The sequence below is a fragment of the Nonomuraea sp. PA05 genome, assembly GCF_008086045.1.
In the GTDB taxonomy this organism is placed as follows: domain Bacteria; phylum Actinomycetota; class Actinomycetes; order Streptosporangiales; family Streptosporangiaceae; genus Nonomuraea; species Nonomuraea monospora.
On record NZ_VSEY01000016.1, the window covers coordinates 1 to 56,377 of the forward strand.

55 protein-coding genes (1 of these 55 cut by a window edge) are annotated in these 56,377 nt (G+C 70.3%); 25 read left to right on the forward strand and 30 right to left on the reverse strand.

Annotation, left to right across the window (positions count from 1 at the left end):
- Positions 1-150 precede the first annotated feature (150 nt).
- Positions 151-999: a PHP domain-containing protein gene (locus FXF51_RS24655; protein WP_148437032.1), complete on the forward strand. Its 849-nt coding sequence runs from the start codon at positions 151-153 to the stop codon at positions 997-999.
- A gap of 23 nt (positions 1,000-1,022) precedes the next feature.
- Positions 1,023-1,427 carry a Clp protease N-terminal domain-containing protein gene (locus tag FXF51_RS24660; RefSeq protein WP_148437033.1) on the forward strand — a complete coding sequence of 135 codons (405 nt, stop codon included), beginning with the start codon at positions 1,023-1,025 and terminating at the stop codon, positions 1,425-1,427.
- A gap of 8 nt (positions 1,428-1,435) precedes the next feature.
- On the opposite strand, the gene FXF51_RS24665 is transcribed toward FXF51_RS24660, so the two are convergent.
- Complete coding sequence (locus FXF51_RS24665; RefSeq protein ID WP_148437034.1) at positions 1,436-1,732, reverse strand: hypothetical protein; 297 nt, start codon at positions 1,730-1,732, stop codon at positions 1,436-1,438.
- Here FXF51_RS24665 and FXF51_RS24670 point away from each other — a divergent pair.
- Positions 1,722-2,084, forward strand: a complete 363-nt coding sequence (locus tag FXF51_RS24670) for a hypothetical protein (RefSeq protein ID WP_148437035.1) — start codon at positions 1,722-1,724, stop codon at positions 2,082-2,084. The genes FXF51_RS24665 and FXF51_RS24670 overlap by 11 nt on opposite strands.
- 60 nt (positions 2,085-2,144) lie before the next feature.
- Here FXF51_RS24670 and FXF51_RS24675 read toward each other — a convergent pair whose 3' ends face one another.
- The 3 genes from FXF51_RS24675 to FXF51_RS61985 form a co-directional block, all read right to left on the reverse strand.
- Positions 2,145-2,330 (reverse strand): hypothetical protein, encoded by a 186-nt coding sequence (locus FXF51_RS24675; RefSeq protein WP_148437036.1) that lies wholly within the window; start codon positions 2,328-2,330, stop codon positions 2,145-2,147.
- 530 nt (positions 2,331-2,860) lie between these two features.
- Positions 2,861-3,340: a GNAT family N-acetyltransferase gene (locus tag FXF51_RS61980; protein WP_222871440.1), complete on the reverse strand. Its 480-nt coding sequence runs from the start codon at positions 3,338-3,340 to the stop codon at positions 2,861-2,863.
- Positions 3,306-3,659, reverse strand: coding sequence for a GNAT family N-acetyltransferase (locus FXF51_RS61985; RefSeq protein ID WP_222871441.1), 354 nt, complete (start codon positions 3,657-3,659; stop codon positions 3,306-3,308). The genes FXF51_RS61980 and FXF51_RS61985 overlap by 35 nt, the downstream gene beginning before the upstream one ends.
- 275 nt (positions 3,660-3,934) lie before the next feature.
- Here FXF51_RS61985 and FXF51_RS24685 point away from each other — a divergent pair, with 275 nt between their 5' ends.
- A complete protein-coding gene (locus FXF51_RS24685; protein WP_148437037.1) occupies positions 3,935-4,243 on the forward strand; it encodes a hypothetical protein in 309 nt (102 codons plus the stop codon).
- A 19-nt stretch (positions 4,244-4,262) separates the two neighbouring features.
- On the opposite strand, the gene FXF51_RS24690 is transcribed toward FXF51_RS24685, so the two are convergent.
- Positions 4,263-5,786, reverse strand: a complete 1,524-nt coding sequence (locus FXF51_RS24690; RefSeq protein ID WP_222871442.1) for an AAA family ATPase — start codon at positions 5,784-5,786, stop codon at positions 4,263-4,265.
- Positions 5,787-6,454: 668 nt separating this feature from the next.
- On the opposite strand from FXF51_RS24690, the gene FXF51_RS24695 reads away from it, so the two are divergent.
- Positions 6,455-6,736, forward strand: coding sequence for a GntR family transcriptional regulator (locus tag FXF51_RS24695; protein WP_222871443.1), 282 nt, complete (start codon positions 6,455-6,457; stop codon positions 6,734-6,736).
- Between the two features lie 243 nt (positions 6,737-6,979).
- Here the strand turns inward: FXF51_RS24695 and FXF51_RS24700 are convergent, their stop codons facing one another.
- From FXF51_RS24700 to FXF51_RS24710, 3 genes are read right to left on the reverse strand one after another with little or no spacing between them, the layout of a single operon-like run.
- Entirely contained in the window at positions 6,980-7,720 is a 741-nt protein-coding gene (locus FXF51_RS24700; RefSeq protein ID WP_148437038.1) for a succinate dehydrogenase/fumarate reductase iron-sulfur subunit, read from the reverse strand.
- Entirely contained in the window at positions 7,717-9,639 is a 1,923-nt protein-coding gene (locus tag FXF51_RS24705; RefSeq protein WP_148437039.1) for a fumarate reductase/succinate dehydrogenase flavoprotein subunit, read from the reverse strand. Before FXF51_RS24705 ends, FXF51_RS24700 begins: the two co-directional genes overlap by 4 nt.
- Entirely contained in the window at positions 9,636-10,391 is a 756-nt protein-coding gene (locus FXF51_RS24710) for a succinate dehydrogenase cytochrome b subunit (RefSeq protein WP_148437040.1), read from the reverse strand. The genes FXF51_RS24705 and FXF51_RS24710 overlap by 4 nt, the downstream gene beginning before the upstream one ends.
- Positions 10,392-10,523: 132 nt before the next feature.
- On the opposite strand from FXF51_RS24710, the gene FXF51_RS24715 reads away from it, so the two are divergent.
- From FXF51_RS24715 to FXF51_RS24745, 7 genes are all read left to right on the forward strand, one after another.
- Entirely contained in the window at positions 10,524-11,453 is a 930-nt protein-coding gene (locus FXF51_RS24715; RefSeq protein ID WP_148437041.1) for a LysR family transcriptional regulator, read from the forward strand.
- Positions 11,454-11,487: 34 nt separating this feature from the next.
- On the forward strand, positions 11,488-12,624 hold the full coding sequence (locus FXF51_RS24720) for a PP2C family protein-serine/threonine phosphatase (RefSeq protein WP_148437042.1): 1,137 nt from the start codon (positions 11,488-11,490) through the stop codon (positions 12,622-12,624).
- A complete protein-coding gene (locus FXF51_RS24725; RefSeq protein WP_148437043.1) occupies positions 12,621-13,766 on the forward strand; it encodes a sensor histidine kinase in 1,146 nt (381 codons plus the stop codon). The genes FXF51_RS24720 and FXF51_RS24725 overlap by 4 nt, the downstream gene beginning before the upstream one ends.
- A 3-nt stretch (positions 13,767-13,769) precedes the next feature.
- Positions 13,770-14,210: a response regulator gene (locus tag FXF51_RS24730; RefSeq protein WP_148437044.1), complete on the forward strand. Its 441-nt coding sequence runs from the start codon at positions 13,770-13,772 to the stop codon at positions 14,208-14,210.
- Positions 14,211-14,412: 202 nt separating this feature from the next.
- Entirely contained in the window at positions 14,413-15,198 is a 786-nt protein-coding gene (locus FXF51_RS24735) for a hypothetical protein (protein ID WP_148437045.1), read from the forward strand.
- A gap of 12 nt (positions 15,199-15,210) precedes the next feature.
- A complete protein-coding gene (locus FXF51_RS24740) occupies positions 15,211-17,112 on the forward strand; it encodes a fumarate reductase/succinate dehydrogenase flavoprotein subunit (RefSeq protein WP_148437046.1) in 1,902 nt (633 codons plus the stop codon).
- Entirely contained in the window at positions 17,109-17,858 is a 750-nt protein-coding gene (locus tag FXF51_RS24745) for a succinate dehydrogenase/fumarate reductase iron-sulfur subunit (protein ID WP_148437047.1), read from the forward strand. The genes FXF51_RS24740 and FXF51_RS24745 overlap by 4 nt, the downstream gene beginning before the upstream one ends.
- 57 nt (positions 17,859-17,915) lie before the next feature.
- Here FXF51_RS24745 and FXF51_RS24750 read toward each other — a convergent pair whose 3' ends face one another.
- The 12 genes from FXF51_RS24750 to FXF51_RS24805 form a co-directional block, all read right to left on the reverse strand.
- Positions 17,916-19,262, reverse strand: coding sequence for a hypothetical protein (locus FXF51_RS24750; protein ID WP_148437048.1), 1,347 nt, complete (start codon positions 19,260-19,262; stop codon positions 17,916-17,918).
- Positions 19,263-20,766: 1,504 nt separating this feature from the next.
- Positions 20,767-21,159 carry a (deoxy)nucleoside triphosphate pyrophosphohydrolase gene (locus tag FXF51_RS24755; protein WP_148437049.1) on the reverse strand — a complete coding sequence of 131 codons (393 nt, stop codon included), beginning with the start codon at positions 21,157-21,159 and terminating at the stop codon, positions 20,767-20,769.
- Positions 21,156-22,250, reverse strand: a complete 1,095-nt coding sequence (locus tag FXF51_RS24760; RefSeq protein ID WP_148437050.1) for an NlpC/P60 family protein — start codon at positions 22,248-22,250, stop codon at positions 21,156-21,158. Before FXF51_RS24760 ends, FXF51_RS24755 begins: the two co-directional genes overlap by 4 nt.
- Positions 22,247-22,867, reverse strand: a complete 621-nt coding sequence (locus FXF51_RS24765) for a hypothetical protein (RefSeq protein ID WP_148437051.1) — start codon at positions 22,865-22,867, stop codon at positions 22,247-22,249. Before FXF51_RS24765 ends, FXF51_RS24760 begins: the two co-directional genes overlap by 4 nt.
- 2 nt (positions 22,868-22,869) lie before the next feature.
- Positions 22,870-25,272, reverse strand: coding sequence for a type IV secretion system protein (locus FXF51_RS24770; protein WP_148437052.1), 2,403 nt, complete (start codon positions 25,270-25,272; stop codon positions 22,870-22,872).
- The gene (locus FXF51_RS24775; RefSeq protein WP_148437053.1) at positions 25,269-27,743 is read right to left on the reverse strand and encodes an ATP-binding protein; all 2,475 of its coding nucleotides are present in this window, start codon (positions 27,741-27,743) and stop codon (positions 25,269-25,271) included. The genes FXF51_RS24770 and FXF51_RS24775 overlap by 4 nt, the downstream gene beginning before the upstream one ends.
- Before the next feature lie 47 nt (positions 27,744-27,790).
- A complete protein-coding gene (locus FXF51_RS24780; RefSeq protein ID WP_187414550.1) occupies positions 27,791-30,481 on the reverse strand; it encodes a TcpE family conjugal transfer membrane protein in 2,691 nt (896 codons plus the stop codon).
- 54 nt (positions 30,482-30,535) lie between these two features.
- Positions 30,536-30,805, reverse strand: a complete 270-nt coding sequence (locus FXF51_RS24785) for a hypothetical protein (protein ID WP_148437234.1) — start codon at positions 30,803-30,805, stop codon at positions 30,536-30,538.
- 63 nt (positions 30,806-30,868) lie between these two features.
- A complete protein-coding gene (locus tag FXF51_RS24790; RefSeq protein ID WP_262379809.1) occupies positions 30,869-31,588 on the reverse strand; it encodes a conjugal transfer protein in 720 nt (239 codons plus the stop codon).
- Positions 31,589-32,215: 627 nt separating this feature from the next.
- Positions 32,216-32,515 carry a hypothetical protein gene (locus tag FXF51_RS24795; protein WP_148437056.1) on the reverse strand — a complete coding sequence of 100 codons (300 nt, stop codon included), beginning with the start codon at positions 32,513-32,515 and terminating at the stop codon, positions 32,216-32,218.
- A 208-nt stretch (positions 32,516-32,723) separates the two neighbouring features.
- Positions 32,724-33,800 (reverse strand): redox-regulated ATPase YchF, encoded by a 1,077-nt coding sequence (gene ychF / locus FXF51_RS24800; RefSeq protein WP_148437057.1) that lies wholly within the window; start codon positions 33,798-33,800, stop codon positions 32,724-32,726.
- 11 nt (positions 33,801-33,811) lie between these two features.
- Positions 33,812-34,531, reverse strand: coding sequence for a hypothetical protein (locus FXF51_RS24805; RefSeq protein ID WP_148437058.1), 720 nt, complete (start codon positions 34,529-34,531; stop codon positions 33,812-33,814).
- A gap of 95 nt (positions 34,532-34,626) precedes the next feature.
- Between FXF51_RS24805 and rmuC the strand changes: the two genes are divergently transcribed.
- Positions 34,627-35,883, forward strand: a complete 1,257-nt coding sequence (gene rmuC, locus FXF51_RS24810; RefSeq protein ID WP_148437059.1) for a DNA recombination protein RmuC — start codon at positions 34,627-34,629, stop codon at positions 35,881-35,883.
- Between the two features lie 15 nt (positions 35,884-35,898).
- A complete protein-coding gene (locus FXF51_RS24815) occupies positions 35,899-36,411 on the forward strand; it encodes a DUF6542 domain-containing protein (protein ID WP_148437060.1) in 513 nt (170 codons plus the stop codon).
- A gap of 3 nt (positions 36,412-36,414) precedes the next feature.
- On the opposite strand, the gene FXF51_RS24820 is transcribed toward FXF51_RS24815, so the two are convergent.
- Positions 36,415-37,380, reverse strand: coding sequence for a 4-hydroxy-3-methylbut-2-enyl diphosphate reductase (locus tag FXF51_RS24820; protein WP_148437061.1), 966 nt, complete (start codon positions 37,378-37,380; stop codon positions 36,415-36,417).
- A 101-nt stretch (positions 37,381-37,481) separates the two neighbouring features.
- Between FXF51_RS24820 and FXF51_RS24825 the strand changes: the two genes are divergently transcribed.
- From FXF51_RS24825 to FXF51_RS24835, 3 genes are all read left to right on the forward strand, one after another.
- A complete protein-coding gene (locus FXF51_RS24825) occupies positions 37,482-38,546 on the forward strand; it encodes a hypothetical protein (RefSeq protein ID WP_148437062.1) in 1,065 nt (354 codons plus the stop codon).
- 27 nt (positions 38,547-38,573) lie between these two features.
- Complete coding sequence (gene xseA, locus FXF51_RS24830; RefSeq protein WP_148437063.1) at positions 38,574-39,797, forward strand: exodeoxyribonuclease VII large subunit; 1,224 nt, start codon at positions 38,574-38,576, stop codon at positions 39,795-39,797.
- A 146-nt stretch (positions 39,798-39,943) separates the two neighbouring features.
- Complete coding sequence (locus tag FXF51_RS24835; protein ID WP_148437064.1) at positions 39,944-40,300, forward strand: VOC family protein; 357 nt, start codon at positions 39,944-39,946, stop codon at positions 40,298-40,300.
- On the opposite strand, the gene FXF51_RS24840 is transcribed toward FXF51_RS24835, so the two are convergent.
- Positions 40,290-40,889, reverse strand: a complete 600-nt coding sequence (locus tag FXF51_RS24840) for a TetR/AcrR family transcriptional regulator (RefSeq protein WP_148437065.1) — start codon at positions 40,887-40,889, stop codon at positions 40,290-40,292. The two genes, FXF51_RS24835 and FXF51_RS24840, sit on opposite strands and share 11 nt — an antisense overlap.
- 87 nt (positions 40,890-40,976) lie before the next feature.
- Between FXF51_RS24840 and FXF51_RS24845 the strand changes: the two genes are divergently transcribed.
- The gene (locus FXF51_RS24845) at positions 40,977-41,390 is read left to right on the forward strand and encodes a nitroreductase family deazaflavin-dependent oxidoreductase (protein ID WP_148437066.1); all 414 of its coding nucleotides are present in this window, start codon (positions 40,977-40,979) and stop codon (positions 41,388-41,390) included.
- Positions 41,391-41,862: 472 nt separating this feature from the next.
- On the opposite strand, the gene FXF51_RS24850 is transcribed toward FXF51_RS24845, so the two are convergent.
- The 3 genes from FXF51_RS24850 to FXF51_RS24860 are packed head-to-tail and all read right to left on the reverse strand — an operon-like array spanning position 41,863 to position 43,294.
- The gene (locus FXF51_RS24850) at positions 41,863-42,108 is read right to left on the reverse strand and encodes an exodeoxyribonuclease VII small subunit (protein WP_148437067.1); all 246 of its coding nucleotides are present in this window, start codon (positions 42,106-42,108) and stop codon (positions 41,863-41,865) included.
- Between the two features lie 32 nt (positions 42,109-42,140).
- Positions 42,141-42,671: a DUF4245 domain-containing protein gene (locus tag FXF51_RS24855; protein WP_148437068.1), complete on the reverse strand. Its 531-nt coding sequence runs from the start codon at positions 42,669-42,671 to the stop codon at positions 42,141-42,143.
- Between the two features lie 11 nt (positions 42,672-42,682).
- The gene (locus FXF51_RS24860; RefSeq protein WP_148437069.1) at positions 42,683-43,294 is read right to left on the reverse strand and encodes a TetR/AcrR family transcriptional regulator; all 612 of its coding nucleotides are present in this window, start codon (positions 43,292-43,294) and stop codon (positions 42,683-42,685) included.
- Positions 43,295-43,466: 172 nt separating this feature from the next.
- Between FXF51_RS24860 and glpX the strand changes: the two genes are divergently transcribed.
- A complete protein-coding gene (gene glpX / locus FXF51_RS24865) occupies positions 43,467-44,501 on the forward strand; it encodes a class II fructose-bisphosphatase (protein WP_148437070.1) in 1,035 nt (344 codons plus the stop codon).
- Between the two features lie 468 nt (positions 44,502-44,969).
- Here the strand turns inward: glpX and FXF51_RS24870 are convergent, their stop codons facing one another.
- A complete protein-coding gene (locus FXF51_RS24870) occupies positions 44,970-45,620 on the reverse strand; it encodes a DUF1707 domain-containing protein (protein WP_187414551.1) in 651 nt (216 codons plus the stop codon).
- Between the two features lie 214 nt (positions 45,621-45,834).
- Here FXF51_RS24870 and FXF51_RS24875 point away from each other — a divergent pair, with 214 nt between their 5' ends.
- Complete coding sequence (locus FXF51_RS24875; protein ID WP_187414552.1) at positions 45,835-46,608, forward strand: DUF998 domain-containing protein; 774 nt, start codon at positions 45,835-45,837, stop codon at positions 46,606-46,608.
- Here FXF51_RS24875 and FXF51_RS24880 read toward each other — a convergent pair.
- The gene (locus tag FXF51_RS24880; RefSeq protein ID WP_148437073.1) at positions 46,572-47,162 is read right to left on the reverse strand and encodes a TetR/AcrR family transcriptional regulator; all 591 of its coding nucleotides are present in this window, start codon (positions 47,160-47,162) and stop codon (positions 46,572-46,574) included. The genes FXF51_RS24875 and FXF51_RS24880 overlap by 37 nt on opposite strands.
- Before the next feature lie 217 nt (positions 47,163-47,379).
- Here FXF51_RS24880 and FXF51_RS24885 point away from each other — a divergent pair, with 217 nt between their 5' ends.
- The gene (locus FXF51_RS24885; RefSeq protein ID WP_148437074.1) at positions 47,380-48,540 is read left to right on the forward strand and encodes an MFS transporter; all 1,161 of its coding nucleotides are present in this window, start codon (positions 47,380-47,382) and stop codon (positions 48,538-48,540) included.
- Positions 48,541-48,551: 11 nt separating this feature from the next.
- Here FXF51_RS24885 and FXF51_RS24890 read toward each other — a convergent pair whose 3' ends face one another.
- Both FXF51_RS24890 and FXF51_RS24895 read right to left on the reverse strand, forming a co-directional pair.
- The gene (locus tag FXF51_RS24890; protein ID WP_148437075.1) at positions 48,552-49,490 is read right to left on the reverse strand and encodes a Gfo/Idh/MocA family oxidoreductase; all 939 of its coding nucleotides are present in this window, start codon (positions 49,488-49,490) and stop codon (positions 48,552-48,554) included.
- A 53-nt stretch (positions 49,491-49,543) separates the two neighbouring features.
- A complete protein-coding gene (locus FXF51_RS24895) occupies positions 49,544-50,956 on the reverse strand; it encodes a PLP-dependent aminotransferase family protein (protein ID WP_148437076.1) in 1,413 nt (470 codons plus the stop codon).
- A 68-nt stretch (positions 50,957-51,024) separates the two neighbouring features.
- Here FXF51_RS24895 and FXF51_RS24900 point away from each other — a divergent pair, with 68 nt between their 5' ends.
- Positions 51,025-51,900, forward strand: a complete 876-nt coding sequence (locus tag FXF51_RS24900) for a DMT family transporter (protein WP_148437077.1) — start codon at positions 51,025-51,027, stop codon at positions 51,898-51,900.
- 55 nt (positions 51,901-51,955) lie between these two features.
- Positions 51,956-53,608: a fumarate hydratase gene (locus FXF51_RS24905; RefSeq protein WP_148437078.1), complete on the forward strand. Its 1,653-nt coding sequence runs from the start codon at positions 51,956-51,958 to the stop codon at positions 53,606-53,608.
- Between the two features lie 158 nt (positions 53,609-53,766).
- Here the strand turns inward: FXF51_RS24905 and FXF51_RS24910 are convergent, their stop codons facing one another.
- Entirely contained in the window at positions 53,767-53,955 is a 189-nt protein-coding gene (locus tag FXF51_RS24910) for a DUF5999 family protein (RefSeq protein ID WP_148437079.1), read from the reverse strand.
- A gap of 755 nt (positions 53,956-54,710) precedes the next feature.
- Between FXF51_RS24910 and FXF51_RS24915 the strand changes: the two genes are divergently transcribed.
- Together FXF51_RS24915 and FXF51_RS24920 are read left to right on the forward strand one after the other, a co-directional pair.
- Positions 54,711-55,826, forward strand: coding sequence for a serine/threonine-protein kinase (locus FXF51_RS24915; protein ID WP_148437080.1), 1,116 nt, complete (start codon positions 54,711-54,713; stop codon positions 55,824-55,826).
- 35 nt (positions 55,827-55,861) lie between these two features.
- Positions 55,862-56,377: the 5' end (the start) of a serine/threonine-protein kinase gene (locus FXF51_RS24920; RefSeq protein ID WP_148437081.1), read on the forward strand. 1,320 nt of this gene lie beyond the right edge of the window; 516 of the gene's 1,836 nt are visible here — the first part of the coding sequence; the start codon lies at positions 55,862-55,864; its stop codon lies beyond the right edge, outside the window.

Genomic DNA, 56,377 nt, shown 5'->3' on the forward strand with positions numbered 1-56,377 from the left:
TCTACGGGTGTGAGCCCGGCACCTGGGCTTTGCATGTGCCTCCGCCGTCGTACGTGGCAAGAGCGGCCTTCCTGAGGCGCCGACATCACACCCGGCTCTCGGACGGCCTTGAGGCGCTGACTTCCTGAGACCGTCCGCTACGGTGCCTTGGTGAGCTTGCCCGCAGACAGCCACGTACACAGCGAGTGGTCCTGGGACGCCCCGAAAGGCTCGATGGAGCGCTCGTGCGCGCGCGCGATGGCCTTCGGCTTACCGGCGATCGCCTTCACAGAGCACGTTGACCACACGGTCTGGACGGTCGCTCTCGATGCCCTCGACCCGGACGACCATCTGGCGACCTTGAGCACGCCGGACGGGCAACTGACGCCTCCGGCTTTCGACGCGCCCGGGTATCTGGAGGCGATCGAAAGGTGCCGTGAACGGTTTCCGGGTCTCCGGATCCTGAGCGGCCTCGAAGTGGGAGAACCTCATTGGCACGCTCGGGCCGTCACGGACGTGCTCGGCACAGGGCGGTTCGATCGCGTGCTCGGCTCGCTGCACTGCCTCCCGACCGGGGACGGGGCGTTCTCGGAGCCGCCGGGCCTCTATGGGCGCCGGGCTGCAGCCGAGGTCGTCCGGGCGTATCTGGCTGAGGTTCCCAGGCTCGTCACTGGAAGCGACGTGTTCTCTGTGCTCGCTCACATCGACTACCCGATCCGTTACTGGCCACATCGAGAGGCCGGTCCGTTCGATCTGTTGGCGTTCGAAGAGGAGTTCCGGCACGCGCTGCGGGTGACGGCCCGGTCAGGAAGGGCGCTTGAGATCAACACCCGCGTGCCGATGGGCTCTACTCTGCTGAAGTGGTGGCGTGCGGAAGGAGGGCAGGCGGTGACGTTCGGCAGCGACGCGCATGACCCGTCCCTCGTCGCCCATGGGTTCCGGGAAGCGGCGGACATGGCGGAGGCGCACGGATTCCGCCCCGGGCAGGAGCCGTACGACTTCTGGGCCCGGGTGGGCTGACACCGAGTGAACGCGGAGGTCTCATGCTGGGGAAGCTCAGAAAGACAGGCGGTCACCAACCTCTGGAACGCCTTCTGACGACTCGTGCCAGGCGGGCCCTGGACCTGGCCGCACAAGAGGCAGCCGCTCAGGGCCATGACCGGGTCACCGGTGATCACTTGCTGGCGGGCCTGGCGCGCCTGGACGAGGGCGTGGCCGTCATCACACTCAACAGTCTCGGCGTCGTCCTCACGTCGGGCTCCAGCGCAGATCTCGGACGCCTCACAGCGCTGGCCCGGCAGGAGGCGGCCGAGCTCGGCCACCGGTATGTCGGCACCGAGCATCTGCTGCTCGGCCTCCTCCGCGAGAACGAGGCGGCGATCCCGGGCATTGGCCTGCAGCAGGCACGCGAGCAGATCGTCAAGATCCTGCACGGCCACCACCTCTGAGACGGGCCTCACAGCCGAACCGCTCGTCCCAGACCTCGCAGGTCGAAGGGCTGCGGCGAGATGCTCCAGTCCGTGACCTGGCCGGTCTCGGCATCGATGAGGATCATCATGTACGTGCCGCGCAACGGCGCCTCCGCATGCCGTACATGTCGTTGGAAGTTCCCCTCCATCTGGATCAGGTGGACACTCGCGTCCCCCGCAGGACGTGAAGGCGTGGTCGCCTGCCGGGCCGAGGCGATGTAGTGGATGTTCTGCAGATCCTGCTCCTCACCTGCGCCGGCCAGGCTCCGCGCGATGGCTGACATCTCGGCCTTTGCTGGGCGCTCGGTGCCCGGGGAGGCGCGGCTGGTCGTGATTCAGATGTGCCGGCTCGGGCCGGAGGCGTACTTCCGGCGGCCCCGGACCTGGCTGGCGCTGTCCGACGAAGGACTCACGTCCTTCGTCGGACAGCGCCAGCCAGGACTGCATGTAGGCGAGCCTACCCAGAGGACCGAACGGCCATTCGAGTCGGGCCGCCGTGATCCCTACTTGCGTTGCCCGACCGCCAACGCGAGAGCAGCGATCATGAAGCCGATCCCCACCATCGCCATCGCCACCGCGCTAGCGCCGCTCTCCATCGACCGGACCCCGCCGGCCATCACCTCTACCCCCGTGTGAAGGAGCACGGCGGTACCTGCAGCTACGAACACGATTCGCCCGATCATCATGGCGATGATCTTAAAGGCGGGGAGTCGGGCGGCCCTTCCCGAGCGAAGCTCGCCGCCTGCGTACCCGCTGGACGACGATCAGCACAACCAGGGCGACGATCGTCACGGGCAGCACGTCTATGTACTCCGACCAGACCGCAAGGCCGACGTGCACCAGCGCCACGAACCCAAGCGCAAGAACGAGCGTCTTCGACATGGTGGCGATCTTAGGAGGCGAGCAGATCGAAGTGGAACCCGACGACAAACGCCACCAGGGCGATAAGTCGCACGACCGCACCGAATCGGGGGTGCCTCAAGGACCTCTCCGTCATCCGTACAAGTCGCGGTCCCACCGAGCATGGCCATACCGATCACGGTCAGGAGAATCGCCTGAATCTTCTTACCGACTACCGGCAAATGGTCGGCGAACCTTCTGATCCCGTCGGTACCGACAATGTCCAGCACGACGACCAGGCCGCTCGCGAAGGCTGCGATCTTCCCACCCCGTCCCCACCAGATCATCGGCACACCAAACAGGTCGTTCCCCAGGGTGGACCCGCCGTCCAGCCACATGCCCCACGCCTCGAAGTAGCTGATGTCCGCCACCACCGGAGCGTAGGACCGGCACCACGAGCCGCCCAGATGGCGGCAAGGAGAGGATGCCGAGCGGGCCGGGAAGCCCAAGCGAAGGCACTGCACGACTTGTGAGAGGACATGCGGTGCCTGCCCGCCCGGAGGTCAACGGCGTCAGATAATGCACAGCCGAGCAGCCGACGCCCCGTGCTCGCGCAGGCACCCCAATCCGTCCACCAGCAGAGCCCGCCCCACACCCGAACGTCTCGACTCCGCCCGGCCGCTCAACTCCTCGACCTCACCCAGCGTGCGGTCCTCCCGGCGAAGTGAACACAGGGCCACCCCCACCATGTGGTCACCATCCCAGGCGGCCCGCCAGCAGGTCGGGTCGGCCGTCGCGAGAAAGCTGTCGAACGTCCACTTCTGCGTGAACGCGACGTTCGCGTACGAGTCGACCACCGGCTTCCATGCATCCCGATAACCGGCGGGCTCGACGGCGCCGATGCGGATCCCGGACGGCAACTGCCCAGCACCCGGGAGCGAGCGCAGATCGGGCAATTCCAGTTCGACGAGGCTGAAGACCCGCTGGTACCCGGCGTCGAGCAGCAACTCCGTCGCGTCACGCTCCCCGGCCGTGGCGTTCGCGCCGAACACGGCTGTGCGCGCAGTCCTGCTCACCTACGAGCGAGCGGATGCGGCCTTCCGCCCAGTCGAGCATCGCAGACCCGACGCCCCGGCCGCGGTGCCCGGGCAGCAGATGCCCGCGGTGCAGGTGCACCCAGGTGCCGTCGCGTTCCTCCCACCACCTGACCGTCACGTAGCCGACGACGCCACCGTCGCGCTCCACCACGACCTGGTTCTCGGGCGAATCGTGCAGGGACTGCCCGATCTCAGCGGAGGCAGGGATGCCCTCCAGAATCGACCGGGCATTGATCCGATCCCGCTCGGCACAGCCGAGCCGTACCGCCGCCATCGCATCATGGTCTTCGTGACCTCGATAAGGACGGAGCACGTAGCCGGCGGGGAATGGCAAGGAGGGGCGGTCGGTGTCGTTCACGCTCACGCCAAGGTCGAAGGACAATGACTCCTCGGGAGGTAGTCATGCACCCTCCACCAACACCTCCACCGCGCCGTCCCGGCCCGGTACTGAGATCCGGAAGCACGCCTCCGGCGCCGGACGGCATCCGCATCCGCGAGACCCGACCAGCCGCTCCTCCCCCAGCGCCGAGCGCCCAGCAGTTGGCCGACATGACGGCCATCGCACGTCAGTTGGCCGAGGCACACCAGGAGCAGGATCCCAGGAACCTTCGCTACATCGTCTCGACCCGGCAGGCGGCGCTCGCGGCGACTACCCCTTCGCGTCCTGTGGGTGACGCGAGTGTCTATGTGATCCAGATGGAGGGAAGCTTCGAGAGACGGCTCCGGCATCGGGAGGAGCCACTGCGCGGCCGCTTCATGATGATCCTGGTCGATGCCGAGACGGGGCAGGTCACGGATTGGAGCATCTCGGCGCAGCCTTTCGACCTGTCGGAACTGGGCCAAGCGCTTCCGCTGTGAGACCGAGGCTGTACGGGTTTCACACCCGTAGAACGGTGACCTGGCGTCCGGTGGGCGTGGTGGCCTGTTCGAAGGCGCCGCGTTTCTGCCAGGGTGGGGCCTCGGGGCGGCGGTCGAAGATCACCAGGACGCCGGTGGTGAGGGTGAGCCGGTCGAGGTAGCGGTCGAGCTGGGCGAGCCCGTCGGGCTCAGGGTCGTTCTCGCCTGCCCGCCACACCTTCAGCTCCATGGCCTCGCGCTGCATCAAACGCTCGCCGTCGCATCCGGAGTAGGGCCAGCGAACCAGCACGTCCAGGCGTTTGGTGCCGGCCGCGTACTCACGGTCGAGGTAGCCACCGCCGTTGACCAGGCGGTGCAGGAAGGCCATCAGGATGATCTGGCAGGCGGCCTCGTGGTAGCCCTCCTGCCGGATGAGGACCTCGCCGTGCTCCCGCCAGAACACCACGAACTCTCGCAACAGGCGGGGCAGGTCGAAACGGCCGTCCGGGAGCACGAAGCTGTGCGGGTCGGCCATCACGAGCCGCTCCGCGCGAGCGCCGAGGACCCGTAGCAGGACCTCTCGATAGATCGGGTTGGCGATCTCCAATCTCGTGGTATCCGAGATGAGGCCCAGATCGTGGACGTAGGAGACGTCGTCGTCGATGCTGTCGTCCGTGTCCGGCACCGTGCCGGCCAGGATCGGCTCGATCACCCGCATGACCCGGGGCTCGTGCAGCCGGGCCGTCAGGGCGTCCAAGTGGGTGGCGCGCGCCCGGATCAATTGCTCCTTGGCCTCTTCCACCTGCCCTGCGGTGATGGTCTCGGCCGTCCCACGCTTGAGGATGACCTCGAAAGCGAGGGCGTTGACCAACCATGGCTGGCCCTGGGTCAGCTCGAAGACCCGGTCCACAGCGTCCTTGGTGAACTCCTGACCGGTCGCCTGAGTGTGCTGGTCGTAAAGTTCGGCGATCTGGTCGGCGGCGAAGTCGCCCAGACGCAGCGACTGGGTGATGATGTTGAATGGGCTGGTCGCATTCGACGAGGTCGATACACCGCCCGAGGCGACCTTGTAGTCACGCAGGTCACGCAACCCGCACAGCACCACGGACGCAGGGAACGGATGGCCCTCCGGCCGCGCGTTGTGACCGTCACGAAGCTGGCTGAGGATGCTGACCAGGCTGTTGCCCTGCAGGGCGTCGACTTCGTCGAGGAACAGCACCACCTGGCGCGGACAGCGGCGGCACCATGCGCTCAGCGCGGAACCGAACCGGCTGCCCGACGGGGCCTCCGGCCAGGAAGCCGGCGGCAGCAGCTTCTTCGGCCATCCCGACCGTTCCGCAGCCTCGCGGAGGGACTTCAGAAGAAGTGACTCCGCTACGGCATAGTCGTCACCGGCCGCTTTGGCCCGCTCGCAGGAGAACATCAGGGCGGCGAAGTCACCCTCGGCGGTCAGCTCGGAGGCCAGAGTACGCAGCGTGGTCGTCTTGCCGGTCTGCCGGGGCGCGTGCAGCACGAAGTAGCGATCCATCTCGATCAGCGCCCGCGCCTCTGGGAGCCGTGGCACGGGAGGCAGCATGTAGTGGCGTCGCGGATCGCAAGGGCCTGCGGTATTGAACGACATCGCCGGGGGTTTCCGCACGATCACAGCTTGTCACACCTATGAGCCGTGCACCCGGTGCAGCGGAAAGGCGCCGAGGCTCCCGAAACAGCTGAGCCCATTCGTCCAGGCGCTGCTGACGGTCGCCCACCCCAGCATGCGGTCTCCGCCCGGCCATTCAGCAGGACGGCGGCTGCGGGCCGACCCGCAGCTCAGCAAGGGTGGTCACCGAACGTGCCCATCGAGCAGGGCCGCCCAGAGAGTCCAAGCGTCGTTGATCGACATGACGCTTGTCTCGTGTATCTGATATCCGCCGGCGAGCTGCACCGTACGGCGGAGGAGCCCTCTGCTGCCGCTGGAGCACAGCTCGTACACCGTGGCCCGGCAGTGGCACGTCCACGCGAGCGGACGTAGTCGCTCAAGCGCACCGCTCGGATGCAGCCACTCCAACCGCACGTGCTCTGCCCGGAGTGTAGGGACGTGTTGGCTCACGCACCGGCCGAGCGCGAGGGCACGAAGCTCTGAAGGCGTCATGGCGGCACCGTAAGCTCCCGAAACCATGGCAGGCGATGGATGGCCTGCCATGGCGCGCTATCCATCGCCTCGGCGGAGCACGCCGCCCTAGGGTTGCTGCGGTGGTGGAGTTGCAGGTGAATCAGGCCCGGTGGCGGCGAGTTCACGCGATCATCGCCGAGCGCATTCGCAAGGGTGAGTACAGGACGGGGGAACGCATCCCGTCCTTGCTCGACCTCATCGAGGAGTTCGGGATCGCCAACGTCACCGGGCAGAAGGTCATGCGGGCCCTTCGCGCCGACGGGCTGATCCGTACAGAGCCGGGCATGGGTAGCTTCGTCACTACCCCCGAAGAACGCAAAGAAATAGAGGAAGAGCAGGCGAAGCGCTCGAAGCCCGAGTGATTTCTCGGCCCAGCTCCAAGGGCAAACGACTTCGGGCCGTCCCCGGGGCAACCAACTCCGCGCACCCCAACGGTCAGGGTGGGCATTCGACGGCCCACCACCTACACGGGTAAGGGGTGGGCCGGGTCGCCGAAGGCGTGGGGTGCGCCGCGAGGCGCCAAATCAAAAACAGCCTGATGCCCGCCAGGGCGAAGCCCTTTGTGCGGGGCGGGCGTCAGACGGGCAACGGGTGGGTGAGCCTGGCTACTTGGCGTTGGCCTTGAGGTAGTCGCTGTTCATCTGGGCAATGGTGTCCAGCGGAATCCCCTTCGGGCAAACCGCCGTACATTCGCCAGTGTTGGTGCAGCCACCGAAGCCCTCAGCGTCCATCTGGTCCACCATCGCCTTGGCCCGGGTCAGCCGCTCAGGCTGCCCCTGCGGCAACAAGCTGAGGTGGGTGATCTTGGCAGCGGTGAAGAGGGACGCGGACCCGTTCGGGCAGGCGGCCACACAAGCCCCACACCCGATACAGGTAGCCGCGTCAAAGGCGGAGTCCGCAGCCTCCTTCCGCACAGGAACGCTGTGCGCGTCCGGCGCGGATCCGGCCGGCACGGACACGAAGCCCCCCGCCTGGATGATGCGGTCGAACGCGCTCCGGTCCACCACCAGGTCCTTGACCACCGGGAACGGCGCCGCACGCCAAGGCTCGATGGTGATCTCGGCGCCGTCCTCGAAGTGCCGCATGTGGAGCTGGCAGGTCGTGGTGGCGCGCTGTTCGCCGTGGGCGACACCGTTGATGACCATGCCGCACATGCCGCAGATGCCTTCGCGGCAGTCGTGGTCGAAGGCGATCGGGTCGTCGCCCTCCAGGATCAGCTTCTCGTTGAGGACGTCCAGCATCTCCAGGAACGACATGTCCGGAGAGACTTCCTCAACCTTGTACGTCACCATGCGGCCCTTGTCCGAGGGTCCGCTCTGACGCCATACGCGCAGGGTCAGATTCACTTGTAGCTCCGCTGGGTCATCTTGACGTACTCGTACTCGAGCTCTTCCTTGTGCAGCACCGGCCCCTCAGGGGAGTGCTCCCACGCCGACACGTGCGCGAAGTGCTCGTCGTCGCGCAGGGCCTCACCGTCGGCGTCCTGGGACTCGGCCCGGAAGTGGCCGCCGCAGGACTCCGTACGGACGAGGGCGTCCAGGCACATCAGCTCGGCCAGGTCGAAGAAGTCGGCCACCCGGCCGGCCTTCTCCAGCACCTGGTTGAGCTCTTCGGCGGTGCCGGACACCTTCACGTTCTGCCAGAACTCCTCGCGCAGCTCGGGGATGCGCTCCAGGGCCTTGCGCAGCGACTCCTCGGTGCGCTCCATGCCGCAGTAGTCCCACATGAGCTTGCCCAGCTCGCGGTGGAAGGAGTCGGGGGTGCGGGTGCCGTTGACGGCGAGCAGCCGGTCGATCTTGGTGCGGACCTTGATCTCGGCCTCGGCCACGGCCTCTTCGTCCACGTCCCCGTAGGGGCCGTTGGCGAGGTAGTCGCCGATGGTGGTCGGAAGCACGAAATATCCGTCGGCGAGGCCCTGCATCAGCGCGGACGCGCCGAGGCGGTTGGCGCCGTGGTCGGAGAAGTTGGCCTCGCCGATGACGAACAGGCCGGGGATCGTGGACTGCAGGTCGTAGTCCACCCACAGGCCGCCCATCGTGTAGTGCACGGCGGGGTAGATGCGCATCGGCACGTCGTACGGGTTCTCGCCGGTGATGCGCTCGTACATCTCGAAGAGGTTGCCGTACTTCTTCTCGACGGCGTCGCGGCCGAGGCGGTTGATCGCGTCCCGGAAGTCCAGGTAGACGCCGAGCCCGCCGGGGCCGACGCCGCGGCCCTCGTCGCAGACGTTCTTGGCGGCGCGGGAGGCGATGTCGCGCGGCACCAGGTTGCCGAAGCTCGGGTAGATGCGCTCCAGGTAGTAGTCGCGCTCTTCCTCGGGGATGTCGCCGGGGGCGCGCTCGTCGTTCTTGCGCAGCGGCACCCAGACGCGGCCGTCGTTGCGCAGCGACTCCGACATCAGCGTCAGCTTCGACTGGTACTCGCCGGACACCGGGATGCAGGTCGGGTGGATCTGCGTGTAGCAGGGGTTGGCGAAGTACGCGCCGCGCTCGTGCGCCCGCCAGATGGCGGTGGTGTTGCAGCCCTTGGCGTTGGTGGACAGGAAGAACACGTTCCCGTAGCCGCCGGTGGCGAGCACGACGGCGTCGGCCAGGTGGCGCTCGATCTCGCCGGTGACCATGTCGCGGACGATGACGCCACGGGCCCGCCCGTCGGAGATGATCAGGTCGAGCATCTCGTGCCGGGTGTGCATCTCGACGGTCCCGGCCGCGACCTGCCGCTCCAGCGCCTGGTACGCGCCGAGCAGGAGCTGCTGCCCCGTCTGGCCACGGGCGTAGAACGTACGGGAGACCTGGGCGCCGCCGAAGGAGCGGGTGTCGAGCAGGCCGCCGTACTCGCGCGCGAACGGCACGCCCTGGGCCACGGCCTGGTCGATGATGTTCACCGACACCTGGGCGAGGCGGTAGACGTTCGACTCGCGGGCGCGGAAGTCGCCGCCCTTCACCGTGTCGTAGAAGAGGCGGTAGATGGAGTCGCCGTCACCGCGGTAGTTCTTGGCGGCGTTGATGCCGCCCTGCGCGGCGATGGAGTGGGCGCGGCGCGGGGAGTCCTGGTAGCAGAAGGACTTGACGTTGTAGCCCAGCTCGCCCAGGGTCGCCGCGGCCGAGCCGCCCGCCAGGCCGGTGCCGACGACGATCACGTTGAGCTTGCGCTTGTTGGCCGGGTTGACCAGCTTGGCGCCGAACTTGCGCTTCTCCCAGCGCTCCTCGATCGGGCCCTCGGGAGCCTTGGTGTCCCTGATCTCGGGGCCTTCGGTGTACTTCACTTGACAACTCCGAACGTGATCGCGAGGGGCGGGACCAGGAAGCCGATCACCAGGACGACGGAGAGCAGCCCGGCGGTGGCGCGCAGCGCCTTGTTGCGGTCCTTGTTGGCCCAGCCGAGGGTCTGGAAGGCGCTCCAGACGCCGTGGCGCAGGTGCAGGCCGACCATGGCGACGGCCACGACGTAGATGAGCGTGACCCACCAGCGGGACGGGTCGAAGCCGGCGATCATCCGGTCGGCGGGCGTGGAGTCGAAGCCCTTGGGGTTGACGACGCCGAAGGTCAGGTCGAGCAGGTGCCAGACCACGAAGAGCACGATCGTCACGCCGCCCCAGCGCATGATGTGCGTGGCGTAGCCGTTCGCCTGCGACTTCTTGGCCACGTACTTGACGGGCCTGGCCTTGCCCGCGCGGCGGGACAGCGAGATCGCGGCCCACATGTGCAGGACGACCGCGACGACGAGGCCGATCTCTAGAAGCGTCAGGACCGTGCGGTACGGCGCGAACGGCTCCAGCAGCGTGCGCAGCCAGTGGGCGTAGTCGTTGAACGACTCACGACCGAAGAAGATCTTCAGGTTGCCCAGCATATGGAGCACGAGGAAGCTCACCATCACGGCGCCCGTGACGGCCATGACGACTTTCTTGCCGTTGGACGAGCTGAGGAACCCGCCCGGCTTCTTCGGCGTTGGAGTCCTCTTGGAAGCAGGGGTGTTAACAGGCGCGGTGGCGGAGCCGCGCTCTATCGTGGCAGTCACGTTTAAACGCTAGGTATCCAGCGATGATCCGTCCAAGTCATGATGGGCTTGGTTTCGATAGCCCAAGGCTATGATGTGGGTAGGCGCGGCTTTTACAGGCCGCTTACGCCGCGCCGGTGCGAGGAATATCACATGCAGTTTCAGCAGCTCGCGTACTTCGTGGCCGTTGCGGAGACCCGGCACTTCACCCAGGCGGCCGAGCGCATGCGAGTCGCCCAGCCGTCGCTCAGCAAGCAGATCAAGGCGCTGGAGGACGATCTCGGCGCCCGGCTGTTCTCCCGGGCGCGCGGCAACGTCACGCTGACGGCCGCCGGCGAGGCGCTGCTGCCGCTGGCCCGCCGCATCCTGGCCGACGCCGACACCGCCAGGCAGGAGGTGGCCCAGCTCGCCGGGCTGCGCCGGGGCCGGGTGCGCCTGGGCGCCACGCCGTCGCTCTGCGCGGGGCTGCTGGCCGACGCGCTGGCCCGCTTCCACCGCGCGTACCCGGGCATCGAGCTGCTGGTCGAGGAGGGCGGCTCGCGCGACCTGATCAGGGCGCTGGCCAGGGGGCAGCTCGACCTGTCGCTGATCATCATGCCGCTGCAGAGCGACGATCCCGCGCTGGTGACCGAGGAGATCCTGCGCGAGAACCTGGTGGTCGTCTCGCCGTCGCACGAGCAGGTCAAGGGCCCGTACCTGCACATCGAGGACCTGCGCGGCAGGCCGATGGTGATGTTCAGGCGCGGCTACGACCTGCGGGAGGCCACGCTGACGGCGTGCCGGCAGGCCGGGTTCGAGCCGCGGTTCGCGGTGCAGGGCGGGGAGATGGACGCGGTGCTGCGGTTCGTGGAGGCGGGGCTGGGGGTGGCGGTGGTGCCGTCGATGGTGCTCGACGGCAGGCCGGGCCTGCTGGGCACGCCGCTGGCGCCGCCGGGGCTGAGCCGTACGATCGCGCTGGCCCACCGCAAGGACGTCGAGCCGACGAGGGCCGCGCAGGCGTTCAGGGAGACGCTGCTGGCGTTCGTCGTCGAAGCCGGTCACGAAGGCACGCTTCCACAAGGGGTGGCGCTCATCGCAGAATGAGCAACAAGAAGCACGACTCCCACTGAGAGGCGTTTTGACGGCAAATCTCACGGAGACGCTGACGCTGCTCCTCATCGAGGACGACGACGGAGACGCCTTCCTCGTCGAGGAGCTGCTGAAGCAGGCCATGGCGCCGCCCCGGATCTTCCGGGCGCGGAGCCTGAGCGAGGCCAGGACGAAGCTGACCTCCCAGATCCAATGCGTGCTCGTCGATCTCTCCCTACCGGACGCCAGCCGCCTGGAGGCGCTGGACGAGGTGCTGGCGGTCGCCTCGCCGCACACCGCCGTGCTGGTGCTCACCGGGCTCAGGGACGTGCACGTCGGCGTCTCGGCCGTCCAGTCGGGCGCGCAGGACTACCTGGTCAAGGGCGATGTGGACGCGCGGCTGCTGGCCCGCTCCATCAGGTACGCGATGGAACGCAAACGCGCCGACCTGGCGCAGCTCAAGCTCGTCCAGGCGGAGCTGACAGCCAAGGAGAACACCCGGCTGGAGGGCGCCCTGCTGCCCGATCCACTGCTGCGTACCACCGCGATCGAGCACATGACCCGCTACCTGCCGGGCAGCGGCGGCACGCTGGCCGGCGACTTCTTCGACACCGTGCAGACGCCGGACGGCTCGGTGCACGTCGTGGTCGGCGACGTGTGCGGGCACGGCCCCGACGAGGCCGCGCTGGGGGTGGCGCTGCGCATCGCCTGGCGCACGCTGGTGCTGGCCGGACAGACGGGCGACACGCTGCTGCGTACCCTCGACACGCTGTTGCGGGCGGAGCGCAAGGCGCCCGAGATCTTCACGACCCTGTGCACGGCCACGATCAGCCCCGACCTGTGCTCGGCCAGGATGCGGGTGGTCGGCCACCCGCCCCCCGTGCTGGTGCGCGACGGCGCGGTCGAGGTGTTGCAGGGCACGCCGTCGGGCCCGCCGCTGGGCATCTTCCCGGACGCGTCGTGGTCGGTGATCGACGTCCCGCTCGGCGGGCAGTGGTCGATGATGCTCTACACCGACGGCCTGATCGAGGCGGCCGTGGGCGAGCCCAGCAGGTTCCTCGGCGTGGACGGCCTGGTGGAGCTGGTACGCGAGCACGGCGCCATCGACCTCGACCGGCTCATCACCCATGTGGGCACGTTGAGCGACGACCTGGCGGTGGTCATGTTGCGGAGGAGAACTGGATGAGCATTCACCCGCTGCCGCCGCCCAAGGCGCCCACGGGGCTGGGCAGGCTGCCGGTCGCCCGCTGGTTCGTGGTGATCGGGGCGCTGGCGGCCGTCACGTTCGCCGCCGGGGTCGCGATCGTCATGACGATGAGCACCCGGGCCGAGGCGCTCAACCCGCGCCCCGAGGTGGCCGCCCAGCTCGACCGGCTGAACGTGGCCCTCATCGTGGTCTTCGCCCTGCTGCTGGCGCTGGGCGTGACGCTGGCGTCCGTGGTGCGGTACGCGGTGCTCAAGCCGATCGACCAGCTCACCGCCCAGGTCCGCACGGTCGCCGGCGGCGACTTCGACCACGACCTGCACGTCGATCGCCCGGCGGAGCTGGCGGAGCTGTCCAGCCACATCGACTCCATGCGCGCCCGCATCGTCACGGCCTGGCGGGTGGCCACCGACCAGGCGGAGGAGCTGCGCAGGTCGAACGGGGAGCTGGAGCAGTTCGCGTACGTGGCCAGCCACGACCTCCAGGAGCCGCTGCGCAAGGTGGCCAGCTTCACCCAGATGCTGGAGCAGCGCTACGGCCCGCAGCTCGACGAGCGGGCCAGGCAGTACATCCACTTCGCCGTGGACGGCGCCAAACGCATGCAACTGCTCATCAACGACCTGCTCGACTTCTCCAGGGTCGGCCGGGTCACCGGCGAGAAGAGCGAACTCGACTCCGGCGCGACGCTGGATGCGGCGCTCGACAACCTCTCGGCCACGATCGAGGACTCCGGCGCCACCGTCACCCGCGACGAGCTGCCCCGCGTCCACGGCAACGAGCTGCAGCTCACCCAGCTCTTCCAGAACCTGATCGAGAACGCCGTCAAGTTCCGGTCGGAAGAGCCGCCGCGCGTGCACATCGGAGTCAGGCGCGACGGCGACCTGTGGGAGTTCAGCTGCGCCGACAACGGCATCGGCGTCGAGCCCAAGTACGCCGACCGCATCTTCCTCATCTTCCAGCGCCTGCACCCGCGCGACGTGTATCCAGGGACCGGCATCGGGCTTGCCCTGTGCCGGAAGATCGTCGAGTATCACGGCGGGCAGCTCTGGCTCGACGGCGACTCCGGCTCCGGCGGCCACGGCGCCACGTTCCGCTGGACGCTACCCGTGGCTGGAGGCGAGTGATCGATGAACGGCTGGCGGCCGATCGAGGTGCTCCTGGTGGAGGACGACCAGGGCGACATCCTGCTCACCAAGGAGGCCTTCGACCTGAACAAGGTGCGCAACCGGCTGCACGTGGTCAACGACGGCGAGCAGGCGATGGCGTTCCTGCGCCAGGACGAGGGCTACGCGCAGGCGCCGCGGCCCGACCTGATCCTGCTGGACCTGAACCTGCCGCGGATGGGCGGGATGGAGGTGCTGCGTGAGGTGAAGGCGGACGCGATGCTCAGGACGATCCCGGTGGTGATCCTGACGACGTCAGAGGCGGAGGAGGACATCCTGCACAGTTACCGCCTGCACGCCAACGCATATGTCTCGAAACCGGTGGATTTCGAGCAATTTATCCGTGTTGTCCGGCAAATCGATGATTTCTTCGTCACTGTGGTGAAGTTGCCGGTGCAGGGGTAGCAGCCTGACGCGCGTACGTGACAGGAATCACAGTCAGTCATCGAAAAAGTGAGTGACCCCGCTCACAAATCTCGATCCTGTCGTCGTAACGTATCCCCCACCAATGCGCGCCCGAGCGGGATTCCGCCGTGTGAGCGCGCCCAGCGAAACGAACCACGGACCCCCTGCGCAGATGGGTCCGCGGGAGGTGGAGAGGTCCGCGATGACCCAGACGACGCCCGACGCTCCGGTCCGACGGCAGCGTGCGCAAGTCAAGGTGCGCACCCTGCGCACAGACAGATGGTGGCTGGCCCCGCTCCTGACATTCCTCGGGCTCAGCTCGTTCCTCATCTACGGTGTATGGGCCATCATCGACAACAGCTACTTCGTCGATCCCTACATCGCCCCGTTCGCCTCGCCTTGCCTGGCGACCTCCTGCGAGGAGGGCGCGCGCTTCCTGGGCTGGGCGCCGATCGGCGACTGGTACGCCCTGCCGCCCGGCCTGATCATCCTTGGCCTGCCCGGCGGCTTCCGGCTGACCTGCTACTACTACCGCAAGTCCTACTACCGCTCGTTCTGGCTGTCCCCGCCGGCGTGCGCGGTGCAGGAGCCACACGGCAAGTACACCGGTGAGCGGCGCTTCCCGCTCATCCTGCAGAACATCCACCGGTACTTCTTCTACGGCGCCATCGTGATCGGCCTGATCCTGGCCTACGACGCCGTCCTGGCGCTCGTGCACAAGCCGCTCGGCCTGGGCTCCTGGGTCCTGATCGCCAACGCGGTGCTGATCAACGCCTACACGCTGTCGTGCCACTCCTGCCGGCACATCACCGCGGGACGCCTCAACCACTTCTCCCGCCACCCGCTGCGGTACCGGGCCTGGACGTTCGTCTCCAAGCTCAACGCCAAGCACCAACCCCTCGCGTGGGCCTCGATGTTCTCCGTCATGGGCGCCGACCTGTACGTCCGCCTGGTGGCCAAGGGCATCATCGCCTTCCCGTACGCGTAAGGACAGCTTTCAGTGGAAAACACGCACAACACAGAGCGCCACGAGTACGACGTCGTCGTCATCGGCGCGGGCGGCGCCGGCCTGCGAGCCGCCATCGAGGCCCGCCAGCAGGGCAAGCGCACGGCCATCGTCTGCAAGTCGCTGTTCGGCAAGGCGCACACGGTCATGGCCGAGGGCGGCGCCGCCGCCGCGATGGGCAACGTCAATTCCGACGACAACTGGATGGTGCACTTCCGTGACACCATGCGGGGCGGCAAGTTCCTCAACAACTGGCGGATGGCCGAGCTGCACGCCAAGGAGGCCCCCGACCGGGTGTGGGAGCTGGAGGCCTGGGGGGCGCTGTTCGACCGCACCAAGGACGGCAAGATCAGCCAGCGGAACTTCGGCGGGCACGAGTACCCGCGGCTCGCACACGTGGGCGACCGTACCGGGCTGGAGCTCATCCGCACGCTGCAGCAGCGCGTCGTCGCCCTCCAGCAGGAGGACTACGAGACGCACGGCGACTACGAGGCCTACATCAAGGTCTTCGCCGAGTGCACCGTCACCCGGCTGCTCAAGGACGGCGACGCGATCTCCGGCGCGTTCGGCTACTGGCGCGAGACCGGCAACTTCGTGCTCTTCGACGCCCCCGCCGTGGTGCTCGCCACCGGCGGCATCGGCAAGTCGTACGTCGTCACGTCCAACTCCTGGGAGTACACCGGCGACGGCCACGCGCTGGCCCTGCTCGCCGGCGCGAACCTGATCAACATGGAGTTCATCCAGTTCCACCCCACCGGGATGGTCTGGCCGCCCTCCGTGCGCGGCATCCTCGTCACCGAGTCCGTCCGCGGCGACGGCGGAGTGCTGCGCAACTCCGAGGGCAAGCGCTTCATGTTCGACTACATCCCGGACGTCTTCAGGGACAAGTACGCCACCACCGAGGAGGAGGGCGACCGCTGGTACACCGACCAGGCCAACAACCGGCGCCCTCCGGAGCTGCTGCCGCGTGACGAGGTGGCCCGCGCGATCAACGCCGAGGTGAAGGCCGGGCGCGGCTCACCTCAGGGCGGCGTGTTCCTCGACGTCTCCACCCGGCTGCCCGCCGAGGAGATCAAGAAGCGGCTGCCGTCGATGCACCACCAGTTCAAGGAGCTGGCCGACGTCGACATCACCGCCGAGCCCATGCAGGTGGGACCCACCTGCCACTACATCATGGGCGGCGTCGAGGTGGACGCCGACAGCGGCGCGGCGGCCGTGCCCGGCCTGTTCGCGGCCGGCGAGGTCTCCGGCGGCATGCACGGCTCCAACCGGCTGGGCGGCAACTCGCTGTCCGACCTGCTGGTGTTCGGGCGCAGGGCGGGCGCGGGCGCGGCCACGTACGTGGACTCGCTCAAGGCCAGGCCCAAGGTGCTGCCCGAGCAGGTGGAATCCGCCAGGGAAGAGGCGCTGGCGCCGCTGGACCGCAGCGGCGAGAACCCGTACGAGGTGCACCACGAGCTCCAGCGCACCATGAACGACCTGGTCGGCATCATCCGCAAGGCCGAGGAGATCTCCGAGGCCCTCGGCGTCGTGGAGAAGCTCAAGGAGCGCGTGCGCATGGTCGGCGCGGCCGGCTCGCGCATCTACAACCCCGGCTGGCACCTCGCGATCGACCTGCGCAACATGGTGCTGGTGTCGGAGTGCGTGGCGCGCGCCGCGCTCAAGCGCGAGGAGAGCCGCGGCGGGCACACCCGCGACGACTTCCCCGGCATGAACCCCGGCTGGCGCCGCAAGCTGCTCGTCTGCTCCACCCAGGACGGCTCCGCGGTGAAGGTCGAGGAGCAGGAACAGCCGCCGATGCGCGACGACCTGATCACCCTGTTCGACCGGGACGAGCTGCAGAAGTACCTCACCGACGAAGAGATGGCCGAGTTCGACGGGATAGCGAAGTCATGAGCTACAAGGCAAAGTTCAAGGTCTGGCGCGGTGAGGGCGGCGAGGGCAGGCTCGAGGACTTCACGGTGGAGGTGAACGAGGGCGAGGTCGTCCTCGACATCATCCACCGCCTCCAGGCCACCCAGGCGCCCGACCTCGCCGTCCGGTGGAACTGCAAGGCCGGCAAGTGCGGCTCGTGCAGCATGGAGATCAACGGCAAGCCACGACTGGGCTGCATGACCCGGATGTCCACCTTCTCCGAGGACGAGACCATCACGGTCACGCCGATGCGGACGTTCCCCGTCATCAAGGACCTCGTCACCGACGTCAACTACAACTACCAGAAGGCCCGGGAGGTGCCCTCCTTCACGCCGCCGAGCGGGGTGCAGCCGGGCGAGTACCGGATGAAGCAGATCGACGTGGAGCGCTCGCAGGAGTTCCGCAAGTGCATCGAGTGCTTCATGTGCAACAACGTCTGCCACGTGATCCGCGACCACGAGGAGAACAAGACCAACTTCTCCGGTCCCCGTTTCCTCATGCGGATCGCCGAGCTGGACATGCACCCGTACGACGTGGCCGACCGTCAGGAGGCCGCCCAGGAGGAGCACGGGCTCGGCTACTGCAACATCACCAAGTGCTGCACCGAGGTCTGCCCCGAGCACATCAAGATCACTGACAACGCGCTGATCCCGATGAAGGAGCGCGTGGTGGACCGCAAGTACGACCCGCTGGTGTGGCTGGGCAACAAGATCCTCAGGCGCAAGTAGCCACCGATGGAAAGGGCGGGGCCGGTTCACCCGGCCCCGCCCTTCTCATGTCCGCTGCTACTTCTTCTTCCTGCCGAACCGCTGGCGCGTGCTGTCCGGCATCTCCTTCGTCGGCTCCGGCCCCTGCTCAGGCTGGGGCTCCGGCTCCGTGGCGGGCGGAGGCAGCGGCTGCACGGCCGTCACGTCCGCGTCGGGAGCCAGGTAGGGCGGCGGCTCGTACTCGGCGGTGCCCTTGTCGCGCACGGGCTGGAACAGCGAACCGGGCTGCTCCTGCTCCCACGGCACCGCGTCGCCCGACTCCGCGAAGGGCGCCGGGCCGAGTGGCTGCTCCACGCCGCCGTCGTACGGGTCGGCGCCGCCCGGCGGGATGTCCGTCGGCACCGGCGCGGGCGGCACCAGCGGCTCGAACGGGTCACGCTCGCGCGACCTGGGCGGCTCGCTGTAGGAGTCGAACTCGTCCGGGTGCAGCACCACGGGCTCGGGGTCCGCGGGAGGCGGCTCCTGCGTGTAGCCCTGCGGCGGGTACGGGTGGTTCGGGTCCTGGTAGCCGTACTGGGGCGGGCCGCTCGGATAGGTCTGCACCGGCACGAAGCTGATGATCGGCGCGTACGCCGTACCGCCCGGATACGCCGGAGCCGGGGCGGGGAAGCCACCAGCGGTGGCGGCGTAACCAGGGCCCGCCGGATACCCGCCACCGGCCGGATGCATGTCGGGACCGGTCATCGGGCTCGTCATCGGGCCGGTCATCGGCGGCGGACCCGCCTTGCGCACGGCCGCCGCGTGGGCCATCCTGCGCAGCCTGCCCTCGAAGATCAGCACCGCGAACAGCGCCAGCAGCACCAGCACCAGCGCCGGGATGCTCAGCTTGCGCGTCAGGTCTGTCTGGTCGAACTCCGGCGCCGCCCTGCGCAGCTCCAGCGGCACCTCCTCGGTGGAGGCGGCCTGCGTCTGGCTCGGCGGCGGGGTGCTGACGGTCTCCGTCGGCGCGATGGCCGGCATCTCGACCGACTGCTCGGGCGTGGGCGTCGTCTGGGTGACCGGCGGCACCTCGGCGGTCTGGGTCGGCAGCGGCTGCGGGTTCTGCGCCGGCGGCGTCGCCGCGGGCGTGGTCGCGGGCGCGCTGGTCGTCTTCGTGGGGGTCGGCGCCTTGGTGGTCTTCGTCGGAGTAGCGGTGACGGTCTTGGTCACCGTCGTCTCCGGCGCCTCCTCGGGCCCTGTGGGACTCGGCGAGCCTAACGTCGTGGTGACCGTGATCGTGGTCTCGGGGTTGACGTCGCTGCACAGCGTCACGTCGGGGTCGCAGGGCTCCACCGGGTCGAACGCCACGGAGGCGCTCGCGCTCTGCACGATGAACGGCGTCGCGCCGGCGCCCGTCAATCCGAGCGCCAGGACAATAGCGGACACGGCTGTCGCTCGCCTGCGTGCCACCGGTGCCCTCCGCGTAGTCCCGGAACCATGGTCAAGGGAATACTAGCCGGGTAAAAGTAACAGTAAAGACGGAATTACAACACCTTTCTGCGGTTACGGCCTCTTTGTACCGTGACAACGGCCCACAGGGCGGCCATCAGTACTCCGATACCCCCGGCAGCCCAGGGCAAAGCCTTCGGACCGTCGATCGGGCTGACCCATCGGACAGGCACAACAGGCTTCGCGGACACGGCCATCCCCCACGGAAGTGGCGCCTCCCCGCCGGCGGAGTCGCGCTGGAACGGGACAACCGCGGTGGGGAGGGTGGGGGTGGCCTGAGGTGCGGCCACCAACGGCTGCGGCACCACCCCAAGCGGCACCGGCACCCCAGCCGCACTCACACCACCCGCACTGGCACTTGCACCCGCGCCGCTCGCACCCGCACCCGCGCCGCCTACGCCCGTGCGCTGCGACGCGCCGCCCGGCACCGCACCCGGCACCGCACTTGGGACCGCACCCGGGACCGCACTCGGCACCGCACTTGGGACCGCACCCGGCACCGCACTTGGGACCGCACCCGGGACCGCACTCGGCACCGCACTTGGGACCGCACCCGGCACCGCACTTGGGACCGCACCGGAAACCGCCCTAGGAGCGGCGAGCAGCCCGGCACCCCCAGCCCCCGTCACCGCCCGAGCGCGACGCGACGCCACCCGCGCCCGAGGAGCCACAACCCGCGCCTCAGCCCGCCGAGGCTGCAGCCGATCCACAGAGCCGGAGACCGTAGCCGCGTCCCCCGGGATCACCTCTCCGCCCCACACAGCCGCAGTCCTGCTCATGGTCGTCAACCCCCCATCCCCGACATCCCGCACCCGAGCCACAGCCGCCAGCACCACTTCCTCACCCCCGGCGGGCGCACGAACCGTGACATCCACCGCCCGCTCCCCCGAGACCTCGCCCAACGCACACACCCGCGCCCCGGACAGCCGCGGAGCCGAGCCCCCCACCATGGCCAACGCCCGCATGGTCACCGCCCCGGCCACGGACAGCCCGCCGACGCCGGACGTCCCACCGACTGCAGGAATCTCCCCGACGACGGAAGCACTCCCGACCCGGACAGGACCCGCACCAGGAACAGGACCCGTACCAGAAGCAGAAGCCGCACTGGAGGCCCCAACCGGCGCCCCAGCCCCCGCCACGCAGGCCACCTCAGCCAACGCCTCCACAGGACTGGCCGCCACCGCGACCCGAGCCCCCCGCGCCATCCCGTTCAGCCGCACCCGGAACCGCTGCGTGTCCCCGGTCCTGACCCACTCGCCGACCCCGTCAACCCCGCTGACCTGTTCCAGCACCAGCGACACCCCGGCCGCCGCCACGGGCACGGAGGGCACAGCCACCAGGATCAGCACACCGCCGACGACCCAGCTCCTCCGCATGGCTCCCCACTCCCCCGCCGCGACAAATTACGCACAGTAATCACTATGTCACAGAGAGGGATGTCCTAATCACGGAGGAGCAGATTCTCCACAGTCTTCATGATCGGCAGATCGGCCCCCAGCCACTCCACCTCGTAGTACTCCCCCGGCCCGAGCCACCGCAGCGCCAGATGCTCCTTCGCCTCAGGACGCCCCGACAGCAGGGAGCAGAACCAGACGCGCATCACGTACCCGTCGGCAAGCGGCCAGTCACCGCCGACGCGCTCGCCCACCGCCACCTCGACGCCGAGCTCCTCCCGGCACTCCCTGACCAGCGCCTGCTCCTCGCTCTCCCCCGGGTCCACCTTCCCGCCGGGGAACTCCCAGCCGCCGGCGAGCGCGGCGGGCTCGGCGCGCTGGGCTGCCAGCACGCGCCCGCCAGGAGCGACGATCACCGCGGCGACGACCACAATGCTCATAGGGAAGGATTCTGCAGCTTCTTGATCTGTTCCAGCACATCGGGGTTCTGCAGCGGACGGGTGAAGCCGACGCGGTTGTCACGCGCCAGGTAGCTGGTGACCTTGATGGGCCCGCACAGCCGGCACCTGGCCTCCAGCATCTTGCCCTTCGACACGACCAGCCCGACATGGCCGGGGTTGTCGGCCGAGGTGCCCGGACCGGCGTTGAAGAACACCAGGTCCCCCGGCTGTTCCTCACCCTCTAACACCTTCACGCCGAACGGCCACTGCGTGAACGTGGTGCGCGGGATCGCCAGCCCCGCCGCCTTGTAGGCCGCGTAGATGACACCCGAGCAGTCGAAGGAGTCGGGCCCCGTGCCGCCCCACAGGTACGGCTTGCCGCGCTGGGCCAGCGCGTACTGCAGGATCCTGGCCACGAGGTCACTCGGCGCGGCCTCGACCAGCGGCTCGTCGCAGTCCTCCGACGCCTGCGGCGGCACCTTGACCGTGCCGGACTTGGCGTACTTCCTGGCGATCTCCTCGACCTGGTCGACGTACCACCAGGCCCGGTTGTAGACGAACAGCGCCTGCCGGACGTTCTCGGGGGCGCCGTTGCGCTTGAGCATCTTGGCGGCGCCGAGTATGGCGTCGGCCGGGTTGTAGACGTCGGCCACGCCGTCGTCGTCGCCGTCGGAGGCGTACCCGTTGAACTGGGACGACGTCGGGATCCTGGCCTTGCCGCCCCACGTGGAGATGAGGAACTGCATGGGCCCGGCCGCGCCGGCGGCGTTGGTGCCGCTGCTGACGCCGGGCAGGGTGGAGCGGCCGTGATCGGTCTCGCGCTTGCCGACGGCGGCCAGGATGTTCCACTGGACGCCGATCTTCTGGCCGTACTCCTTGTACAGCTCCAGGTACTCGGTCGGGATGTCGGAGGTGGCCGAGTCGGAGACCTCCTCGACCTGGGCGGTGTCCTCGCAGTCGATGGTGGCGCCGCCGTCGGACAGGAACGACGGCATCGACATCAGCAGCAGCGGCGACACGATGACGGCCACCAGAAGCAGCAATCCCGCCGCGCCGATGATCAGAGCGAGCCGGGCGCGAGAGAGCTTCACTGATCACCCTCCTGGCCTTCGGTGGACGGCAGGATGTCGTAGACGCGCCAGTCCGCGCCGAGCTGGCTGACCGTGACCGCGTACTCCTCCGTGGCCAGCTTGTTGCCGCTGGCGGCGGTGACCTGCCTGTTCGCGGTGACCACGAACACGATGGAGGACTTCTCGACCTGCCTGATCTCCTTCAGGTGGGCCGTGGCCGTGGAGACGGTCTGGTCGTTGCGGTTCTGCTCGACGAAGCCCGCGGAGGTGACCGTCCTGGTCAGGGTGCCCGCCAGCTCCGGCGTCGTGTACGCCTTCAGCCGCTCCGCGTACGCCGCCGGGTCCTCGTCGTACCGGAAGGTGCCGTAGGCGGCGGTGAACCGCTCGGCCAGGTCCGCCGCGGCGGCGAGCTGCTCCTTCTGCATCGGCAGGTACGCGTAGACGTCGAACGGCGCGGCGCTGGCGGTCGCCAGCGGCGTGCTCGACGCCACGGCGGAGCTGGTGGCGACGCTCGCCTCCGGCTCCGGCGCGGCCTGGTCGGACGAGTCCGGCCACATCGTCAGGTAGATGCCGACCGCTGCGATGACCACGACGACGGCGGCGAAGGCCACCCCCCGCCTGTCACCTGGCTGCGCCATGTTCAGTCCTTGTCCGGGTTGTTCGGCTTGAGCCAGAACGGCACGTCGGTGCTGTCACCTCCGGAGCCGCCGCCGTTGCGGCCGCTGCGCAGCCAGAGCGGGGGCGCTTCCGAGGTGCGGGACGACGGCTCGTCGGAACCGAAGATCCGCGGGCCGGACGACGTGCCGCCTGACCCGCCGCCCGACCGGGACCCGCCGTTGCCTGACCCGCCGCCGAAGAGACCGCCCGAGCCGCGTGAGCCGCGCGAGCCGTTCGAGCCGTTGGAACCGCCACCGAACAGACCGCCACCCGAGCCACGCGAGCCGCCCGAGCCGCGCGAGCCACCGCCGGAGCCGCGCGAGCCACCGCCGAACAGGCCGCCCCCGCCGGAGCCGCCGCGCGAGCGGGTGCCGCCCGAGCCGCCAGATCCGCCCGATCCGCCTGAGGAGCCGCCGAAGCGCGACGTGCGGGCGCCCGTGCTACGCGTGCCACTCGCCGATCCGGCTGATCCTCCGGCCGGCCCGCCGCGCCGGGCCCAGCCACCGCCGGACGCCCCGCCGAACCAGCCGCCCGCGGAGCCGGTGCCGCCGGACCCGCCCGTGCCGCCTGAGCCGCCTGACGCCGGCGCCCCTGCGCCCGCCCGGGGCCCACCGGCTGCCGGGCCCCGGCCGCGACCGGCCGTGCCGCCCAGGTTGAGCGGCGGCGCGGTGCCTCTGCGCGGTTCGAGCGGTGCCCGTCCGGCGGCCTTGCCCTGCGCGTCGGTGTCGAGCGGAGCCGCCGTGGCCGGGATGCGGGTGCCCGCCTGAGCGCCCTCCCCTTCCTCGCCGCGTACGCGCACCTGTCCGGCCGCCGCGGAGGCCGCTGCGCCCGCCGGGCCGCCGGCCGCGCCCGCGGCCCTGATGAGCGGCTCGGCCTTGCGCAGGCCCCAGCGGCCGATCCTGGCGGAGGCGACCGGCGGCAGCGCGCCCGCCGACCGTTCGAGCACGGAGGAACTGGCGGCCTCGCCGAGCATGCGGGTGGTGACCGTGTGCCCGCTCATCGAGGCGAACAGGTGCTGGAACGGCCGCCGGTAGAAGAACACCGCGATCGTCAGCAACGCCATGAACAGCACCTGCATGCCCCACGGCATGGCCGTCGAGATGATCAGCGCGTACCCGTACACGAGCACGCTGAGCACGATCGTCAGCACGGCCTGCCGCAGCAGAGTGCCGACGAGCATCTCCACCCAGCGCATGGCGATGATCCGCCCGCTGCCGGGATGCACGCCGATCAGCAGGAAGATCGGCCCCAGGATGAGCAGCAGCAGGAAGCCCACCTTCAGCACCAGCAGCGATACCGCCACCAGGAAGATGAGCAGCCCGGCCACCAGGGCCGCGATGAACGCTCCGACGGCCACACCGAGCCGGTTCGACCAGTCGCGTCCCGAGAAGGTGGCGTAGCGCGGATCGTTCCTCAGCTTCTCGGCCAGCGAGGCGTACTCCGACTGCCTGGCCCCCACGTCGGGGGCGGGCTGGCCGGCCTGCGGCGGCGGGACCGACTGCATCTCCAGCACCTTGCGGCCCCAGTCGCGCACGACGGGCTGCTGCGGGTCGGCGGTGCCGAACAGGCCCACCAGCCACGGCTTGCAGACCAGGGTGGACCACAGCGCGTCGGCGTTCTGGTCGACGCCCGCCGTGCCGGTCTGGGCGTACCCGCCGGCCTGCACCTGCGGGTTGGCGGTACCGGGCGGGGGCAGGCATGACGCGCCGCCGGCGCCCGGCAGGCCGGAGAAGGCGGAGTTGACCACCTCGCCGGTCTTGTCCGTGACGACTTTGCCCAGGCCGGTGAAGTCGCCGGGACGGCTGAAGAACCAGACCGCCACGGTGACCGCCAGCACCATCCAGATGACGCCTTCCGCGGTCGTGGTGGCGCGCTTGCGGATCAGCCCGTACCAGGCCAGCCAGATGGCGCCGAGGATGACGATCGGGCGGAGGTAGGGCCAGTACATGGCGTTGGACAGGTTCGTGACGATGTCGTCGACCACGTCCTTGATGGACTGCAGCGGCCCTTCCGTCGCCGCCGCCTGGTACGTGGTGATCGTCAGCCGGTCGACCGCCTTGGCCGCCGTGAAGATGCCGTTGGCCCACATGTTGCCGAGCACGGCCACGTAGTCGGAGCAGGTCAGGTCGTGCGTGTGCCAGAACTGGCCGCTCATGCCGAACTGGCCGTAGTTCGTGGTCGGCGCCTGCGGGCCGCCCGCCGGGGCCGGCGCCTGGATCAGGCCGTCGACGCCGCTGCCGACCATCTCGACGTTGAGCGGGCCCGACAGGTCACAGGGGGCCGCGGCGGCCGGGGTGGTGGCGGCGCCCAGCACGAGCGGGACCGCCAGGACGGCGCCGACGATCGCGAGCACGACCGCCGATCGTCGGGATAGCCGGATCTTCATGACCGTACCTCCTGCGCCCTGCCCACGCCCCCTTGAAGATCATGCCCGGTGCCATCGGGTTTGTCGTGTGTCGGGTTCGTGTCGAGCCAGCGGAGAAGCTCCTCGGAGATCAGGTCTACTCCGATTCGGCCCGCCCTGCCATCCAGATCGCGGAATACGCATTCGCCGTTCCCCAGCGAGCGCAGCACGGCCTTGTGCTCTTCCGACGGCTCCACCCCGAGCAGGGACATGACGTGGTCCACCTCCACCCGTTCGGTGGACCTGAACGCGAACACGGACGACAGGCAGTTGGTCACCTGTTCGTTGAGCAGGTCTCCCGCGTTCTGCGAGACCAGCACGAGCGCGGTGTTGCGGGAGCGGCCCATCCGGCTGACCTCGGGCACCAGCTTGGCGCCCTCGGGTGTGGAGGTGATCGCCCACGCCTCGTCCAGGAAGATCGCCTTGGGGGCGCGCCGGTCGAGGCCGTTCATCAGCCTGCGCGCGAACTGCGACACCAGGTAGAGCAGGGCGACGGAGAGCCGCTGCTCGTAGGAGTAGTCCTCCCTGCCCGTGGTCACGTCGGGCAGCGTCAGGCCGCCCAGCGTGAACACGGTCGTCCACCCCTCGGTGTCGATCTGGTCGCCGCCGGAAGGGTCGAAGCAGAGCCTGGCCAGATGCATCTCGGACATCGAGCGCAGCACCGCGCCGAGGTTCTTCGAGGCGGGGTCGTCGGCCTGCTCCAGGTAGTCGACGACCTTGCCCAGCGAGGGGTCCTCGCCGTTGGAGACCGCCGCCACCGCCTGGATCATCGCCGACTCGCGCTCCTCCGACATGCGGGGCAGCAGCAGCCGCAGCGTCTCGGTCGCCATCGTCTTCTTCGCCGCGATGTCGTCGCCGAACGAGAACGGGTCGAGCAGCCCCGGCGCGGCCGACCCCAGCGGGATCACCCGGGCCTTGCGGCCCCGCTTCTCCAGGAGCTGCACCAGCGACTCCGCGTCGCCCTTCGGGTCGATCACCGCGACCGTCACGCCGCGCAACGCCATCTGGTAGATCATCAGCAGCGCGAGCGTCGTCTTGCCGCCGCCCGGCTCGCCGGTGATCGCGATGGCGGTCGGCCGGTTGCGGGTGGCCGCCACCAGGGGGTCGAAGTGCACGATGCTGCGCGCCCTGCCGACCGTCTCCCCGATGTACGGGCCCAGCCAGCCCTCGTTGCCGTCGTCCAGCCGGTCGCCCAGATCGACGGTCGCCGTGGCCATGCCACCCGCGATCGTGCGCAGCGGCTGGCGCTGGGCGTAGGCGTTGATGCCCACCTTCTCGCCCGGTAGCGACTCGCGGAACAGCGAGAACTGGTCGCCCGTCGAGTTCACGACGTCGATGCCCATGTCGCGGTAGTGCTCCACCACCGCCTCCACCCGCTGCACGCAGATGTCCTCGGTCGGGGCCGAGACGATCAGGCGGTGCCAGCCGTACACGAACGGCAGCCGCTCCTTGGTGATGCCGTGCTCCAGCATGCGGGCCGCGTCGATCTGCTCCGCCAGCGCCAGCGGCGCCTCCGCGCCCGCCTCGCGGATGTGGTGGTCCATGTCGCGGGCGTGCGCCAGCTTGCGCGCCACGTCCTTGGACGCCTTCACCGGCGGGATCAGCCGCATCCGCGAGGAGACCTCCACCGGGAACGGCAACTGGTCGGCGAAGTGCATCCACGGCTCGCCGTCGGGGAACGGCATCAGATCGGGGAACCGAGCGAACGACAGGTACGACACGTACGAGTCGCCCTGCGGCTGCACGATCCGCAGCAGCGACCTGCCGTTGTGGATCTCACCCTCGACCAGCGACTCGATCTCGCCCCTGCCCCAGCGCCTGCGCGGGCTCGCCGACGGCGCGGGATCGCCCACCGCGCCGGCCGCCGCGTGCTGGAACAACCACGCCACCTCGACGGAGGTGGCGTGACGGGCGTACAGAGCGCTCGACGCGAGCGCCCGGCCGAGCCGTTCCGCCTGCTCCGTCCACCGCCCGATCTCGCTGTCGGGCACGTGGTCGTCCTCCATGCCCAGCGCCTTCTCCGTACGCTGGTAGAAGCCGAAGAGCTGGGACAACACGCCGCTGCCGAGCTTCTTGCCGCGCGGGCCGAGCCGCACGCCCAGGTAGACCTCCTTGGTCCAGAAGTCCTTGGCCCAGACGTGCCGGTACATCTCCTCCAGGTAGTCGCGCCAGCCGGACCCCTCGTCGGAGGTGGCGTTCAACGCCATGGCCCACTCGGCGGCGGGATACGTGCGGTGCGCCACCCGCAGGTGGACCTCGGCGTCGGGCATCCTGATCGCCGCCAGCGCGATCGTGATGTTGGTGGCCAGCGCCTCGCGCTCTTCCGGCGTGACGAACTCGTAGCTGACCGTCGGAAGCCGGAAGTACGCCCATGCGCAGGTGTCTGTGAGCAGGATGCGGTCGTCGAAGTAGCGGACCGCGAGGCGCTGGTGCGCTCGGGACGCCCTGCTCATGCCGCCCCCTCGGCGCATGAACGGGCCAGACCTGCTCGCTTGTTCACTTATCGCTCACCGATTCTCGTGCCCGGGGGGTCACTCGCCAACTCCTCTTCGCTCGCCGCTCGTACGGTCTGTGCCGCGAAGCCCGCGACCACGACACCGGCGAGGGCGAGATACGCCCGCCGCCCGGCCGCGCGCAACTGCCCTGGATCGACCACCTCGGCGCCGCCCGGCGCCAGGTCGTCCTCCCAGGGGACCCTGACGATGGCCCGGCACCTGCCTCTGGCCACCGACTCCGCCTGCTCGACGTCGGTCACCGAGCGCCTGCTGACGCCGTTGACCACCATCACCGCCCGCCTGCGCAGCTCCGCGCAGCCGTGCCCGTCGAGCCACTCGTACGTCATCGCCACCGCCTCCGGCGCCTCCTCGCTCGCCGGAACCACCAGGACGAGCTGGTCCGCGTACGGCAGCAACCTGGCCGCCAGGGCGGCGGCCGGGTCGATGACGGCCAGCTTGTAGTGGCGGTCGAGCAGGCGCATGGATTCGCCGAGCCGGTGGTCGGAGAAGAAGGACCGATCCGCGAGACGCTGCTCGGCGCCCGCGTCGGTGTCCGCGCTGATCACCTCTAGCCCGGAGGCGGTCCGCGTCGTGTAACCCCGCATGGTGAGATAGCCGCTGACCCGGTCGAGCCCTGACAGCAGCGAGGTCAGGGTCTCGGGGGTCTCCGGCTGGATCTTGCTGGTCAGCGTGCCGCCGCCGGTGTTGGCGTCGACGGCCACGACCCTGTCGTCACGCACCTGGGCGAAGGTGTGGCCGAGCATGAGCGCCGTCGTGGTCTGCCCGGCTCCACCGGTGCAGCCCAGCACGACGATCCTCCTGCCGCCGCCGAACACGGCCCTGGCCCTCGCCTCGTCGATCTCCGATCCGTCGGTACGGACTCCGCCGCCGCCCACCACGACCTGCGCGATGCGGCGCCAGCCGCCGGAGTCCCTGCCCACCACCGACTCGATCCTGCGTACCTTGCCCTCGCCCGCCCTGGGACCCGGCACCGCGCCCGCCGCCTCGCGCGTCTCCGCGCCCCGCACCGGCACGTCGCGGGCGCTCACCGCCTCGCGCGTCTCCGCGCCCGGCACCGGCACGTCGCGGACGCTCGCCACTTCACGCGTCTGAGCGCCCCGCACCGGCACGTCGCGAGCGCTCACCGCCTCACGCTCGCCGACCGTCCGGCCGTCGCCCTCGCGGGTGGGCTCGTCGCCACCCTCGCGCTCGCCGACGGACAGGCCGACGCCCTCACGCTCGCCCGCCTCGGGCGCGCTGTGCTCGCGCGTCACGGGCGCGCTGTGCTCGTGCGTCACGGGCGCGCTGTGCTCGTGCGTCACGGGCGCGCTGTGCTCGTGCGCCTCGGCGACCTGCGCCTCACGCTCGTCCGCCACGCCCTCGCCACCGGCACCGCCCGCCGCCGCACCATCGCCGCCCGCCACCGCAGCGTCGGGCTCAGCCGCCACCGGCCCCTCAGCGACGTCCGCGACCGTCTCCGGCACCTCGTCCGAAGGCCCGGGCTCCTGCACAGCCGGCCGGGGCACAGGCTTGGCGTTCGGGTTGAGCGGCGGCCAGACCCGCTGCGTCCCAGGCAACAACAGCCCCTGCGGCAACCGAGGCGGCTGCCCCTTCCTGTGCTGATCCCTGGCGACCTCGTCCTCACCGCGCCGCCCGCCGGCCTCGCTCCGCCCGCCGTTCTCGGCCGGAGCGTCGGCACTGGCCGCGAGCTTGCGCAGCCGCCGCAGCGCCTCGGTGTCGATGGGCTTGCCGGCCGCGGGCTTGCGGCTCTCCACAGTCTTGATCGGCACGCTGGCCTCGCGCGCCGCCACCGCCTCCGCGCTCACGTCCTCCGCGCTCTGCGCATCCACGCGCTCCGGCGCGGGCCGCACCTCAGCGGCGTCATCCCCGCCACCGGCACGCTCAGGCTCGGGAACGCCCTCCCGCACCGGCTCGGGAACGTCCTCCCGCACCGGCCTCACAAGCTCGGGCTCGACGACCGCGTGCCCCGCTGCTCCAACAGCCTCGTCCAGAAGCGACACCGGCTCCTGACGCCGCCCAGCGCCCCCTGAAAGCCCCTCCTCGCGCCACACCACGCCCGGGCCGCTCCCGGACACCGGAGGCGCCGCCCCCTGCCGCACCCGGCCCTTGAGAGCGGGCGCCGCGCCACGCCGGGTGCCCCAGCCCGTACGCGACGACGAGGGCTCGGCGACGGGCGCCTGCGCGGCGGCGGCCGCCGCGGCGGCGACGGCGGGGCGGACCTGGCGGGGCCCGGTGAGCCGCTGACCCTCGCGCTTGCGCTGCGACTGGCGGGCGGTCTTGCGGGGCGCCTTCGCCTTGGCGCGGACGGATCCGGTGCGCCAGACGCGACCGGAGAACGTCACGGTCTCGGGCTCCGCGCCGGGCGCCAGGCGGTACCAGGCCTTGGGCTGGCCGAGGTAGCGGAGCTGGGATTCGAGCAGCTCGGTGAGCCGCTTGCCTTCGATGACGGGACGGGTGGACAACCACGTCACGATGCCCGGTGGCACCAGGAACAGCACGTGCCAGGGCATCTCCACCGGCACGCCCACCAGGACCAGCAGGAGCGACCACGGGACGAACACCCCGACGAAAACGCCGATCCAGACGATGGGCAGCGGCATCGGCAGCCGTAGGTCGTACAGCTTGTAAAGCCGCTTCTCGATCCGCCAGATGTTCGTGTACGTGGGCAGGTCCACGCGGTCCTCCTCTCCACCCGCTCGTTCATGACCGCAGGGAAGCGGTCTCAACCCTTATCTGATGCCCAGTGCGCCCGCGATCGCCCGCGCTGTCACCTCGATGATGTTGGGAACGTAGAAGATCACTCCGATGGCCACAGCCAGTATCAGGAACTGCACGAAACGCGTGATCTCGCGGGTGAAGAGGAAGAAGAGCGCGACCACGGAGACGACAACGAGGAACAACGGAGCGAAGAAGGCGCGCAGGAAGTTGGCGAGCCCTCCGGTGTCGATGCCGGTGGACACCGGAGTCGGTGTCGGCGACATCTCGATCAAGGTGAGCATTACGGTCTTCAAGGTCACTTCTTGTCCTCCCGGGGGGTACCGATCCGCGGCGTGGCCGTGCCTCTATCCAACGACCCGTCCGCCGCCGCGGATGTCGGCGACGAACCACTTGTCGCCCTGCTTTTCCACGGTCAGGCGGTACACCTGCTCCAGCGTGCCGCCGACCACCGCCGGGTCGGTGGCGTTCGGAGTGGGCGGAGCGTCGCCGTTGGGCACGGCCCACACCACGACCGCCTGAATCTCTCGGGTGGCACCCCCCACAGGCACCACGACTTCTTTGAGCTGCGAGAAAGTGAACGCGCCTGCGAAGCTGGGCAGGCTCTTGCCGGCGGCGACGTAGCGCTGCAGCCCGGCGGCGTCGCCGAGCGCGTATTCCTTGAAGAAGCCTTCCAGCTGCGGCTTGAGCTCGGCGGCCGCGGCGTCGTCCGTCTCCGGCGCGGCCACCTGGGGCAGGTCGGCCGGGGCGGGGGCGGGCAGGATCGCCGGGCGGCCCGCCACGACGAAGCGCCGGCCGGCGTCGTCGCCGGAGTAGTAGACCGGCACCGACAGCATCATCCGGCGCGGGCCCGACTGGAACGCCACGTTGATCACGGCGTTGTGGGCGTCGCTGGCCTCGATGTCGTACGGCTGGACGGCGACGGCCGCCAGCTTGCCGTAGCCGTCCCAGCCCATCTGCGGGTCCATGCCTTCGGCCAGGAACGCGGCGAGCTTGTTCGACCTGCTCGCGGCGTCTTCCGGGCTGAAATTCAGGTAAACGCCCGCGAACTGGGCGGCGAACGCCATACCCCCGTCCGTGGGGAATCCCTTGTCGGCCTGCGCGGCCACATTGGACGAAGCAGGCTCTTGCTGCGTAAACCGCTCAAATGGGGCACGAATCCCATTCACCACGATTACCACAATAAGCGCCCAGAGAATGATGCGGCCGGTCCACACCAGCCACCGTCCGCCGCCACCCGACCAGCCGCCGCGCCGCGGCCTGCGGGGCGGCGGCGCCTCGAAGTCAGCCGTGTCCAGGGTTGCGGAAAGCCCGGGCCCGTCAGCGATCCGAGGATCGTGCTGGACGGTAGACCTACGAGCCATCACGCCTCCGCTCGCGCCGATCCCCCCGGCTGGCGCGGTGTCGTCCGTTGCCGATCCCCATCATCCGCGGTGAAGTAGTCACCCTATCCGGTCTCCGCCATTAGTCCGAGAAAGCCACGCCCATGCTGCGGCATGACCCTCCCCACCGGCAAACCGAGCCCGTATGACAGGCCACAGTGCCGATTCCTATCAGTCCCCGTTCGAATCGGCTTTTGACCAGGCCAGACGCCTAAAATGCCATAGCTCGGCAGCCACGAATTCCTGTCCAAAACAGGCATGGACCTGTCTCGACCTGCGGAATCGGCATGGGTCGCGATCGGCGCCGGTTCGTCAGGCAGGCTCCGGATCCTGGCTCGTCCGCGCCTGACGCCTGCTGTGGAGATCCACCACCGTCGGCCGCACCGCGCGCTCCAGCGAGCCACGGAGATCGGCCAGCATCTCCGCGGGCTCGCGCTCCCGCATGCGCGTCGACATCTCGATGCGCTCGTCCACCTTCCTGCGGAGGTACGCCTCGCGGTTGACGCGCAGGCCGTACATCAGCTCGACCCTGATCAGGGCCAGCTCCTCCTCGAGGCTGATTCCCGCGAGCGTGGGCGCCGAGCGGCGCTTCCTGGTGATGCGACGGAACATGAGGGCCTCCCGAGTCAGCGTGAACGCCGTGACGATTCGACGCGCGGGGGCCCAAAGTGGTTGACGCATCAGTTATCCCTGGAACAAACGTCTGGTCATTCCAGGGAAACCAGACGCCATGGGGGCTTCGCCGTCGGCCGCCGTCGGTAACCTACCGTAGCGAAGCCTCGCCGCCCGTGATTGGACGTGCGACAAGCCGGACGGGCGCTCAGACGTTGAAGCGGAACTCCACCACGTCACCGTCGCGCATCACGTAGTCCTTGCCCTCGATGCGCGCCTTGCCCGCCGAGCGGGCGCTGGCGATCGAGCCGGCCTCCACCAGGTCGTCGAACGAGACGACCTCGGCCTTGATGAAGCCGCGCTGAAAGTCGGTGTGGATGACGCCGGCCGCCTCGGGCGCGGTGGCGCCCTTGCGGATCGTCCAGGCCCTGGTCTCCTTCGGCCCGGCCGTCAGGTACGTCTGCAGGCCCAGCGTCTCGAAGCCGACCCTGGCGAGCTGGCGCAGGCCCGACTCCTCCTGGCCCACCGACTGCAGCAGCTCCAGCGCCTCCTCCTCGTCGAGCTCCACCAGCTCCGACTCGATCTTGGCGTCGAGGAACACGGCCTCGGCCGGAGCGACCAGCGTCGAGAGCTGCTCCCGCAGCGCGGTGTCGGTCAGCTCGTCGGCGTCGAGGTTGAAGACGTACAGGAAGGGCTTGGCCGTCAGCAGGTGCAGCTCGCGCAGCTCCTCGCGGTCGAGGCCGCTCTCGAAGACGGTCTTGCCGGTCTCCAGGACGGCCAGGGCGGCCTCGGCGGCCTCCAGCGCGGCCTTCTTGTCCTTGTTGTTGCGCGCCTCCTTCTGCAGGCGCGGCACGGCCTTCTCCACGGTCTGCAGGTCGGCCATGATCAGCTCGGTGTTGATCGTCTCGATGTCGCGCTTCGGGGAGATCTCGCCGTCGACGTGCGTCACGTCGGGGTCGCTGAAGACGCGGATCACCTGGCAGATCGCGTCGGTGTCGCGGATGTTGGCGAGGAACTGGTTGCCCCTGCCCTGGCCCTCCGACGCCCCCTTGACCAGGCCCGCGATGTCCACGAACTCGACCTTGGCGGGCAGGACGCGGGCCGAGCCGAAGATCTCGGCCAGCACGGGCAGCCGGTCGTCGGGCACGCCGACGATGCCCACATTGGGCTCGATGGTGGCGAACGGGTAGTTCGCCGCGAGCGCGTTGCCGGTCTTGGTCAGCGCGTTGAAGAGCGTGGACTTACCGACGTTGGGCAACCCGACGATGCCGATGGAGAGACTCACGGACGGAGAGTTTACTTGCTGAGCACGGACAGACAGGTCACCGGACGGTAGCCCTCGTCCGCCCGCAGGTACCGCTTCGAGCTGGGCGGGCAGCGCGCGGGCGTGACCTCGAACGACACCACTCTGGCCCAGGCGTGCGGAGAGTCGCAGGGCAGCCGGGTGACGGCGGAGCGGGCGATCACGTCCGTTGCGGGCTCGGCCACGCAGGCGCCGCGGTCGAGCACCTGGCCGCCCCGGCCCAGGCAGATGACCTGGAGGTCGCCGTCCAGCGTGTCGAGGGTGCCGTCGGGGCAGGCGGCGGGCTCGCCGGTGAGGGCGAGCGCCCTGCCGTACCAGCCGGGCCGCGAGCAGGCACGCTCGCGGCCGTCGAGCGTGACGCAGTCGCCCGGCCTGAGCAGGCCGCCGCCTTCGCCGGGAGCTCCGGGATGCGGTTCCAGGAAGTTGCGTACGCAGGCCGTCCGCCCGGCGCCGACCCGCAGGACGTCGTCGGTGTCCGCCGGGCACTCGCCGGGCCCCGGCGGGTCGGCGGCCATGGCGATCACCTCGGAGTCGCCGCCGTTGCACGCCGTCAGCGCCAGCTCGCCCGTCACGCACGCGCCGGGCGTCCAGCGCAGCGTCGGCCGCGGCTGCCGCACGCTCTCCCCCGAGCCCGCGATGACCGCGCCGCCCAGCGCGATCAGGACCGCCGCGACGGCGGCGCCCGCGGCGGCGAGCTTCGGTACCGTATCCATCCCAGTACTGTGCGTGACAGGAGATGGGGCGCACAAGCGGAACGCCCAAGCGTGTCGGGAAGAATCGCGCCCCCGATCCTGCGATCATCGATGGAGTGGACGTGGTGTCGCTACTCATCGGTCTAGCCGTCGGCCTGCTCGTCGGGTTCCTGGTCGCCAGGACGCGGGCGGCGGTGCGGGTGGCTGAGGCCGACGCGCGGGCCAGATCGGCGGCCGAGAAGCTGGTCTACGTCGAGGAGCAGCTCGCCGAGCGCTTCCAGGCGCTGTCCACGCGCGCGCTCGACGTCAACAACATCCGGTTCCTGGAGCTGGCCGAGACCAGGCTCGCGGCCACCCGCGCGGAGGCCGCAGGCGATCTCGATCAGCGCAAGCAGGCCGTCGAGCACCTGGTCGAGCCGCTGAAGGACGCGCTGGCCCGGGTCGAGTCGCAGTTGCGCGACACCGAGTCGGGGCAGCGGGCGGCGCGGGCCGAGCTGGCCAAGCAGATGGAGTTCGTCCGGCAGAGCAACGAGCAGCTCCGCTCCCAGACGACCGCCCTGGTCAGGGCCCTGCAGCGGCCCGAGGCGCGCGGCCGGTGGGGCGAGCTGCAACTGCGCAGGGTCGCCGAGATCGCCGGCATGCAGCGCTACTGCGACTTCGACGAGCAGGTCGCCGAGGGCTCCATGCGGCCCGACATGGTCGTCAGGCTCGCCGGGGGCAAGAACATCGTCGTCGACTCCAAGGTGTCGCTCGCGGCCTACCTGGAGGCGGCCGAGGCATCCGACGAATCACTCGCCACCGTACGGCTCGACGCGCACGCCAGGCACGTCCGCGAGCACATCGACCGGCTGGCGGCCAAGGCGTACTGGCAGGGGTTCAACCCGTCGCCCGAGTTCGTGGTGCTGTTCATCCCCGGTGAGGCGTTCCTGGCGCCGGCGCTCGAACGCGACCCCGGCATGCTGGAGTACGCGATGACGCGCCGCGTGCACATCGCCACCCCCACCACGCTGATCACGATGCTGCGCACCGCGCACTACGCCTGGCAGCAGGCGGCGCTGAGCGAGAACGCGCGGGCGGTGTTCGAGCTGGGCAAGGAGCTGTACGAGCGGCTGTCGTCCCTGGGCAGGAACGTCGAGTCGCTCGGCAAGGCGCTGACCAGGGCGGTGGAGGCGTACAACAAGTCGGTCGGATCGCTCGAAAGCCGCGTCCTGGTCACAGCGCGCAAACTCCACGATCTCGGCGTCGTGGACGGCGAGCTGGACGCCCCCGAGATGCTCGAAGGGCTGCCCAGGCCGCTGGCCTCCCCCGAACTGCTCGAAACCTCATCTCTGATAACCCACGCGAACGGTAAGTTGGCAGGCGGGTCGCAGTAAAAGGGGGATGGGCCAGTGGCAGGTGAGAAGGGCAGGCGCTCTGCGGTCAGGCTGACTGCTCGCGGCGCCATCGCGCTCGCCCTGGTGGCCACCCTGGCGGGCTACGTGCTGACAGCCGTGTTCGGCGTGGAGCAGCTCGTGGGCGCGGCGTTCGTGCTGTCCAGCGTGCTCGGCGCGGTGCTGGTCAACCGGCGCGAGCTGCTGTCGCTGGTGGTGACGCCGCCGCTGGTGTTCTTCTGCGCGACGCTCTTCGTGGAGCTCGGGCGGGCGTTCGGCTCGGTGTCGATCGTGCAGTCGCTGGCGCTGGGCCTCTACACGTCGATGACGCAGGGCGCCCCATGGCTGTTCGCGGGCTCGGCCCTGGTGCTGGGCGTCGCCTGGCGGCGCGGGCTCCGCGACAACGTACGGGAGCTGCGGGAAGAGCTGAAGGCGGGCGCGGAGATGACGCGCCCGCGCCAGCCGTTCGTGCCGGAGCCCGAAGGGTACTTCGAGCCCAAGCTGTACGGGACCCCTCGCGGCGAGGACTGAGACTCAGGAGGCGCGCAGGTCCTTGCGCAGCTCGTGCGGCAGCGCGAAGCGCATGCTCTCCTGCACCGGCTCGACCTCCGTCACGTCGCCGAACCCGTGCCCGGCCAGCTTCGCCAGCACCTCCTCGACCAGCTCCTCAGGCACCGAGGCGCCGCTCGTGACGCCGACCGTGGTGACGCCGTCGAGCCACTCGTCGCGGATGAAGTCGGCGTTGTCCACCAGGTACGACGCCTGCGCGCCGTAGTCCTTGGCCACCTCGACCAGCCGCTTGGAGTTCGAGGAGTTCTCCGAGCCGACCACGATGACGAGCTGCGACTCCGCCGCGATCTCCTTGACCGCGATCTGCCGGTTCTGGGTGGCGTAGCAGATGTCGTCGCTGGGCGGGTCGATCAGCGTGGGGAAACGCTCCTTGAGCCGGGCCACCGTCTCGGTCGTCTCGTCGACCGAGAGCGTGGTCTGCGACAGCCACACCAGCTTGCTCGGGTCCTTCACCCGGACGTTGTCGACCGAGTCGAGCCCGTCGACGAGCTGGATGTGGTCGGGGGCCTCACCGGAGGTGCCCTCGACCTCCTCGTGCCCCTCGTGCCCGATGAGCAGGATGTCGTAGTCCTGGGCCGCGAACCTCTTGGCCTCGTTGTGTACCTTCGTCACCAGCGGGCAGGTGGCGTCGATGGTGCGCAGGCCACGCTGTCTGGCCTCGTCGTGCACGGCCGGCGAGACGCCGTGCGCGGAGAAGACCACGATCTCCCCCTCCGGCACCTCCTCCGTCTCGTCGACGAAGATGGCGCCCCTGGCCTCGAGCGTCTTGACGACGTGAGTGTTGTGGACGATCTGCTTGCGGACATAGATGGGGGCGCCGTACTGCTCCAGAGCCTTCTCGACCGCTACCACGGCTCGATCGACTCCGGCACAGTAGCCCCGTGGCTTGGCGACGAGGACTCGGCGGGAAGTGGGGGTCTGGGGCTCCATACTTTCTATGCTACGTGGAGCGGCCATCTGGCCCGCGCGTGCGTGGTTGCCCACGGTTTGCCAGACTAGCCGTCCATTACTGACCTCCCAGGGAGACGTTCATGTCCCTCAGCGACGTGATACGCAACATCGCAAGAACCGTTACCAACAAGGACGAGCTCAAGGAGAAGGCGAAGGACCTGCCGCTTCTGGTCGTCCAGACCACGCTCAGCGCCGCCGGACAGGCGCTGCTGCTCGTGGACCGCATGAAGAACTCCATCAAGGGGATCGGCGGCAAGCAGGAGCGCGAGGAGGAGTACGACTCCCGTCCCTCCGCCGCCGAGCAGGTGGCCGCCGCGCCCGCCGAGACCTCCGACGACAAGACGGCCCGCAAGGAGCCGGTCATCTTCGCGCCCCGCTCCGGCGCGGCCGAGCCCAACGGCGTCGCCAGGACCAAGCCGGACCCGGTCATCTTCGCGCCCGCCCCCAAGCCGTCGCCGGTGGACGACGCGGAGTCCGTCGCGGTCGCCGAGCCGCAGCCCGAGGCCGCCCCCAAGGCCTCCGAGCCCGCGACCAGGACCGAGGCCGCCCCGCAGCCGGCCGGTGAGACCGCCACCCCCGCGGCCACCGAGTCCAAGGCCGTCACGGACACCATCGCCGAGCCGGAGACCACCCCCGCTCCCAAGCCCGTGTCCGTGGAAACCCCCGCCCCCGAGGCCGCGGTCGTGGAGACGCCCGCCGCCGCTGAGGCCGAGGCGCAGGTCGCGCCCGCCGCCCCCAAGCCGGTGGACGAGCCCGCTGTGGAAGAGCCTGCCGTGGAGGAGCCCGCCGAGGCGCCCGTCGCCAAGCCGAAGGCCACCAGGACGCGCAAGCCCGCCCCCAAGGCTGGTTCGAAGACGAAGGCCGAGCCCGCCACCGCGCCGGAGCCCGCCGCCGCCACCGCCGAGCCCGCCCCTGCCCCCGAACCGCCCGCCGCCCCCGAGCCGGTCACCGCCGCGCCCGTGGACCTCACCGAGCCGCTGCCCGGCTGGTCCGAGCTGACCGTCGCCTCCCTGCGCGCCAGGATGCGCGGCAAGACGGCCGAGCAGATCGGCGGCTTCCTCGCCTACGAGCAGGCGACGAAGGCGCGTCCCGAGGTCATCAAGATGTTCGAGAACCGTCTCGCCAAGCTGCAGGCCGGCGAATAGGTCACACTCACCCCGTAGTCTTCCGCCATGACCTCGAAGACCACGCCTGAGTCTCCCCTGCCGATCCGTACGGTCCTGCAGATGGTGGGCGGCTGGATCGGCAGACTCGGCACGGTCTGGGTCGAAGGAGAGATCACCGACCTGAGCGCGCGTGGCGGCACGGTGTTCCTGACCCTGCGTGACCCGGTCGCCAACGTGTCCGCCAGGGTCACCGCCCCGCGTGGCGTCTACGAGGCGACGGTGCCCCGGCCGTCGAACGGCGCCAGGGTGGTGGTGCACGTCAAGCCCGACTTCTGGGTCAACAGAGGCTCGTTCGCGTTCACCGCGCTGGAGATGCGCCCGGTCGGCGTGGGCGAGATGATGGTCAGGCTGGAGCGGCTCAGGCAGTTGCTGGCCGCCGAAGGGCTGTTCAACGCCGACAGGAAGCGGCGGCTGCCGTTCCTGCCGGGCACGATCGGGCTCATCTGCGGCCGCGAGTCGGCGGCCGAGCGCGACGTGCTGGAGAACTCGCGGCGCCGCTGGCCGGCCGTGCGGTTCAAGGTCGAGGAAGTGGCCGTCCAGGGGCCGTACGCGGTCACCGAGGTGACGGAGGCGCTGCGCAAGCTCGACGCCGACTCCTCGGTGGAGGTGATCGTCGTCGCCCGGGGCGGCGGCTCGCTGGAGGACCTGCTGCCCTTCTCGGACGAGACGCTCGTACGCGCGGTGGCCGCCTGCCGCACGCCCGTCGTGAGCGCCATCGGCCACGAGCAGGACAGCCCGCTGCTCGACCTGGTGGCCGACGTGCGCGCCTCCACCCCGACCGACGCCGCCAAGAAGGTCGTGCCGGACGTCGGCGAGCAGCTCACGCTGGTCCGCCAGCTCCGCGACCGTGGCCGCCGGGTGCTCAGCGGCTGGCTCGACCGGGAGATGTCCTGGCTGACGTCCGCACGTTCGCGTCCCTCGCTGGCCGATCCCGTACGCGAGCTGGAGCGCCGGGCCGAGCAGGCCGAGGCGCTGCGCGACCGGGCCAGACGCTCGCTGTCGAGCTCGCTCGACCGTGCCGCCGACGACCTCACGCACCTGCGTGCCCGGCTCGTCGCCCTGTCGCCGGCGGCCACGCTGGAGCGCGGCTACGCCATCGTCCAGCACCCGTCGGGCGAGGTCGTCCGCCTGGCCAAGGACGTCACCCCCGGCACGCTGCTGACCATCCGCCTGTCCGACGACCGCGTGACGGTCCGCGCACAGGAGCCGGACGAGGCCGCGGAAGCCTGACCCGCTTCACCACGTGCGGAAGCCGGACGGGCGCACGGAAGCCCGACGCGCCCCGCGCCCGCAGACCCGGGTGACGACGCGGCGTCCTCACCCGCTTTCTCCGCATCCGCCCTCGGCGCGGGCGGCGGCGGGACTACCGTTCGCCCATGAGAGCACTCGTGCAGGTCGCCCAGCACGCTGACGACCTCGACAGAGCCACCGCCTTCTACCGTGACGTGCTGGGCCTGCGGCACATCGCCACCTACCGGCCGCCCGGGCTGGCCTTCTTCGACCTCGACGGCGTCCGCCTGCTGATCGAGGAGAGCGCTCCGCCGGCCGTGCTCTACCTCGCCTCGGACGATCTCGAAGCGGACGTGGCGCGGCTGCGTACGCACGAGGTCGCCTTCGTCGAGGAGCCGCACCTGATCTTCACCGACGACGGCACGTTCGGCACGCCGGGCAAGGAGATCCGCATGGCCGCGTTCCGCGACTCGGAGGGCAACCTGCTCTGCCTCATGACGTGACGCGTACGACCAGGGTCTCCAGGCCTGCCTTGATCTGCTCGACCGTCATGCCGCGTTCCTGCCGCTGGGAGGCGATCAGGTGCGCGCTGACCGGCGCGAGCAGCGCGTCGGCCAGGTACGCCGCGTCCGCGCCCGGGCACGCCTGCGCGAGCAGCGTGGCGACATGGAGATGGTGCACCTGATAGGGGCCGATGTAGCGCTTGCCCGTGCCGCCTTTCTCCAGCAGCAGGAACAGCACCTCGTTCGCCAGCTTCAGATCGACCAGCGCGTGCAGGAACGCCACGATCCGATCACGGGCGGGCGCCCCGGGGCCGAGCGGTGGCGGCCCGGACAGGAACGCCGCCTGCAGCCGCCGCTCCCGCTCGTCCATCAGCGCCAGCAGCAGCCCGGTGCGGTCGCCGAAGCGGCGGTAGACGGTGCCCACGCCGACGCACGCCTCGCGGGCGACCTCGTCCAGCGAGAGATCGTCGGTGCCGCACTCGGCGACCATCCGCGCCGCCACCTCGATGATCTTCTGCCGGTTCCGGGCGGCGTCCGCCCGCTCCGGCTGGGGCTGCCCGACGATGGGCAACGATCGACGTTCGCGCACGGGCGCAGCATACCGGTTGTAAGCGGAGAACTCTCCGATTAAGCTGGGGTAAGCGGAGAGTTCTCCGATTGCCTTGAGGAGCCGAGGATGCCCAGCGATTTCAACCAGCAGATCATCGAAGAGTTCCGCGCCAACGAAGGCCGGGTCGGCGGCATGTTCGAAGGCTCGCCGCTGGTGCTGCTCACCACCACGGGGGCCAGGAGCGGCAAGTCCGTCACCACCCCGGTCATGTACCTGGCGGACGGGGACCGTTACGTCGTCATCGCCTCGAACGCCGGCGCCGACCACCACCCTGCCTGGTACCACAACCTGCGGGCCACGCCGGAGGCCACGGCCGAGGTGGGGACGGAGCGGTTCGAGGTGAAGGCCGTGTTCGTGGAGGGTGTGGAGCGCGATCAGCTTTACGCGCGGATGGTGGAGCAGGCGCCCGGGTTCGCCGAGTACGAGGCGGCCACCAGCCGTCGCATCCCGGTCGTGGCCCTTCTCCGCACGTCCGCCTGACCACCCGGCCACTCACGGCCCGCCCGGCCCCGCGCCCCAGCGGGTCCGCCACGGGCGGCTCCAACCCGAGCGCTGGTGCGGGGGCACGGCGCTGGGGTTGCGATGCGGAGCCGTCCGATGCGGCGCCGTCCGCGGCACGGCGAGCGCTGCGGCACGGCGAGCGCTGCGGCGCCGTCCGATGCGGCGCCGTCTGCGGCACGGCGAGCGCTGCGGCGCGGGGCACGGTGCTACGGGCTGCGCGGTGAGCGGGTGCCCACCAGAGCGGGCGCGCTGGTGCGGCGCGGGCAGCGGAGGGCGCGGGTACGGCGCGTGGCGCACGCGCGGCGGCGCGGGCGCGGCGCGCATGACGCAGGCGCGGCGGGGCGGCGCGGAGCGGGGCGGGCGCGGCGCGCATAGCGCAGGCGCGGCGGCGCGGGGCACGATGCGGCGAGGCCCGTCCAGAGCGGGCCGACCACCTCCTGGCAGAAGCCGCCTAGAACGGAGCCTCGGCCGAGTGCCCCGCGCTGGGGTCGGAGCGCCGGGCCATGGCCGCGGCGAGCTTCACCCGAGCCCCCTGCAGCCACTCCTCACAAACAGCCGCCAGCTTCTCCCCCCGCTCCCAGAGCTCGATCGACTGCTCCAGCGTCAGCCCCCCGGTCTCCAGCCGCCGCACCACCTCGGTCAGCTCCTCGCGGGCCTGCTCGTAGGACGGGGTCTTCTCGCCTGTTTCCTCTGCCACGGCCACCACCCTAGACGCGCCCGCCGACAACCTCAGCCTTTGGGCCGCTGCTGGAGCTGCGCCGCGAGCTGGCCGAGTTCGGTCCAGTCGGCGGTGCCGGTGACGACGAGGGTGACGTCGGGCAGGACGCGCACCAGTGACCGCTGGTTCTTGTCCTCGCGGAAGCGCTTCTCCCAGGTCACGTCGCCGATCTGCTGGGTGCCCTGGTTCTCGTTGGTGTTGGTCATGCGGTTGGCGAAGCCGGCCGCCGGCTGCTCGTTGCTCTGGGCGAACATGGCGTGCTGGCGGGTGGCGGTGGCGTAGCCGAGGTAGAGGACCTGCGCGCCGTTCTCGCCCTTGGCGATCCGGTTGCTGTTGGGCACCCAGTTGGCCGGGTCCTGTCGTGGGGCCCAGACGCCGAAGGGCACCGTGTGGCCGAAGTTGGCGACGGTGATGGAGTAGTCGAGCCGCGGGATGTGCTCCTCGCGGCTCTGCGGGGTGACCAGCAGGAACAGCCCGGCTCCCGCGAGGCACACGAAAAGGGCTACCGCGTAGCCGTACAGACCTTGGGTGAACCGTCGCACAGTTGGCGAGGTTACCCGTTGGTGGGGGTGGTCGCCGAAGTGGCCGGGTGGATCTGCCCGATGATGGCCAGAACCTCCTCCGCCAGCGCGCGGTCGCCGGAGCGCACGACCTCGGACACGGCCGCCGCCAGCGCCCCGGTGACGACCACGACGAGGGCGGGCTCGTCCTCGAACAGGGCGGCGTTGCGCTGGGCCCAGACGCGCAGCCGGTCGCGCATCACCACGTCGAAGCCGGGCGGCCCGTCGCCGCGCAGGAACAGCGCGGCCAGCTCGCGTTCCTCCAGGCACCCTTCCAGGTACGCGCGGGCGGCGCCGACGAACACGCGCATGGGGTCGCCTTCGCCGTCGGCGCGTGCCTCGCGGACGGCCCGCTTGGTCCGCTGCGTCTGCCTGGCCTGGAACTCCTCCCACAACGTGAGGTAGAGGTCGGCCTTGCCGGAAAAGTGGTGGTAGAGGCTGCCCACGCTGGCGTCGGCCCTGGCCACCACGTCCGTCACGCCGGCCTCGGCGAAGCCCTTCGAGACGAAGATCTCTCTGGCGGCGGCGAGCAGCGAGCTGCGCGTGGCGGCGCCACGCTCGGACGTACGCGGCTGGGCGACCGCATTCTCCACATCAGGGCTCATACGGGATCTCCTCCACGGCGGGGGCGCCACGCTCCATGTTGGAGGCAAGATCCTTGGCGCGCACAGGGTATGACGCAAATTCCGTTCCTGGTGAGCAGATTATCCCCCTCCAACCGGGAAGAGACCGGCAACTACGATCGAGGGAGATGTCCCACGAGGAGGGCCTGTCATCATGTCCGACCAGACTTCCGTGCCACCGGCGCTCGCCACCAGCGAGCACGCCCCTGATCGAAACCTGGCGCTGGAGCTCGTCCGCGTCACGGAGGCCGCCGCGATGGCGGCCGCCCGCTGGGTCGGCAGAGGTGAGAAGAACGGCGCGGACGGCGCGGCCGTGAACGCCATGCGCCAGCTCATCAACACCGTGTCGATGAACGGCGTCGTCGTGATCGGCGAGGGCGAGAAGGACCACGCCCCGATGTTGTTCAACGGCGAGCAGGTCGGCGACGGCAGCGGCCCCGACTGCGACGTGGCGGTGGACCCGATCGACGGCACGCGCCTGACGGCGCTGGGCATGCCCGACGCGGTGTCGGTGATCGCGGTCAGCGAGCGCGGCTCGATGTACGACCCGTCGGCCGTGTTCTACATGGAGAAGCTGGTCACCGGCCCCGAGGCGGCCGACGTGGTGGACATCGACGCCCCCGTGTCCGTCAACGTCAACGCCGTGGCCAGGGCGAAGCACTGCTCGCCGTCCGACGTGACCGTGGTCGTGCTCGACCGGCCCAGGCACGAGCGGCTGGTCAAGGAGATCAGGGAGACGGGCGCGCGGATCAAGTTCATCACCGACGGCGACGTGGCGGGCGCGATCATGGCGGCCCGCGCGGGCACCGGCATCGACCTGATGATGGGCATCGGCGGCACGCCGGAGGGCATCGTGGCGGCGTGCGCGCTCAAGTGCCTGGGCGGCGTGATCCAGGGCAAGCTGTGGCCGCGTGACGACGCCGAGCGGGCCAAGGCCGTCGAGGCGGGGCACGACCTCGGCCAGGTGCTCACCACCAACGACCTGGTCAGGTCGGACGACGTGTTCTTCGCGGCGACCGGGATCACGCACGGTGAGCTGATGCAGGGTGTACGGTTCCGCGCCGGCTCGGCGGTGACGGAGTCGCTGGTGATGCGGGGGCGGTCCGGCACCATCCGCAAGATCGAGAGCGAGCACCAGCTCTGGAAGCTGCGTGCGTACAGCGCGATCAACTTCGACACGGCGGGATAGGGCTCGGCGACACCGCTCGCGGCAGGGCCGCTCGCCGGGGACGTCAAGGGGCGCCACGAGTTGGGGCTGGGCGAGGCGCCACCGGACGGCCCGCCACCGGGCAGGGCGCCGCAAGACAGGGCGCCGCAAGGCAGGGCGTCACCGGGCGCGGCGCTGCCGGGCGGGGCGCACCTGGCGGGCCGGGCGAGGGCGCCACCTGGCGGGGCGGCACCTGGCGGGCCGGGCGAGGGCGCCACCTGGCGGGCCGGGCGAGGGCGCCACCTGGCGGGGCGGCACCTGGCGGGCCGGGCGAGGGCGCCACCTGGCGGGGCGGCACTTGGCGGGGCGAGGAGCGGGCTGGGCGAGGGCGGCACCTGGCGGGGCGAGGAGCGGGCTGGGCCCCGCCGAGCGGGGCGGGGCTGGAAGGGGCAAGATCGCCAGACGGCCCGCCAGCGAGCGGGGCCGCCGCAGAGCAGGGCGGGGCTGGGGTCAGCGGCGCCGCTTGCGGCGGGGTGGTTCCTTGACCTTGACGTCGCCCGCGAAGTTCGTCGTGCGCACCTCCACGACCGGCGCTCCCGGCTCGGTGGGCTGCTTGGTCAGGCGGACCGTCTTGTCCTTGGCCACCCTGATCACCTCCAGCCCCTCGGGAACGTGGATCTCCAGCCCGCCGAAGACGAGGGTGGCGTTGATGATGATCCGCCGGTTCTGCAGGATGGCGTCGCGGAAGTCGAGCTTCGTCGTGCCGAACATGGCGGTCACGCCCAGCTCGGCCGGCACCACCCAGCGCCCGCCCCGCTGCTCCTGCTTGAAGATGGCCGAGACCGGCCGGCCGTCGAGGTTGAGCGGCTGCTGGTCGGCGGGCAGCAGGTCGGTGGTGAGGGCGGCGAGTTCACCGAGGGTGCGCGCGGAGTAGAGCACGCCGAGCCGTTCCTCCAGCTCGTCGAGCGTGAGGCGGCCGTCGGCGTGGGCGTCCTGGAGCACCTGGGCGATGCGTTCACGATCGGCGTCGGACGCGCGCAGCTCGTGCGGCGGCGGCACGTCGTCGGGCGCCGGGGGACGGCGAGCGGACACCCATTCCTCGGCCAGCCGCTCGCCGACTTCCTGCAGCTTGGGCAACCACGATCCCGCGCGTTCGTTCACACTTCTGACGATATCCGGCTCTCGCCCAGTTCGCTCGTGCCGAATGACCCGGTGTCACCGGATTCCGGCCAGAACACCGGGCATCTCCTTCACGAGGTTCTCCGTCACGTCGGCGTGGCGGTACCTGTGGTGTCCGGCTTCTCATGAATTTCTTAGGAATCTCCGTGCGCGCATCGCCGTTGTCCCGGCAAAAGTGTCCGTAAGGGAGGTGTGCGTGCATCAACCGGCGCGGTGGGGTCTCGGCGCGGCAGCCGCGGGCAGCCTGGTGATCCTGGGCCTCGATCTGACGAGCTTCGACGAGACGAACCCGTTCAGGAGGACCATCAGCGAGCACGGCCTGGGCCCCGACGGATGGGTCTTCGGGCTCGGGGTGGGGTTGCTGGCGGCGGGTTCGCTGGCCATCGGCGTGTCGCTGGCGCGCAAGAGGCTGGCCGGGGTCTTCGGCACCTTCGCGCTGCTGGGCTGGAGCGTCGGGCTGTTCATCACGGCCTGGTTCGAGAAGCACGACTGGTCGGTCGGGCCCAGCCTGAGCGGCAGCATCCACCGGGTGGGCAGTTTCGTGGCCTTCCTCTGCCTGCCGCTGGCCGCCGTGATCATCGCGCGCCCGTGGCGGCACCGGGTGCGGTCGAGGGCCACGCTGGTGGCGTTCGGGCTCGGGATCTGCTCCGTGCTCTGGGTGGCCGGCATCGGCGCGGTGATGCTCGTCGCGTCCGGCAACGGGTTGCCGTGGTACCGGGTCATGCCGCTGGGGCTGGTGGAGCGAGGGCTGGCCGTCACGGAGGTGGCGGCGCTGCTGACGCTCGGCGTGTGGGCCGCCACCGAACGGCTGGACGGCACACCAGAGCTCGCCGCCGAACGGCTGGACGGCACACCAGAGCTCGCCGCCGAACGGCTGGACGGCACACCGGAGTCCGCCGCCGAACGGCTGGACGGCGCGCATGAGCCCGCCGGTCAGGGGCGCAGCGCGGCGATGAGGTCGTCCACGTAACCCTGGAAGACGGCCGCCATGTCCACCTGCTCGGGGTCGATCAGCCACTGCGTCTGCAGGCCGTCCATCATCGCGATCAGCCGGTCGGCGTGCGCTTCCGCGTCCAGTTCGGCCTTGAACTCGCCGCGTTCCGCGCCTTCGCGCAGCGCACGCGCCACCATCGCGCGCAGCCGCCGGTAGCGCCGTTTCGCCCAGTCGTGCCCGGGATGTCCTGGGGTCACGGCCTCGCCGCTCATCACGGAGAAGAGCTGCACCAGGCCGGGCACCCGGGAGTTGTGCTCGACCACGCGCACCAGGGCCCGCAGCGCGTCCACCCCGCCCGCCGGTTCGAGGTCGAACGTGCGCGTGTCCAGCTCGTCGCGGTAGTCCAGCACCGCGAGGAGCAGCACCTCCTTGGTCCTGAAGTGGTGCAGCAGCCCGGCCTGTGACAGCTCGGCCCGCTCGGCGATGCGGGCCAGCGACGCGCCCCGGTAGCCGTGCTCGGCGAACTCCAGCAGCGCGGTGGCCAGGATGCGCTCCCTGCGCGCCGCACCGGTCGCGTAGCCCCGTCTCACCGCGGCAGCCTACCTCTCACGCCGCTGCCGGCGGACGACCCGCGCTCCCGCCCGCGGACGACCCGCGCTCCCGCCCGCGGACGACCCGCGCTCCCGCCGACGGACGACCCGCGCTCCCGCCGACGGACGTCCCGCGCTTGTGCTGGCGGACGACCTGGGGCAGCCGTTAACCTGACCGCGCCTCACGTTTGATTCCCCCCCCGATCAGGAGGCCGTTGTGCCGTCCGCGCGTGATCGCCAGGCCCGTGTCGCCACGTACGTCGTCTACGCCGTCCAGGGCCTGTCCTTCGCCTCGTTGCTCATCCAGGTCGCGAACCTCCAGGCCAAACACCAGCTCGACGAGGGCTCGCTCACGCTGTTGCTCCTGGTCGTGCCGGTGTTCGCCGGTGTCGGCAGCGTGGCGGCGGGCTCGTTCGCCGCCCGCTTCGGCAGCAAGCCGCTGTTGCGCATCGCCCAGCCGGTGGTGGCCCTCGCCGTGATGCTGGCCGGACTCGCGCCGAACGTGCCGCTGCTGCTGCCGGTGCTGCTCCTGTTCGGGGTGGCGGTGGGCGCGGTGGACGCGGGCATGAACATGCAGGGGGTGGCCGTCGAGCGCAGGTACGGCGTGGAGGTGCTGAACGGGTTCCACTGCGTGTGGAGCGTGTTCAGCCTGGCCGCGGCGCTGTGGGCGTCCGGTGCCGCGGGGCTGCCGCTGCCGGTGATCATGAGCGTGCCCATGGTCCTCGCGGTGGCCGGCTCGCTCTACGCCGGGCGCGACCTGTGCACGCGCGAGGAGGAGAAGGTCGAGGCCGCGGGCGCGCCCGTCACCGGCCGCTTCCCGTGGCGGCCGATCATCCCGCTCTGCCTGGCCATGGGCTTCCTGTACGTCGGCGACGCCGCCGTGTCGAACTTCAACACCGTCTACATGAAGGACGTGCTCGGCGCGAGCCCCGCCGTGATCCCGCTGGCCTACGCCGCCTACCAGGCCACCACGCTGGCCGTCCGGCTCGGCGGCGACTTCGCCGTGCGGCGGTACGGCCCCGCCGCCATCGTCAGGATCGGCGGGGTGATCGCCACGATCGGGTTCCTCGGCGTGGTCCTGGCCCCGACGCAGCCGCTGGGCATCCTCGCGTTCGGGCTCACGGGCGTGGGATTGTCGGTGGTGGCGCCGCAGTCGTTCTCGGCGGCGGGCAAGCTGGACCCGGCGGGCACCGGGGTGGCGATCGCCCGGGTGAACCTCTTCAACTACGTCGGCTTCATCGTGGGGGCCGCGCTGGTGGGCGGGATCGCCGACGCCGCGGGGATGCGGGTGGCGTTCGCCGCGCCGCTGGTGCTGGCCGCCGCGATCATCGCCCTGGCCCCCGGCTTCGAGCCCAAGCGCTCCACGGCCACCACCTGAGCGACAGTCCCCTAGCGCCGGACTTCGGCCACCTCGACGGGACGGCCCTCACGCAGCGAAAGGTCGGCGGCCTCGGCCACGTACAGCGCCTCCAGCGCGTCCTCGATCGAGCACGGGCTCTCGCCGCCCCGCAGGAAGGCGTCGAGCTCGGCCCGGTAGGCGGTCTCGAAGCGGGCCACGAAGTCCGGCCATGGCGACTCGACGCCGGGCAGCCCCTCGGCGCTGTGCAGAGGAGCGCGCGGGCCGAGGCCGACCGCCTGGGTGCGCCGGGTGCCCGCCAGCTCCATGCGCACGTCGTACCCGCCGCCGTTGTACCGCGAGCCCTGGAGGGTGGCCAGCGTGCCGTCGTCCAGCATCAGGAGCGCGGCGCTGTTGTCCACGTCGCCCGCCTCGGCGAAGAACGCGGCGCCGCGGTTGGCGCCCCGCGCGTAGACCGACACCACCTCACGGCCGGTCACCCAGCGCAGGATGTCGAAGTCGTGGATGTGGCAGTCGCGGAAGAGCCCGCCGGACAGCGGGATGTAGGCGGCGGGCGGCGGCGCGGGGTCGGCCGTGACGAGGTGCACGCGGTGCAGCTCTCCCAGCTCACCGGCCCGCAGCGCGTGCGCCGCCGCCACGTAGCCCGGGTCGAACCTGCGCTGGAACCCGATCTGCACCCGGTTGCCCGCCCGCGCCTCCAGCACCTTGACCGTGTCGCCCACCGTGCCCGCCACCGGCTTCTCGCAGAAGGCCGGGACGCCCAGCCGGCACGCCTTCATGATCAGCTCCGCGTGGGTGCTGGTCGGGGTGGCGATGACCACGGCGTCGGCCTCGAAGGGGTCGCCGGGAGCGCCGTGCGGCGAGCTGCGTACGGGATCGCTCACGATCAGCTCGTCCACCAGCGGATGCCCGGCCAGGGTCGCGGCGTGGAAGGCGCCGATCCTGCCCAGCCCCAGCAGTCCCACACGCATGGCGCCCTCCCCTTCGCCCGATCAGGCTTTCTTTCTAAGCGAGCGTTTCTCCCTCAGTCAATGGTTTGTCCTGACATGCGGACCTTCAATCCGCGCACGGCCTCGGCCGCCTTGTGCGCGGGCAGCCGCGCGAACCCCACCACCACGGCCGGCGGCCCCGGCAGGTCCCGCATCGGCCCCACCGGCTCGGCCGACATGCCCAGCACGCGGGCCGCCGCCACCGTGCGCCCCTCGTTCCAGTCCGGCGGCAGCTCCAGGTACACGTGCAGCCCCGCCTCGATGCCCTTGACCCTGATCTGGGGCAGGTCCGCGGCCAGCGCCGCGACCAGGGCATCGCGGCGGCGGCGGTACTCCCTGCGCATCCGCCGCAGGTGCTTGTCGTAGCCGCCGGTGCGCAGGAAGTGGGCCAGCGCGTACTGCTCGATCACCGGGGAGCCCAGGTCGAGCTCGCCGCGCGCCCGGCGGATGGCCTCGGCCAGGCCTGGCGGGGCGGCCACCCAGCCGAGCCGGAGGCCGGGAGCCAGGGCCTTGCTCACGCTGCCCGACAGGATCACCCGGTCGGGCGCCAGGCCCTGCAAGCAGCCGACGGGGTCGCGGTCGAAGCGGAACTCGGCGTCGTAGTCGTCCTCCAGGACGATCCGGCGGCCCGCGTACGCCCACTCCATCAGCGCGGCGCGGCGCGGCGGCGAGAGCACCACGCCGGTCGGGAACTGGTGGGCGGGCGTCACCAGCACGGCGTCGCCCGACAGCTTGCGCACGTCGAGGCCCTGCTCGTCCACCGGCACCGGCACCAGGTGCGCGCCGGCCCGCCGCAGCAGCGGCACCTGGCGGTGGCTGGTCGGGTCCTCGACGGCCAGCCGCAGCACGCGCTGCTGGGTCAGCACGTGCAGGGCCAGGCTCAGCCCCTGCGCCACGCCGCCCACGATGACGAGCTGCTCGGGGCGCACATCGGCGGCTCTGACCCGCCTGAGGTAGGCGGCCAGCTCTTCCCGCAGCTCAGGCACGCCGCCGGGGTCCCCGTAATCGAGGGCGTCCGAGGGTACGGTGGTCAGGACATGCCTGACGGCCGCGAGCCAGCGTTCACGGGGGAAGTGGCCCAGGTCGGGGGAGGTAGGGCGATGACCGTAGTACGGGGGGACCGCCTGGGCGCCGGGCGCCCGGCGGGCCGGCGCGGGCCGGGGACGGACGGAGTCGCGCGGCGCGGGGGCGGCGCGGGCGGCGTTCTTGGGGGTGACCTGGGTGCCGACGCCCACCCTGGAGACCAGGAAGCCCTCGGCGACCAGTTGCTCGTACGCCTCCACGACCACTCCCCTGGAGACCTGGAGGTCGGTGGCGAGGTCGCGGGTGGCGGGCAGGCGGGTGCCCGGCGTGAGCCGCCCGCCGCGGATGGATTCACGCAGCTCGGACGCGATCTGCCCGGCAATGCCCCCCTTCCCACGATTTATCGAGATATGGAGGTCGGCCATATTGGTCCTGTCTCCCGCTGGGGCATTGGACTGTTTGTGCGAACCATTGTCTCCCTAGCATCCTTCGCATGAGAAACGGCATTGTGGGCGCCGCCGCCGCCATGTTCCTGGTCGGAACGCTGGCCGGAGTCTCCGGGCTCGTCGGCGCATACCCCATATACGGCGGCCAGGCGGTTCGGTATCTCGTGGCTTCGGTCATCCTGCTTGTCATAACGAGAGTGCTGGGCCTGCGGTTCGTCCGCATGACCTGGCGCGAGACGCTCTGCCTGCTCGGGCTGACGCTGCTGGGCCTGGTGTTCTTCAACGTGTGCGTGGTGGAGTCCACCCGCGCCTCAGGCCCCGCGCTGGTCGGCACCGTGCTCGGCACCGTGCCGCTGGCCCTGGCGCTGGCGGGCGGCAGGCCGGCGCCCCGGCTGCTGATCGGGGCCGGCGTGGTGGTGGCGGGCGCGACGCTGGCCACGGGACTCGGCAGCGGCACCCCGGAGGGCCTGCTGTGGGCGCTGGGCGCGCTGGTGGGCGAGATCAGCTTCTCCCTGCTGGCCATCCCCCTGCTGCCGAAGCTGGGGCCGATCCGGGTGTCGGCGTACTCGACGACGCTGGCCGTGCCCATGCTGGCCGTGGTCGGGCTGCTCGACGCGGGGACGGGCATGCTCAGGGTGCCGACGCTCCCCGAGACGCTCGGGTTCGCCTATCTGGCGGTCGTGGTGACCGTGGTGGCGTTCTTCCTCTGGTACAACTCGCTGCCCAAGCTCGGGCCAGGGCGGGCCGGGCTGTTCGCGGGGCTGATCCCGGTCGCGGCCATCGTCACGGGCGCGGTTCTGGGGGTGGCCATGCCCACGACGTACGACCTTCTCGGCGCGGGGCTGGTGGTCACCGGCATCCTGATCGGCCTGAGCGCGGAACGCTCGGGAGCCAAGGCGGCGGTACGGCCGTCCGAGGCCTGACGGCCATCCCCTCCGTTCGGTGCGCGTAATCTCTTGAGCGACCGAAAGGATGGACATGGGCGAGTTCGACTACACCGACCTGCTGCCGCTTGGAGCCGACGAGACGGAATACCGGCTGATCACCTCGGAGGGGGTGCGGAAGGTCGAGGCGGCCGGGCGTACGTTCCTCGAAGTCGACCCCGAGGCGCTGCGCCTGCTCACCGAGACGGCCGTGCACGACATCTCCCACTTCCTGCGCGCCTCGCACCTCGCCCAGCTCCGGAAGATCGTCGATGACCCCGAGTCCAGCGGCAACGACCGCTTCGTCGCCCTCGACCTGCTGAAGAACGCCTCCATCTCGGCCGGCGGCGTGCTGCCCATGTGCCAGGACACCGGCACCGCCATCGTCATGGGCAAGCGCGGCCGGCACGTGCTCACCGACGGGCGGGACGCCGAGCACGTCTCGCGCGGCGTCTACGACGCCTACACCAAGCTCAACCTGCGCTACTCCCAGATGGCCCCGCTGACCATGTGGGAGGAGAAGAACACGGGCGACAACCTCCCGGCCCAGGTCGAGCTGTACGCCGAGGACCCGAACGGGCACCCCGACGAGTACAAGCTGCTGTTCATGGCCAAGGGCGGCGGGTCGGCCAACAAGTCGTTCCTGTACCAGGAGACCAAGGCCGTGCTCAACGAGAAGCGCATGATGGCCTTCCTGGAGGAGAAGATCCGCTCGCTCGGCACGGCGGCCTGCCCGCCGTACCACCTGGCCATCGTCGTGGGCGGCACCTCCGCCGAGTACGCCCTCAAGACCGCCAAGTACGCCAGCGCCCGCTACCTCGACTCGATCCCCACCGAGGGCTCCCCGTCCGGGCACGGTTTCAGGGACCTGGAGATGGAGGCCAAGGTCTTCGAGCTGACGCAGAAGCTGGGCATCGGGGCGCAGTTCGGCGGCAAGTACTTCTGCCACGACGTGCGTGTCATCCGCCTGCCCCGGCACGGCGCCTCCTGCCCGGTCGCCATCGCCGTCTCCTGCTCCGCCGACCGCCAGGCCCTCGCCAAGATCACGCCGGAGGGGGTGTTCCTGGAGAAGCTGGAGACCGATCCGGCCCGCTTCCTGCCCGACACCACCGACGAGCACCTCTCCGACGACGTCGTCTCGATCGACCTCAACCGCCCGATGCCGGAGATCCTCGCCGAGCTGAGCAAGTACCCGGTCAAGACCCGCCTGTCGCTCACCGGCCCGCTGGTCGTCGCCCGCGACATCGCGCACGCCAAGATCGCCGAGTTGCTGGACGACGGCGGCGAGATGCCCCAGTACCTCAAGGACCACGCCGTCTACTACGCAGGTCCCGCCAAGACGCCGGAGGGCTACGCCTCAGGCTCGTTCGGGCCGACGACGGCGGGGCGGATGGACTCGTACGTGGCGCGCTTCCAGGCGGCGGGCGGCTCGATGGTGATGCTGGCCAAAGGCAACCGGTCCAAGCAGGTCACCGAGGCCTGCCAGCAGTATGGCGGCTTCTACCTGGGCTCCATCGGCGGGCCCGCGGCGCGGCTGGCGCAGGACTGCATCAAGAAGGTGGAGGTGCTGGAGTATCCCGAGCTGGGGATGGAGGCGGTGTGGAAGATCGAGGTCGTGGACTTCCCCGCGTTCATCGTCGTGGACGACAAGGGGGACGACTTCTTCACCGACAGGACCGGCCCTGCGCTCACGATCGGCCGGCGCTGAGGTGACACCCGCGCCGTGAGGCGGGGGGCTGGGCGCCGGGAGTCAGGCGCCCAGGCGCGCGGGCCGGACGGCCACGCGGGCGGGAAGGACGGCGGGATCGGGCGCGCCGGTCGCCGGCGCGTCTCGCCCCGTGCCGGGCCCGGTGACCCGGGAGGTGCTCACGCGGCCACCGGGGCCCGATGCGGCGCCACGACGCTGCCGTCGGGCAACAGCAGACCGGTGTCGTCGAACAGCACGACGCCGTTGCAGAGAAGGCTCCAGCCCTGGTCGGGATGGGCCGAGATCACGTGCGACCGCTCACGGTCGAGGGAGTCGGCACTGGGGCAAACGGGGTTGTGACTGCACATGGCGCACCTCTCAGATTGCGCTCCGGGTTGCGGATCTTCAAAAGGGCAGCGTGCGCCCTGACGGTGTGCGGAGGTCCAGTGCGGCTCTGGTCGGCTTCTTCGGCCGGCGGCGAACCTGGGTCTGGCGCATCCTCATCACGTCCTTAGTGGTCTGACTTCATCGGTGGGACCTCGGGCGTTCTGCTCTCAGTCTGACGTTCGTCACCGACACTTTCGTGGATGACCGCCGGCGAGGAGCCCGCCTTCTTTCCTGGTCCTAACCATGCCCCCGTCCCCTTACGGCACCCTTACAAGTCGCTGACGGCTCCCCGTGCTTCCTGTCAGTCAGCCTGCCGTACGCCTGAATGTCCCCTACCAGGCATCATGCACAAATATTCGGCAAGCCGTTGTGCCGATGGGCACATAGGCCCGATGAGCTGCGAAAACGTACATTGAGTGGTCGCGCGGGACAAGCCGGTCCACGGCCCTGCGCGGGCCGCCGGGCGCGTAGGGCGCCGCGCGGTAAATATCGGGCCGAGCGGTGCCGGACGCGATCCCGGTGTCCCACGGGGTCGACGGGACGGAGGCGCGCGTACTACCTTCGGTATCGCGGCGTCCGACCGGGGAGCACGACGAGAAACCACGGGGTCTCAACCGGGAGGATGCGGCCAGGAGGTTTGCTGACGTGACGAGTCAGGCGGGTTGACTTAAGTTCGCAACAAATTATCGGCCCCGCCTCTACTGGTCGGTTTACGCAAATAGGTAAGCTGCCTGGCATGCGTGCGCCCTCCGGTTACCTACTCGCCGCGCGCTATCGGCTCGTGGAGCCGGTTGGTCGCGGCGGCATGGGCACCGTTTGGCGGGCACATGACGAACTCCTCGACCGCGACGTGGCGGTCAAGGAAGTGCGGTTGCCGTCCGTGCTCGACGAGGAGCTGCGCGCCGAGCTGTGCGCGCGCACCGAGCGCGAGGGCCGGGCGACCGCGATGGTCGCGCACCCCTCGGTGATCACCGTCTTCGACGTGGTCACGGAGGACGACCGGCCGTGGATCGTGATGGAGCTGCTGCGGGCCAAGTCGCTCGAACAGCTCATCCAGGAGGAAGGACCGCTCCACCCGCGCAAGGCCGCCGAGATCGGCCGGCAGATCCTGGGCGCGCTGCGCGCCGTGCACGCCAAGGGCATCCTGCACCGCGACGTGAAGCCCAGCAACGTGCTGGTGACCGAGGACCGCGCGGTGCTCACCGACTTCGGCCTGGCCGCGCTCGAAGGTGATGTTTCCATCACCCAGGCGGGCATCGTTCTCGGGTCGGCCGGATACATCGCTCCAGAGCGCGTGCTCGGCTCGAAGGCCAGCCCCGCCGCCGACCTGTGGTCGCTCGGCGCGACCCTCTACACCGCCGTCGAGGGCAGGGGCCTGCACGGCAGGCGTACGGCCGCCGCCGCGCTCGCGGCCCTGACCAGCGGCGAGCCGATCCCGATGACCAAGGCGGGCCCGCTGGCGCCCATCCTCGACGCGCTGCTGCGGATCGACCCCGCGACCAGGCTCGACTCCGTGCGCGCCTCGCTCATGCTGACCAGGGTCGCCGCGGGCGGCTCCGCCGAGGAGCCGCTGACCCCGCGCAGGCCCGCGCGCCCCGCCTCGCCGATCCCCCTGCCACAGCCCCCTTTCGTGCGCAGGCCCGCGCACCGCGGGCTGCACAGGGCCGACCCGCCGGCGGGCGCCGTGAACGTGCCCTCGCCCCGGCAGGAGCGTAAACCCGGCGAGGGCGTGCACAGGAAGCGCGTGGAAGCGCGCCCCGCGCCGTCGGCTTATGCCCGTTTCAAAGCGACGGTGATAAAGTTGTGTCTTCCTCGGCGGTTCTGGCCAAGAGAACTTCGCAAGCGAGGGTAAAGCACTTCCCAAGCGAGAATCGATATCTTCTTCTCATGCCGGAACAGCAGACACGCCTGCTCGCGGAGCGCTACGAGCTCATCACCCCGCTCGGGCGGGGCACGATGGGCACCGTGTGGCGAGCCCGCGACCGCGCGCTCGGGCGCGAGGTGGCGGTCAAGGAAATCCGCCAGGACTCGGGTCTCACCGAGGAACAGCGGACCGAGCTGCGCGAACGTATGGTGCGCGAGGGCCGCATCGCCTCGCGGATCAACCACCCGTCGGTCGCCTCCATCCACGACGTGCTGATCCAGGACAACAGCCCGTGGATCATCATGGAGCTGATCGAGGCCCGATCGCTGGAGCAGGTGATCGAGGAGGAGGGGCCGCTGCCGCCGCGGCTGGTGGCCGAGATCGGCGTCGACCTGCTCGGGGCGCTGCGCGCGGCGCACGTCCAGGGCATCACCCACCGCGACGTCAAGCCGGGCAACGTGCTCATCACCGAGAGCGGGCGCGTGGTGCTGACCGACTTCGGCATCGCCAAGGCCGAGGGCGACTCCCGGCTGACGAAG

Excerpts from the sequence above, each read along its gene's own strand:
- xseA (WP_148437063.1), top strand. The coding sequence starts at position 38,574 with ATGACCTCGAAGACCACGCCTGAGTCTCCCCTGCCGATCCGTACGGTC.
- FXF51_RS24770 (WP_148437052.1), bottom strand. The coding sequence starts at position 25,272 with ATGAAGATCCGGCTATCCCGACGATCGGCGGTCGTGCTCGCGATCGTC.
- FXF51_RS24670 (WP_148437035.1), top strand. The coding sequence starts at position 1,722 with ATGGCTGACATCTCGGCCTTTGCTGGGCGCTCGGTGCCCGGGGAGGCG.
- FXF51_RS24765 (WP_148437051.1), bottom strand. The coding sequence starts at position 22,867 with ATGGCGCAGCCAGGTGACAGGCGGGGGGTGGCCTTCGCCGCCGTCGTC.
- FXF51_RS24715 (WP_148437041.1), top strand. The coding sequence starts at position 10,524 with ATGCAGTTTCAGCAGCTCGCGTACTTCGTGGCCGTTGCGGAGACCCGG.
- FXF51_RS24895 (WP_148437076.1), bottom strand. The coding sequence starts at position 50,956 with ATGGCCGACCTCCATATCTCGATAAATCGTGGGAAGGGGGGCATTGCC.
- FXF51_RS24860 (WP_148437069.1), bottom strand. The coding sequence starts at position 43,294 with ATGAGCCCTGATGTGGAGAATGCGGTCGCCCAGCCGCGTACGTCCGAG.
- FXF51_RS24905 (WP_148437078.1), top strand. The coding sequence starts at position 51,956 with ATGGGCGAGTTCGACTACACCGACCTGCTGCCGCTTGGAGCCGACGAG.
- FXF51_RS24685 (WP_148437037.1), top strand. The coding sequence starts at position 3,935 with ATGACGGCCATCGCACGTCAGTTGGCCGAGGCACACCAGGAGCAGGAT.
- FXF51_RS24775 (WP_148437053.1), bottom strand. The coding sequence starts at position 27,743 with ATGAGCAGGGCGTCCCGAGCGCACCAGCGCCTCGCGGTCCGCTACTTC.
- FXF51_RS24845 (WP_148437066.1), top strand. The coding sequence starts at position 40,977 with ATGCCCAGCGATTTCAACCAGCAGATCATCGAAGAGTTCCGCGCCAAC.
- FXF51_RS61985 (WP_222871441.1), bottom strand. The coding sequence starts at position 3,659 with ATGGCGGCGGTACGGCTCGGCTGTGCCGAGCGGGATCGGATCAATGCC.
- FXF51_RS24755 (WP_148437049.1), bottom strand. The coding sequence starts at position 21,159 with ATGAGCATTGTGGTCGTCGCCGCGGTGATCGTCGCTCCTGGCGGGCGC.
- FXF51_RS24730 (WP_148437044.1), top strand. The coding sequence starts at position 13,770 with ATGAACGGCTGGCGGCCGATCGAGGTGCTCCTGGTGGAGGACGACCAG.
- FXF51_RS24915 (WP_148437080.1), top strand. The coding sequence starts at position 54,711 with ATGCGTGCGCCCTCCGGTTACCTACTCGCCGCGCGCTATCGGCTCGTG.
- FXF51_RS24660 (WP_148437033.1), top strand. The coding sequence starts at position 1,023 with ATGCTGGGGAAGCTCAGAAAGACAGGCGGTCACCAACCTCTGGAACGC.
- FXF51_RS24790 (WP_262379809.1), bottom strand. The coding sequence starts at position 31,588 with ATGGCGTTCGCCGCCCAGTTCGCGGGCGTTTACCTGAATTTCAGCCCG.
- FXF51_RS24675 (WP_148437036.1), bottom strand. The coding sequence starts at position 2,330 with ATGTCGAAGACGCTCGTTCTTGCGCTTGGGTTCGTGGCGCTGGTGCAC.
- FXF51_RS24820 (WP_148437061.1), bottom strand. The coding sequence starts at position 37,380 with ATGGAGCCCCAGACCCCCACTTCCCGCCGAGTCCTCGTCGCCAAGCCA.
- FXF51_RS24890 (WP_148437075.1), bottom strand. The coding sequence starts at position 49,490 with ATGCGTGTGGGACTGCTGGGGCTGGGCAGGATCGGCGCCTTCCACGCC.
- FXF51_RS24665 (WP_148437034.1), bottom strand. The coding sequence starts at position 1,732 with ATGTCAGCCATCGCGCGGAGCCTGGCCGGCGCAGGTGAGGAGCAGGAT.
- FXF51_RS24805 (WP_148437058.1), bottom strand. The coding sequence starts at position 34,531 with ATGGATACGGTACCGAAGCTCGCCGCCGCGGGCGCCGCCGTCGCGGCG.
- FXF51_RS24795 (WP_148437056.1), bottom strand. The coding sequence starts at position 32,515 with ATGTTCCGTCGCATCACCAGGAAGCGCCGCTCGGCGCCCACGCTCGCG.
- FXF51_RS24785 (WP_148437234.1), bottom strand. The coding sequence starts at position 30,805 with ATGCTCACCTTGATCGAGATGTCGCCGACACCGACTCCGGTGTCCACC.
- FXF51_RS24825 (WP_148437062.1), top strand. The coding sequence starts at position 37,482 with ATGTCCCTCAGCGACGTGATACGCAACATCGCAAGAACCGTTACCAAC.
- FXF51_RS24835 (WP_148437064.1), top strand. The coding sequence starts at position 39,944 with ATGAGAGCACTCGTGCAGGTCGCCCAGCACGCTGACGACCTCGACAGA.
- glpX (WP_148437070.1), top strand. The coding sequence starts at position 43,467 with ATGTCCGACCAGACTTCCGTGCCACCGGCGCTCGCCACCAGCGAGCAC.
- FXF51_RS24910 (WP_148437079.1), bottom strand. The coding sequence starts at position 53,955 with ATGTGCAGTCACAACCCCGTTTGCCCCAGTGCCGACTCCCTCGACCGT.
- FXF51_RS24745 (WP_148437047.1), top strand. The coding sequence starts at position 17,109 with ATGAGCTACAAGGCAAAGTTCAAGGTCTGGCGCGGTGAGGGCGGCGAG.
- FXF51_RS24735 (WP_148437045.1), top strand. The coding sequence starts at position 14,413 with ATGACCCAGACGACGCCCGACGCTCCGGTCCGACGGCAGCGTGCGCAA.
- FXF51_RS24900 (WP_148437077.1), top strand. The coding sequence starts at position 51,025 with ATGAGAAACGGCATTGTGGGCGCCGCCGCCGCCATGTTCCTGGTCGGA.
- FXF51_RS24725 (WP_148437043.1), top strand. The coding sequence starts at position 12,621 with ATGAGCATTCACCCGCTGCCGCCGCCCAAGGCGCCCACGGGGCTGGGC.